Source organism: Natrinema altunense (assembly GCF_000731985.1).
In the GTDB taxonomy this organism is placed as follows: domain Archaea; phylum Halobacteriota; class Halobacteria; order Halobacteriales; family Natrialbaceae; genus Natrinema; species Natrinema altunense.
On sequence record NZ_JNCS01000010.1, the window covers coordinates 54,717 to 111,946 of the forward strand.

48 protein-coding genes and 1 tRNA gene (1 of these 49 only partly in view) are annotated in these 57,230 nt (G+C 65.9%); 23 read left to right on the forward strand and 26 right to left on the reverse strand.

Annotated elements, in window-relative coordinates; translation table 11 throughout:
- Positions 1-20: 20 nt before the first annotated feature.
- The 3 genes from ALTAJ2_RS15325 to ALTAJ2_RS15335 all read right to left on the reverse strand — a co-directional run bounded on the left by ALTAJ2_RS15325 (position 21) and on the right by ALTAJ2_RS15335 (position 1,131).
- The gene (locus tag ALTAJ2_RS15325; RefSeq protein WP_007110365.1) at positions 21-449 is read right to left on the reverse strand and encodes a universal stress protein; all 429 of its coding nucleotides are present in this window, start codon (positions 447-449) and stop codon (positions 21-23) included.
- Positions 450-527: 78 nt separating this feature from the next.
- Complete coding sequence (locus ALTAJ2_RS15330; protein WP_007110364.1) at positions 528-890, reverse strand: hypothetical protein; 363 nt, start codon at positions 888-890, stop codon at positions 528-530.
- A 1-nt stretch (position 891) separates the two neighbouring features.
- Positions 892-1,131 (reverse strand): amphi-Trp domain-containing protein, encoded by a 240-nt coding sequence (locus ALTAJ2_RS15335; protein ID WP_007110363.1) that lies wholly within the window; start codon positions 1,129-1,131, stop codon positions 892-894.
- A gap of 324 nt (positions 1,132-1,455) precedes the next feature.
- On the opposite strand from ALTAJ2_RS15335, the gene ALTAJ2_RS15340 reads away from it, so the two are divergent.
- On the forward strand, positions 1,456-2,292 hold the full coding sequence (locus tag ALTAJ2_RS15340) for an NAD(+)/NADH kinase (protein ID WP_007110362.1): 837 nt from the start codon (positions 1,456-1,458) through the stop codon (positions 2,290-2,292).
- A gap of 11 nt (positions 2,293-2,303) precedes the next feature.
- Here the strand turns inward: ALTAJ2_RS15340 and ALTAJ2_RS15345 are convergent, their stop codons facing one another.
- The 4 genes from ALTAJ2_RS15345 to ALTAJ2_RS15360 all read right to left on the reverse strand — a co-directional run bounded on the left by ALTAJ2_RS15345 (position 2,304) and on the right by ALTAJ2_RS15360 (position 5,574).
- Positions 2,304-2,972: a DsbA family oxidoreductase gene (locus ALTAJ2_RS15345; RefSeq protein WP_007110361.1), complete on the reverse strand. Its 669-nt coding sequence runs from the start codon at positions 2,970-2,972 to the stop codon at positions 2,304-2,306.
- 123 nt (positions 2,973-3,095) lie between these two features.
- Positions 3,096-3,857 carry a hypothetical protein gene (locus tag ALTAJ2_RS15350; RefSeq protein WP_007110360.1) on the reverse strand — a complete coding sequence of 254 codons (762 nt, stop codon included), beginning with the start codon at positions 3,855-3,857 and terminating at the stop codon, positions 3,096-3,098.
- A 222-nt stretch (positions 3,858-4,079) separates the two neighbouring features.
- Positions 4,080-5,000 (reverse strand): nucleotidyltransferase domain-containing protein, encoded by a 921-nt coding sequence (locus ALTAJ2_RS15355; protein ID WP_007110359.1) that lies wholly within the window; start codon positions 4,998-5,000, stop codon positions 4,080-4,082.
- A 160-nt stretch (positions 5,001-5,160) separates the two neighbouring features.
- A complete protein-coding gene (locus ALTAJ2_RS15360) occupies positions 5,161-5,574 on the reverse strand; it encodes a hypothetical protein (protein ID WP_007110358.1) in 414 nt (137 codons plus the stop codon).
- Between the two features lie 417 nt (positions 5,575-5,991).
- Here ALTAJ2_RS15360 and mptA point away from each other — a divergent pair, with 417 nt between their 5' ends.
- On the forward strand, positions 5,992-6,918 hold the full coding sequence (gene mptA, locus ALTAJ2_RS15365) for a GTP cyclohydrolase MptA (RefSeq protein ID WP_007110357.1): 927 nt from the start codon (positions 5,992-5,994) through the stop codon (positions 6,916-6,918).
- Here mptA and ALTAJ2_RS15370 read toward each other — a convergent pair.
- Positions 6,915-7,718: a TrmB family transcriptional regulator gene (locus ALTAJ2_RS15370; RefSeq protein WP_007110356.1), complete on the reverse strand. Its 804-nt coding sequence runs from the start codon at positions 7,716-7,718 to the stop codon at positions 6,915-6,917. The two genes, mptA and ALTAJ2_RS15370, sit on opposite strands and share 4 nt — an antisense overlap.
- An 81-nt stretch (positions 7,719-7,799) precedes the next feature.
- Complete coding sequence (locus ALTAJ2_RS15375; RefSeq protein WP_007110355.1) at positions 7,800-9,446, reverse strand: DUF255 domain-containing protein; 1,647 nt, start codon at positions 9,444-9,446, stop codon at positions 7,800-7,802.
- 132 nt (positions 9,447-9,578) lie between these two features.
- Between ALTAJ2_RS15375 and ALTAJ2_RS15380 the strand changes: the two genes are divergently transcribed.
- Together ALTAJ2_RS15380 and ALTAJ2_RS15385 are read left to right on the forward strand one after the other, a co-directional pair.
- Positions 9,579-10,172, forward strand: a complete 594-nt coding sequence (locus ALTAJ2_RS15380) for an FxsA family protein (protein ID WP_007110354.1) — start codon at positions 9,579-9,581, stop codon at positions 10,170-10,172.
- Between the two features lie 79 nt (positions 10,173-10,251).
- Positions 10,252-10,325: transfer RNA gene (locus ALTAJ2_RS15385), tRNA-Ile, on the forward strand.
- Between the two features lie 1,121 nt (positions 10,326-11,446).
- Here the strand turns inward: ALTAJ2_RS15385 and ALTAJ2_RS15390 are convergent.
- The 4 genes from ALTAJ2_RS15390 to ALTAJ2_RS15405 all read right to left on the reverse strand — a co-directional run bounded on the left by ALTAJ2_RS15390 (position 11,447) and on the right by ALTAJ2_RS15405 (position 15,097).
- Positions 11,447-11,806, reverse strand: coding sequence for a hypothetical protein (locus ALTAJ2_RS15390; protein WP_007110353.1), 360 nt, complete (start codon positions 11,804-11,806; stop codon positions 11,447-11,449).
- Between the two features lie 244 nt (positions 11,807-12,050).
- Complete coding sequence (locus tag ALTAJ2_RS19490; RefSeq protein ID WP_007110352.1) at positions 12,051-12,509, reverse strand: hypothetical protein; 459 nt, start codon at positions 12,507-12,509, stop codon at positions 12,051-12,053.
- A 482-nt stretch (positions 12,510-12,991) separates the two neighbouring features.
- Positions 12,992-13,756: an IclR family transcriptional regulator gene (locus ALTAJ2_RS15400; protein ID WP_007110351.1), complete on the reverse strand. Its 765-nt coding sequence runs from the start codon at positions 13,754-13,756 to the stop codon at positions 12,992-12,994.
- 177 nt (positions 13,757-13,933) lie between these two features.
- The gene (locus ALTAJ2_RS15405; RefSeq protein WP_007110350.1) at positions 13,934-15,097 is read right to left on the reverse strand and encodes an acyl-CoA dehydrogenase family protein; all 1,164 of its coding nucleotides are present in this window, start codon (positions 15,095-15,097) and stop codon (positions 13,934-13,936) included.
- Positions 15,098-15,334: 237 nt separating this feature from the next.
- On the opposite strand from ALTAJ2_RS15405, the gene ALTAJ2_RS15410 reads away from it, so the two are divergent.
- The 4 genes from ALTAJ2_RS15410 to ALTAJ2_RS15425 all read left to right on the forward strand — a co-directional run bounded on the left by ALTAJ2_RS15410 (position 15,335) and on the right by ALTAJ2_RS15425 (position 21,512).
- The gene (locus ALTAJ2_RS15410; RefSeq protein ID WP_049900801.1) at positions 15,335-16,363 is read left to right on the forward strand and encodes a TAXI family TRAP transporter solute-binding subunit; all 1,029 of its coding nucleotides are present in this window, start codon (positions 15,335-15,337) and stop codon (positions 16,361-16,363) included.
- 8 nt (positions 16,364-16,371) lie between these two features.
- Complete coding sequence (locus ALTAJ2_RS15415; protein ID WP_007110348.1) at positions 16,372-18,567, forward strand: TRAP transporter permease; 2,196 nt, start codon at positions 16,372-16,374, stop codon at positions 18,565-18,567.
- Between the two features lie 116 nt (positions 18,568-18,683).
- Positions 18,684-20,237 carry a long-chain-fatty-acid--CoA ligase gene (locus ALTAJ2_RS15420; protein WP_007110347.1) on the forward strand — a complete coding sequence of 518 codons (1,554 nt, stop codon included), beginning with the start codon at positions 18,684-18,686 and terminating at the stop codon, positions 20,235-20,237.
- Between the two features lie 135 nt (positions 20,238-20,372).
- Complete coding sequence (locus ALTAJ2_RS15425; protein WP_007110346.1) at positions 20,373-21,512, forward strand: acyl-CoA dehydrogenase family protein; 1,140 nt, start codon at positions 20,373-20,375, stop codon at positions 21,510-21,512.
- A 210-nt stretch (positions 21,513-21,722) separates the two neighbouring features.
- Here the strand turns inward: ALTAJ2_RS15425 and ALTAJ2_RS15430 are convergent, their stop codons facing one another.
- Positions 21,723-22,865: a thiolase family protein gene (locus ALTAJ2_RS15430; RefSeq protein ID WP_007110345.1), complete on the reverse strand. Its 1,143-nt coding sequence runs from the start codon at positions 22,863-22,865 to the stop codon at positions 21,723-21,725.
- Between the two features lie 169 nt (positions 22,866-23,034).
- Positions 23,035-23,385 (reverse strand): hypothetical protein, encoded by a 351-nt coding sequence (locus tag ALTAJ2_RS15435; protein ID WP_007110344.1) that lies wholly within the window; start codon positions 23,383-23,385, stop codon positions 23,035-23,037.
- A gap of 250 nt (positions 23,386-23,635) precedes the next feature.
- On the opposite strand from ALTAJ2_RS15435, the gene ALTAJ2_RS15440 reads away from it, so the two are divergent.
- From ALTAJ2_RS15440 to ALTAJ2_RS15450, 3 genes are all read left to right on the forward strand, one after another.
- A complete protein-coding gene (locus tag ALTAJ2_RS15440; RefSeq protein WP_007110343.1) occupies positions 23,636-24,523 on the forward strand; it encodes a 3-hydroxyacyl-CoA dehydrogenase family protein in 888 nt (295 codons plus the stop codon).
- 364 nt (positions 24,524-24,887) lie between these two features.
- The gene (locus ALTAJ2_RS15445) at positions 24,888-27,962 is read left to right on the forward strand and encodes an FAD-binding and (Fe-S)-binding domain-containing protein (RefSeq protein WP_007110342.1); all 3,075 of its coding nucleotides are present in this window, start codon (positions 24,888-24,890) and stop codon (positions 27,960-27,962) included.
- 771 nt (positions 27,963-28,733) lie between these two features.
- Positions 28,734-29,987 carry a Cdc6/Cdc18 family protein gene (locus ALTAJ2_RS15450; protein ID WP_007110341.1) on the forward strand — a complete coding sequence of 418 codons (1,254 nt, stop codon included), beginning with the start codon at positions 28,734-28,736 and terminating at the stop codon, positions 29,985-29,987.
- Positions 29,988-30,590: 603 nt separating this feature from the next.
- On the opposite strand, the gene ahbB is transcribed toward ALTAJ2_RS15450, so the two are convergent.
- The gene (gene ahbB, locus ALTAJ2_RS15455) at positions 30,591-31,631 is read right to left on the reverse strand and encodes a siroheme decarboxylase subunit beta (protein ID WP_007110340.1); all 1,041 of its coding nucleotides are present in this window, start codon (positions 31,629-31,631) and stop codon (positions 30,591-30,593) included.
- Positions 31,632-32,517: 886 nt separating this feature from the next.
- Here ahbB and ALTAJ2_RS15460 point away from each other — a divergent pair.
- From ALTAJ2_RS15460 to ALTAJ2_RS15470, 3 genes are all read left to right on the forward strand, one after another.
- The gene (locus ALTAJ2_RS15460) at positions 32,518-32,796 is read left to right on the forward strand and encodes a hypothetical protein (protein ID WP_007110339.1); all 279 of its coding nucleotides are present in this window, start codon (positions 32,518-32,520) and stop codon (positions 32,794-32,796) included.
- A gap of 14 nt (positions 32,797-32,810) precedes the next feature.
- Positions 32,811-33,962, forward strand: a complete 1,152-nt coding sequence (locus tag ALTAJ2_RS15465) for a DUF4350 domain-containing protein (RefSeq protein WP_007110338.1) — start codon at positions 32,811-32,813, stop codon at positions 33,960-33,962.
- Positions 33,963-34,038: 76 nt separating this feature from the next.
- Entirely contained in the window at positions 34,039-35,082 is a 1,044-nt protein-coding gene (locus ALTAJ2_RS15470; RefSeq protein ID WP_050031486.1) for an AAA family ATPase, read from the forward strand.
- A 33-nt stretch (positions 35,083-35,115) separates the two neighbouring features.
- Here the strand turns inward: ALTAJ2_RS15470 and ALTAJ2_RS15475 are convergent, their stop codons facing one another.
- The 4 genes from ALTAJ2_RS15475 to ALTAJ2_RS19825 all read right to left on the reverse strand — a co-directional run bounded on the left by ALTAJ2_RS15475 (position 35,116) and on the right by ALTAJ2_RS19825 (position 38,422).
- Positions 35,116-35,991, reverse strand: a complete 876-nt coding sequence (locus ALTAJ2_RS15475; RefSeq protein ID WP_007110336.1) for a hypothetical protein — start codon at positions 35,989-35,991, stop codon at positions 35,116-35,118.
- Positions 35,988-36,656 (reverse strand): hypothetical protein, encoded by a 669-nt coding sequence (locus ALTAJ2_RS15480; RefSeq protein ID WP_007110335.1) that lies wholly within the window; start codon positions 36,654-36,656, stop codon positions 35,988-35,990. The genes ALTAJ2_RS15475 and ALTAJ2_RS15480 overlap by 4 nt, the downstream gene beginning before the upstream one ends.
- Positions 36,653-38,182, reverse strand: coding sequence for a DUF58 domain-containing protein (locus tag ALTAJ2_RS15485; protein WP_007110334.1), 1,530 nt, complete (start codon positions 38,180-38,182; stop codon positions 36,653-36,655). Before ALTAJ2_RS15485 ends, ALTAJ2_RS15480 begins: the two co-directional genes overlap by 4 nt.
- Positions 38,183-38,272: 90 nt before the next feature.
- On the reverse strand, positions 38,273-38,422 hold the full coding sequence (locus tag ALTAJ2_RS19825) for a hypothetical protein (RefSeq protein ID WP_007110333.1): 150 nt from the start codon (positions 38,420-38,422) through the stop codon (positions 38,273-38,275).
- 175 nt (positions 38,423-38,597) lie between these two features.
- Between ALTAJ2_RS19825 and ALTAJ2_RS15490 the strand changes: the two genes are divergently transcribed.
- From ALTAJ2_RS15490 to ALTAJ2_RS15510, 5 genes are all read left to right on the forward strand, one after another.
- Entirely contained in the window at positions 38,598-39,770 is a 1,173-nt protein-coding gene (locus ALTAJ2_RS15490; protein ID WP_193365040.1) for an NAD-dependent epimerase/dehydratase family protein, read from the forward strand.
- A gap of 3 nt (positions 39,771-39,773) precedes the next feature.
- Entirely contained in the window at positions 39,774-40,781 is a 1,008-nt protein-coding gene (locus ALTAJ2_RS15495; protein WP_007110331.1) for an NAD-dependent epimerase/dehydratase family protein, read from the forward strand.
- On the forward strand, positions 40,768-41,784 hold the full coding sequence (locus ALTAJ2_RS15500; RefSeq protein WP_007110330.1) for an NAD-dependent epimerase/dehydratase family protein: 1,017 nt from the start codon (positions 40,768-40,770) through the stop codon (positions 41,782-41,784). Before ALTAJ2_RS15495 ends, ALTAJ2_RS15500 begins: the two co-directional genes overlap by 14 nt.
- The gene (locus ALTAJ2_RS15505; RefSeq protein ID WP_007110329.1) at positions 41,781-42,815 is read left to right on the forward strand and encodes a glycosyltransferase family 2 protein; all 1,035 of its coding nucleotides are present in this window, start codon (positions 41,781-41,783) and stop codon (positions 42,813-42,815) included. Before ALTAJ2_RS15500 ends, ALTAJ2_RS15505 begins: the two co-directional genes overlap by 4 nt.
- Positions 42,816-42,883: 68 nt before the next feature.
- Positions 42,884-43,537, forward strand: a complete 654-nt coding sequence (locus ALTAJ2_RS15510) for a class I SAM-dependent methyltransferase (protein WP_007110328.1) — start codon at positions 42,884-42,886, stop codon at positions 43,535-43,537.
- A 104-nt stretch (positions 43,538-43,641) separates the two neighbouring features.
- Here the strand turns inward: ALTAJ2_RS15510 and ALTAJ2_RS15515 are convergent, their stop codons facing one another.
- From ALTAJ2_RS15515 to ALTAJ2_RS15535, 5 genes are all read right to left on the reverse strand, one after another.
- Positions 43,642-44,934, reverse strand: coding sequence for a glycosyltransferase family 4 protein (locus ALTAJ2_RS15515; RefSeq protein ID WP_239647745.1), 1,293 nt, complete (start codon positions 44,932-44,934; stop codon positions 43,642-43,644).
- Positions 44,935-44,981: 47 nt separating this feature from the next.
- Positions 44,982-46,328 carry a nucleotide sugar dehydrogenase gene (locus ALTAJ2_RS15520; RefSeq protein ID WP_007110326.1) on the reverse strand — a complete coding sequence of 449 codons (1,347 nt, stop codon included), beginning with the start codon at positions 46,326-46,328 and terminating at the stop codon, positions 44,982-44,984.
- The gene (locus ALTAJ2_RS15525) at positions 46,315-47,232 is read right to left on the reverse strand and encodes an NAD-dependent epimerase/dehydratase family protein (protein ID WP_007110325.1); all 918 of its coding nucleotides are present in this window, start codon (positions 47,230-47,232) and stop codon (positions 46,315-46,317) included. Before ALTAJ2_RS15525 ends, ALTAJ2_RS15520 begins: the two co-directional genes overlap by 14 nt.
- 66 nt (positions 47,233-47,298) lie before the next feature.
- Positions 47,299-48,378, reverse strand: a complete 1,080-nt coding sequence (gene wecB, locus ALTAJ2_RS15530; RefSeq protein ID WP_007110324.1) for a non-hydrolyzing UDP-N-acetylglucosamine 2-epimerase — start codon at positions 48,376-48,378, stop codon at positions 47,299-47,301.
- 84 nt (positions 48,379-48,462) lie between these two features.
- Positions 48,463-49,644 carry a glycosyltransferase gene (locus tag ALTAJ2_RS15535; protein WP_007110323.1) on the reverse strand — a complete coding sequence of 394 codons (1,182 nt, stop codon included), beginning with the start codon at positions 49,642-49,644 and terminating at the stop codon, positions 48,463-48,465.
- A 412-nt stretch (positions 49,645-50,056) separates the two neighbouring features.
- Between ALTAJ2_RS15535 and ALTAJ2_RS15540 the strand changes: the two genes are divergently transcribed.
- Together ALTAJ2_RS15540 and ALTAJ2_RS15545 are read left to right on the forward strand one after the other, a co-directional pair.
- Positions 50,057-51,241, forward strand: coding sequence for a glycosyltransferase family 4 protein (locus ALTAJ2_RS15540; protein WP_239647746.1), 1,185 nt, complete (start codon positions 50,057-50,059; stop codon positions 51,239-51,241).
- 28 nt (positions 51,242-51,269) lie between these two features.
- On the forward strand, positions 51,270-52,808 hold the full coding sequence (locus ALTAJ2_RS15545; RefSeq protein WP_049900798.1) for an oligosaccharide flippase family protein: 1,539 nt from the start codon (positions 51,270-51,272) through the stop codon (positions 52,806-52,808).
- 54 nt (positions 52,809-52,862) lie between these two features.
- On the opposite strand, the gene ALTAJ2_RS15550 is transcribed toward ALTAJ2_RS15545, so the two are convergent.
- On the reverse strand, positions 52,863-53,753 hold the full coding sequence (locus ALTAJ2_RS15550) for an alkaline phosphatase family protein (RefSeq protein WP_007110320.1): 891 nt from the start codon (positions 53,751-53,753) through the stop codon (positions 52,863-52,865).
- 259 nt (positions 53,754-54,012) lie between these two features.
- Here ALTAJ2_RS15550 and ALTAJ2_RS15555 point away from each other — a divergent pair, with 259 nt between their 5' ends.
- Together ALTAJ2_RS15555 and ALTAJ2_RS15560 are read left to right on the forward strand one after the other, a co-directional pair.
- On the forward strand, positions 54,013-55,353 hold the full coding sequence (locus ALTAJ2_RS15555) for a sulfatase (protein ID WP_007110319.1): 1,341 nt from the start codon (positions 54,013-54,015) through the stop codon (positions 55,351-55,353).
- A gap of 91 nt (positions 55,354-55,444) precedes the next feature.
- On the forward strand, positions 55,445-57,230 hold the 5' portion of the coding sequence (locus ALTAJ2_RS15560) for a hypothetical protein (protein ID WP_007110318.1). It continues 32 nt past the right edge of the window; 1,786 of the gene's 1,818 nt are visible here — the first part of the coding sequence; its start codon is at positions 55,445-55,447; the stop codon falls past the right edge of the window.

A 57,230-nucleotide genomic window follows, 5' to 3' on the forward strand; every position in this document is an offset into this window, starting at 1 on the left:
GTCGCACTTCCCGGGGGCGTTCACACGTCGGGGCCGACGGTAGTGACCGGGACCGGTGCTTCGCGGACGACACGCTGGGAGACGCTGCCGACGACGTTGCGTTCGTACTCGTCGCCGCTGGTTCCCATGACGATCAGATCGACATCGGCGTCCGCGGCGTACTCGACGATACACTCGGCCGGGTTGCCGGTGTCGACGGCCGTGGTCGTCTCGATACCGTGTTCGGCGGCGCGGGTCACCGCGTCGTCGACCGCCGCGCGGGCGGTCTCCTCGAGGTCGTCGCGGACCTGCTCGATGCGATCGTCGTCGAGCACGAGGAACGCGCGGTCGTCGACGACCGAGAGGACGTGGAGGGTCGCGTCGCGGGTGGCCGCGACGTCGATGGCGTGGTCCGCGACGGTCGTCGCGTGGTCGCTGCCGTCCGTCGGAAGCAGGATCGTCTCGTACATTGCTGTCTACGTGGACCACTCGCCCGGACGGAAAAAGGGGTTTCCCTCCGTCTTCGACGGCGGGAACGAGGTGAACCGCTAGACGCCGGGAATGCCGAGCGCATCGGCCGTGACGAAGCCGACCACCGCGAGCGCATAGAGGATGCCGACCGCGACGATCCAGGCGACGAATCCGATCGCGGCTGCGGACCCCCAGCCGCCGGGATACCGCCAGTTGATGACGCCGACCCAGATGACCAACATGAGCAACACGCCGAGGATGGGGACCCAGCCGACGAAGAAGCTCGTGATCCCCCAGGCGGCCGCCCCGATGAGGGCGGTCACGGCAGCGTTCACGAAGCCCGCGTCGCGATCCAACACCAGCCGCGCGCCCGCGAGGATGCCGATCGTTCCGACCAGCAGGCTCAGGACGAAAATCAGGATGGAGTCCGCGGCAGCCATGTTAGGGTTTCCAGCTCAGTTCGATTTCGACTGTTTCGCGGTTCCCCCGGATCATCGAGGAGCGCTCGACGGTCTCGACCGAGACGTCGACGTTGTGGGGCGGGCTGAGCGATACGTTCTTGTTCCCGACCCGTATCGAGACCTCCTCGCTCTCGCTCCCGAACTCCGTCGCAAGCTCCTGGAGGTACGCGGCGAGTTCCTCTCGTGGCAGTGTTTCGTCGGCCGTCGTCCGTTGCGCCATGCGGGAACGTCGGCCTCCCGTCCGCAAAAGTATGGAGCATGAACATGTCGATAAGTGACTGTTACTGGATCGAGCCTGGCCGTAACGGGTTGTTGGGCGGACCCGAAACACTGGGCGGGCGAAATCGAATCGCCCGATGACGGAAAGAGACTCGCCTCGAGCGAGGGAGTACGGCCCGACACCGACGGCGCGGTGGTGCGACTGCGCGCGCCACTCTACGAGGGATGGTCAGCGGCGGGGACGCCCGGCGGTGTTCGGTTGCTACCCATCGACGGCGGCCGGACAAGCGTGGCTTTTTGACGACGGGGCGGGTAGCCGCCGACGATGGACGTCGCCGTGGGAATCGTCGCTCAACGTGACAACGAACGTGCACAGGCACTCGCCGCGAGCCTCGTCGACGCCCTCGAGCGCGAGGGAGCCAGCGTCGTCGTCGACGACGCGACCGGCGGAGCGGTCGGGACGAGTGCCGTCCCGGTCGCCGCGATGGCAGGTCGCGATCTCGTCGTGAGCATCGGCGGCGACGGAACGCTGCTGTTCGTCGCGCGCGAAGTCGGTTCGACGCCGATCCTGGGAATCAACCTCGGCGAAGTCGGCTTTCTCAATGCCGTCGCACCCGACGACGCGCTGGGCGTCGTCACCGAACTCGCCGCGGAACTCGACGAAACGGGGTCCGTCGAGGAGCGCGAACTCACGCGACTGCGGGCGACCGGCGTCGAAGCGGACTGGACGCTCGAGCCGGCGCTCAACGAGATCGTCGTCCACGGACCGCGCCGAGGGAGCGGCGGCGGGGCCACTGTCGGGATCGACATCGACGGCCAACGGTACGCCGAGAGTCACGCGGACGGCGTCCTCGTGGCGACGCCGACGGGCTCGACCGCGTACAATTTGAGCGAAGGCGGGCCGCTGGTCCATCCCTCTGCGGAGACGCTCGTCGTCGCGCAGATGGCCGCAACGGAGCCGATGCCGCCGCTGGTCGTCGAACCCGAGACCGAGATCACACTCACCGTCTCCGAAACCGAAACTGCCTACGCGATCAGCGACGGCCGAAACCGGCAACGTCTCGATCCCCCCGCCGAGGTGTCGGTCTCGCTCGCGAACGACGCCGTCAGGCTGGTGGGTCCGCAGGCGAACTTCTTCGACGGCCTCGACAAACTCGAGTGAGTCGACAGCGCCTATCGACGGCCGCCGGACCCGTTGCCCTCGACGAGTCGCTCTAGGTGCTCCGGCGGGACCGCGCCGCGGGCGACGTGGCCGTCCGAGAGGAAGGTCGGGACGCCGGTGACTCCTTTCTGCTGTGCTTCGGTGAACAGATCCTCGAGTTCCGCCCGGAGATCATCGTCGGCGATCGCGTCGCGGACCTCGTCGGCCGGCAGGTCGGCGTCGGCGGCGAGGTCGGCCAGCACGTCGGCGTCGCCGATGTCGCGTTCGTCCTGCCACAGCGCCGTGTAGATCGCCTCGTCAAATGCGGCCCACTGCTCGGGATGCTCCTCTTTGACGTACCACGACGCGACCTGCGCGTCGAACGAGTCCACGTCGGTCGCCATTTCGTGGGCCATCTCGACGCCGTACTCCTCTTGGAGCCGGCGGACGTTCTGTCTGGCCTGCTCGTAGTACTGTTCGTCTTTCCCGTCGTCTACCTCCTGATCGATCGACCCGTCCGGGTTCCGTTTCCCGTGTCGCAGATCGAAGGGGTGCCACTCGACGGTCAGCGGCTCGTCGCGCCCCTCGCGGTACTGCTCGAGCGAGCGCGTCCCCAAGTAGCAAAACGGGCAGACGTAGTCGGCGTAAATTTCGATGCGATCGGTCGTCTCCGTCGTCGATCCGGTGTCTGCGTCGGCCATAGCACAGTTAGGCATTCGTGGGGGAAAAGTCGCCGGTCACCGGCAGTCGACGTGAGTGGCTCGAGACGAGGGATAGACCTGGTCCGGCAGCCGAGGGGAAGACACGCCCGCGGCCGTCGCCCGTTAGCTCTCCGATCCCGTCGCCGGCGCGTCGGCGGCGTCGGTATCCGCGTCCGTCACGTCCGGCAGGTTCGGATCGCGGTAGGGGTTGCGCCCGTAGGCCGGCAGTTCGTCCTCGAGTTGGGACTTGAGCACGCGGCGCAGTCGGTTCAGACTCGTCGTGTCCAGCCCGTAGTCGGCCGCGAGCCGCTCGAAAGCCGGTTCGTCGGTGATGTCGTGTGCGCGATACCGGCCGAACAGTTCCTCCATCCGGTCGGCGGAGAGCGCTCGAGCATCGATATCGTCCAGCCCGAAGTACTGCTGGCGGTCGACGTCGACGACGTGACGGATCACCACGAGCGCGACCTTCTCGATCGCACGCTGGCTTCCGAACTCCGTGAGGTCGATCTCGTCCATGACGCCCAGCGCGAGATCCCGTTGCCACGGCGTCACGTCGAGGGCATTGCAAAGCGCCTGCGTCGTTCGGAGTCGGTCGAGTCGGTGCGCGCGCTCGCTGTAGCCCGGCGTCGCCGCGTGCTGTTCGTCGTGGAGGCGACGAACGTTCTCGGAGAGGTCCGCGTCGGCCGAGTCCGCGCGGCCGATGACCGTCGCGCTCGGCGTGACGACGCCCCACTGGCGGACCGTCGAATCGCGCTGCACGTCGGCCCGCGAGAGCGATCCGGACCCAGGCCGGGTCTCGAGGCGGCGGTCACGGGCGGGCTCCCGTTCGACGCCGTCCGCGGCTCGCTCGGCACCTGGACCAGAGTCGGTACCGTCGTCTTGCATCGTCTGTCGCTCGGAGAGGGAGCGTGAAAAAGGCTCGCTCCGTCCGATCTGCCAGGGAATCGGACAAACAGCAACTCTAACACGTCTCGGTGGGGTGGGGCCTCGAGCGGGAGCGGGCGCTCGCTGGTCGAAGAGATCGGTCCGCGAAAAGCCCTTCGTAGCTTCACCTTGTGACCAGAGACACTTAAAGAGGGGATCGGAGACGAGGTGGGTCCGTCGGCGTCACTGAACCGCGGCGAGCAGGTCGTCGATGAACTCATCCAGTCGGTCGGTCTCGGGTCCGTCCCGGGCGTGAATCGCGGGATCGATTTCCCGCGCCGGATGTGCGAACGCACGACCGACGGCGTCGCCGATCTCGCTGTCCCCGTCGCCCGCCCGTTTCCGCTCGAGCAGGTCGCGGGCGCAGTCGATCCGCTCGGCGTCGAAGACCGCGGGTGCCTGCTCGCGCAGGAACGTCTCGAACGCGAGCGCCGGCAGTTCGTGGCTCCCGCGTTCCCCCGTCTCCCGGAGGTAGCGGGCGGACATGGCGGCCCGAGCGATCATCAGGTTTCGCTTCACCGTGGGTTCGGTCCGCGTCTCGGTAAATCGATCGTCGTCGACCGGGATCGTCCGCGTTCCGGCGTCGGTTTCGACAGTGTACGCGTCGCCGTCCGACTCGAGGATCGGAACCACCGCGTCGTCGCTGCGGACCAGGTGGTGGGACACGTACTTCCGGTAGTTGCTCGTCGCGATCCCGCGCCACGTGTGATAGAGGTCGATGGGGTTGTACGTCCGCCGGATGTACGCGCGGAGGTCGGCGGGGTCGTACGCGGTCCGGTAGCGAATCGGGCTCCGAAGCAGGTCGATCGCGCTCTCGTTCGAGTCGGCCAACAGGCGCGCGAACGTCCGCACGTCCCAGCCCTGATACTCGAACGCGCCGCGGTCCTCGGCGATGCCCTCCGTGACGCCGTCAAGGTGGGCATAGCGCCGCAGGTCAGTCGGAACGTAAACGAAGCCGACATCGTAATCGCTGTCGGGACTCGCCGCACCCCAGGCGCGGCTCCCGCGGGCGACTGCCAGCGCGACCGCGACATCCGCCTCGCGTTCGATCGCAGTGAGGTGGTCGTCGACGGTCTCGTGGACGTGCTTCGGAACGGAAGACATGGCTGTGACTCGAGGTCGTGGAAACGGGATGCGAGAAGACCGGGTGACGAATGCCCTTCGTAGCTTCACCTTATGACCAGAAATACTTAAAGAACCGACGGGCCGTTCGAGGGTGTCAGGACGCGTCCGAGACACGTCACGGAGTGAGACGGGACCGTCCTCATCGAGTCTCGGTTGCCGTCCGGTTCTCAGTCGCCCACTGGCTATCCGCGTCACCCTCGCGGAGGATTTTCACTCGCGCGTCGTACGTCGCGTTCTCGAACACCGCATCGTCGTACTCGAACGGAACTGCGAGCGTTCGCTCGGCAACGTCCGCGGGAACGCCGTACTCCTGAATGAACGCGTGGTCGTAGTCGCCGTCGATCCGGAGTTCTGCACGGAGTGTCACGTGTCCGGAAACGCCGGTTCGCTTTTCGATCGTCGTCACCACCAGAACGGTGCCAGCGTCGGGTTGGTACGTCCGGACGGTCCGGATTTCGAATCCCGGGTTCGGGTCGTCCCGGAGGGACTGACACCCTGCACCCAGCACAGCAGAAAGCACACCCGCGCCGGCGAGGAGGTCGCGTCGGTTCATGTGGTCCTCGGCGTGGTGCTAGTTACACCGCTTCGAGCGGGCCATCGCAGGGAAGTCGTGTTCACCCGGGACGGTACCACGTCACGATTCGATCGAGCGAAATTCACGGCTCGCTCCAGCCATCGGTGAGTGACGGTCCAAACGGCTCCGACAGAATCGCGTAGCGGGTGTCCAGGGCGCATAGACGTTTTTAATCCAGCTTAGCGTAAATACACGCTGATCTGTCATGTGCAATAGTGACCATCGTTGTTGGATTTCTAATTAAGCGGCATCAGTTAACTACTCCAGAACGACGAGTCCCCGTCAGAGTGCTCCCCCCGTGACGAGCGACAATCGAGCAACGGACGGCTCGAGCGGACCGTGTAAGTGACACCCGGTTCCGAAAGGTTGAATCACCCGCTACCCTGAATGCGGTCAATGAGTCATCAGTTGCCGGACGTGCAGGCGACGTCGCCGGACGTGACCGTCGGCCTGAGTCAGGTCGGCGTCACCGGCGTCGACAAGCTCGTCAAGATCGCCCGCGAGGACAAGCGTCCGATCGTCCTCACCGCCGAGTTCGAGGTCTTCGTCGACCTCCCGGGTTGGCGCAAGGGCGCGGACATGAGCCGCAACATGGAGGTTATCGACGAGATTCTGGAGGACGCCACCCGCGAGGAGGCCTACGGCGTCGAGGAAGTCTGTGGCGAGGCCGCCGAGCGGTTGCTCGAGCGCCACGACTACACGTCGCGAGCGGAGGTCTCGATGGAGGCCGAGTTCATGCGGCGCGAACGGACGCCCGCGAGCGACCGCGAGACCCAACACACCGTCGACATCGTCGCGTCGGCGACGGCGACCGAGGACGGCACCCGCGAGGAGATCGGCGCGACGGTCACCGGGATGACCGTCTGCCCCTGTTCGCAGGGGATGTCGACGGCCCGCGCGAAGGACACGCTCGAGGAGTTAGGCGTCGACGAGGAAACGATCACGGAGTTCCTCGACGAGGTGCCACAGCCGGGTCACTCCCAGCGCGGACACGCGACGCTGACGATCGAAGCCGGTGGTGACCCCGCGGTCGATCTGAACGACATCATCGACATCGCTCGGGACTCGATGAGCGCCCGGATCTACAACCTCGCGAAGCGACCCGACGAGGACCACATGACCTACGCGGCCCACGCCGACGCGAAGTTCGTCGAGGACTGCGTGCGCGCGCTGGCGGAGGGCGTCGTCGACGAGTTCGACCACCTGCCCGACGACGCGGTGATCACGATGAGCCAGTCCAACGACGAGTCGATCCACCAGCACAACGCCCACGCCGAGCGTATCGTCGAGATGGGGACGCTCCGCGAGGAAATCGAGGGCTAGAACTCGAGCGGTTCCGCGTCTTCCCACCGCGGCACGAACTCCTCGTGGACGTTCGCGGCGAACTCGGGGTCCTTGAGGTCGATCATCCCGAAGGCTTCCCCCGAGGACAGCGGGTTCGGGACCTGAATGCAGACTTCGACGCCGTCGATGATATTGAACGATCCCGTGACGTCGTCGTGCGTGCGGACGTCGAAGTCATCGCGTTGCTGTAAGGTCTCGCGATAGCGCCGACCCACCGCCTCCGACATCGAGCCGACCATCTCGCGGGTCAGCAACAGATCGATCGAGACGCCGCGATCGAGCGCGTTCTCGAGTTGGGCGTTGATCTCCTCGCTGACCGCCTGCATGTCCCACTGGGGGGAGGGATGTGATGACACCATGACGATGTCGCGATCGGCGGCCGCCAGCCGCTCCAAGAGGAGGTCGATCGTCTCGTCGGGGCCGACGGCGGCGGTCCAGAACTGGTCTTCGACCGGCTCGGCCGCGTCGAGTTCGTCCGCCAGATCGTCGACGATCGACTCGTATTGATCGGCTTTCTCCTCGAGTTCCCGTTTCTTGTCCTCGAGCAGGCGGTCGAGCGCCGTCGTGGGTTCGACGGCGACGTACTTCTTCGGCCGGCTCGCGGTCTGGGTCCGGACCAGGTTGTACTGTTCGATACTGTTGAGCACGTCGTAGATCCGCCCCATCGGGACGTCACTCGCCCGTGACAACTCCTTGGCCGTCGTCGGGCCGGTGGTGAGCAGCGATCGGTAGGCTCGAGCTTCGTACTCGGAGAGCCCGAGGTCCCTGAGACTGGCCATGTCACAACGGACCGACCGAAGCGCCATAAACGCTACGATAGTTTGATACGTAGCCGTCCTCGGGCGTTTCGAGGCCGAACGTCAGTCGAGAAGGGACTGGACGCGTTCGCTCAACTCGTCCGGAGTTTCGGCAGCCGCTGACGAGCGGTCGCCCCGTTCGGCACGCGCCGTTCCGGCCGCGAGATCGGCGTCGGGGACGACGACCTTTTCGTGGTCCGCGAGTCGGAGCGCCGCACGGTGGAGATCCGCCCCGGGTGCGGCGGCGACCCTGATCACCAGCGGCCCCTCGAGCAGTCGGGACGCGGCCGTCGCGTAGCGGGCGACCTGAACGGTAAACCGATCGCTCGCCCCCGCGAACGCTTCGAGGGTCTCTCGGGCGAACTCACGGTAGCGCTCGTCCCCGGTGAGGGCGGCCAGATCGATCAGCGCGTCCGCGAACGCGACGTTCGAGTCCAACGGCCGGAGCGGCCGGTCGCACAGACCGACGCCCTCGGCGGGACCGTCGAGGAACGAGTCCTCGTCGTGGAGTCGGTCGATCGTCGCCTCCGCGACGGCCGTCGCGTCCTCGCGGACGGCAGTCTCGATGGTACTGGCGGCCGTCGTCAGCGCCGCCAGCACGCGGGCCTGATTCGCGAGGAGCGGAACCGCGTCGCCATCGGCATCGCGTTCGACCGCCTCGTCGCGTGCGTGAACGACGACGCCGTCCTCGAGCAGGTCCTCCCGAAGGGTCGCGAGCGCACGCTCTGCGTACCGGCGGGCCCGGTCGTCGTCGGTGTAGGCGTAATAGGTGAGCAGCCCTTCGATGGCCAGGGCGTTCGACCCCGCGAAGACGCCGTCGTCGACCGGCGGCTCGTCGGCGGCCGCTCGCTCGGTCGCGTCGAGGCTGTGGGCGTCGTCCTCGCCGGGGGCCTGACTGTTCGCGAAGGCGTCGGCATCGGCGTTCCACAGCGTCGTCGTGAGGAAGTCGATCGTGCGATCGGCGGGCTCGCGGTACTCGTCCTTACCGGTGTGAAGGTAGGCGTTGGCGAACGCCCGCACGAGCGCACCGTTCGAGTCTAAGAGCTTCTCGCGTTGGAGCCCGGACCAGTCGCGGTCGGTCGCGAACCGATAGAAGCCGCCGTCGTACTCGTCTAGCAGGTTCGCACCGACCGCGTCGTACGATCGCAGCGCCATCTCGCGGTCCCGTTTGAGCGCGAACTCGAGGGCGTCGGGCAGCGGGAACTTGGGGCTTTGACCCCAGCCGCCCGCGGTCTCGTCGTAGCTGTCGGAGAGTTGGCCGAGCATGGCCGACTCGATGTCGGCTGTCAACGCGCCGGCCGGCGGGTTGTCCTCGCGGAGCGGTCGGGGGATACGCGCTGCACCGTCGCCTTTCGTGTCCCACATGGTTCGGACGCTGTCGAGGACCTGTCGCATCCCGTCGGGACCGAGATAGCCCGCACCGGTCAGGACCGTGCCGTCGGGTGCGAGAAAGACCGTCGACGGAAAGCCGCCCATGTTGTACCGGTCGCGAACGCGCGGGTACCGGTCCACGTCGGCCCGTACTGGGACGAAACTGTCGTTGACGTTGGCCGCGATGCGGGGCTCGGCGTAGGTTTCCGCGTCCATCTCGTGGCAGTGATCGCACCACGTCGCGGTCAACGAGAGCAAGACGGGAACGTCAGCCGCTGCAGCCTCGTCGAAGGCGTCCCGTCCCCACTCGCGCCACTCGACGCGGGTCGTATCGTCCATACCGGACCCAGGTGAGTCCGCGGCGTAAGCCCTTCGTTCGCTCGCACCCCATCGAGCGGGCCGCGAGCGGCGGCGATTCCGTTCGTGGAACGAGAGTAAAGGATTTTCACCCTTCGGTGGCTATATCCGGGTATGCTCCGGTGGATCTTCGCGCTGTTGCTCATCCCGTTTCTCGACGCCGTCTTGCTCGCGGTGATCGTCACCCAGTTCGGATTCATCAGCTGGGTCGGGATGGTGCTGCTCGTCGTGCTGACGGGACTCGTCGGGATGCTCCTCGTTCGTGCGGAAGGGCGGCGAACGATCCGGAAGATGCAACGGACGATGGCCGCGGGCCAGCCGCCGACCAACGAACTGCTCGACGGGGGCCTGCTGATCGCCGCCGGAGCGTTCCTGTTGACTCCCGGGCTGGTGACCGACGTCATCGGCTTCCTACTCGCCGTTCCGCTGACACGGATTCCGATCCGGGCCGCCCTCAAGCGCTTCGTGATCGTTCCCTACGCGGACAAGAAGACCGGCGGGTTCGCCAGCGGCACCGTCTGGACGTTCGGCTTCCCGGACGACGAGACGGCGGGCAACGCCACCGAATCGACCAACAGCGGGACGTACGACCTCGGCGACGACGCCTACACCGTCGACGAAAACGACGACTCGTATACGATCGACTTCGGCGACGAGCACGCCGACGACGCGGACGACGACCGGGACGACGATCCCCTCGCTCGGTAGCGATTCCCACGGGTCCCGGAGAAAGAAACGCTTAAACGTCCCACCGGGCAACTACTGAGTGCGAAGAAGGCGGCGACGCGGGCCAATAGCTCAATTAGGTTGAGCGCCACTCTGATAAGGTGGAGGCTCTCGGTTCAAATCCGAGTTGGCCCATACTTTTGCGGCGAACAACTTCTCGAGCCGCAGATGTGCAAATGTAGATCTCTACTCGGATCTGAATGACGGAAGCCACAGCCCAGGAGCGAACGAAGCGAGCGACCCGGCACGTCTTCCGGTGGTCCGAATCCGGGTTGACCTCCTTCTCGTCACGAACGAATTCGTGAATGGCACCCCCGTGTGACTGCGGACACTGTCGTCTCGATCGAACCGAAACCCGACTCCTAGCGGTTGCGACTGACGAAAATCGGAGGGCTCGAAAGCAGCGAGGCGCTCGACGGCCTCGCAGTCCGCGGGAGAGACACGGACTCGAGCGCCGGAACAGCCATCACTCGCGTGGGAAGTCCCCACCGGTTACCGTTCGAAGGCTGCGATAACCGGACGGACTGATAGCGGACCGCAGATGCATCCATCGGAGACTAACCGCAGTCGCTGACGGAACGATTCATTATTCCACAGAACGACAGAGTACTATAGGAAAAGACATGTATGGAGGGTTATATCGGGACGATCAGTTGCTGACTGCCAACGGTGGGCGAGCCGTGGAAATCAATCCCTACGGCGTTAGCGGTCGCTTCGTCGCTCGACTCGTCCAATCACCTGGTGGGGAAAGAGGTCGGTCCGGTTTCAGCGCTCCGACTCAGATGGATCTGACGAGTAGTCACTCACGGGAACCTGCACCGACCGGTTCGAAACAATGATGGGACAGGACAGTTGGCATAGCGTATTCGGTCCGTATACGTACGTATTCAAATAAGTATAATTAATACCCCAGTATTCTACTATATAAATGTCAGACCAAATATCTAACTGAACGAGAGTCAGATGGCGGCACACAGCGGAGCGAGATTCGGCGGCGTCTGATAACCCGACTGCCTCTCGCGACCGATCGGAGACGTATCGACTGGGTCGGACGACCTCGATTACAAATATATGATTGTAAAGCATAGGCATCGGTTCGCGGCGACGGTCGCAGTCGATACCGCGTCGGTCCCGCGGGCCGTCGCCGTCGACGACCGGCGACGAGTACCACCGACGCGGTCGTGGCTGTCCGCTCGCGGACCGTTCGCTTCGGGTTGCGTCGCGACCGAACGGGCCAGCCGCGAACACCGTTTCGATCACGGCACGATCGGTGCGAGCAACGGCTCGCGGGAGATCAGGAGAACGACGTTGTTGCTCGCAAAGAGGGTGTACAGGACCACGACGGTCAGGACGAAACCGACATCGAACGGCCTCGAGAGGACGTGACCGATCCCGATCACGAATCCGGCGTAGACGAGAGCGGCGAAAACGACGCCGACGATCCCGAGGAGATCGTACAAGAACACCGTCATAGGATTCAGTTCGTACGCGTACGGGACGGTAAAGAACAGGATCGTCGCGACGAGATCGACGAACCAGACGGTGAAAAACGCGGCGCGGAGGCTGGCGGGACCCGGCCGATCGAACCCGATCTCGAGCGGGGACGGTTCCGTCATCGTAATTCGACCCAGGCGACTCCGAGCATTACGCGTTGTACTTGCTGGTTCCGGCCGATGGGTCTCGTTCACAACCATCGATAGCGGCGAGACACGACCGGCGATGAGCGGGCTCGAGAGGGACGGACCGCACCGCGGTGGCCGGCTATAGTAGCCACTGCATCACTGCACCCTGATCGTGCGACAGCTGTGCGATGGGTGTGTGAATCGTGTCAGTGGGGACGATACTCGAGTGGCAGTCGTCTCACCCGTCGGACGGGAGCCGTGGGAAGTCGGGATCGGGACACCCGTTCGGTTTCGAGGGAACGCGTCGGTACGCATGTAACTCGCCGTCCGTAGCGGCGGTCAGCAGGATGTCGTCCGGCGCGATAGTAGCGAAGCGATCGACCGGTAACACGAGTTGATCGACGACCGATTCGCCGTCCTCCAACAGGAGGACGACGTGCTCCCCATCAACGATGCGGTCGACGACGCCGATGTACAGATCAGTGCCGTCGAGGAGATCGCCGATCTCGCCATCGGCCGACGACGCCGGACCTCGAGAGCCTGGTCGCCCACGTCTCGGGGTCGACGCGTGCTCGGGTCGGTCGGCGGACGTTCCGGTCGTCGCACCGGCAGTCGTCACTGCGGTGACCGCTCCCGTACTCAGGGCACCGATTGTTCGGAGAACTGTCCGTCGCGATCGTCGGGAGTGATCCGACATACCACCGTTGGCCGCGGATTGACTGATAAACCCTCGGTCGGGTCCGATCGAGGGACGGGTCCGGACGGCCGAGTCAGTCGTTCGCCGAGATGTGCCCGAGCCAATACATCGATTCGCTATTTTTTGTGGTGATTGGCTGTTCTGCTGTGGGAGCGGAACACTGTTCGGGGAACAACGCCTGGTTTTCGAGGGAGGTCCCGGATACACACTGCAGACGGGCAGTTGCGTACGGATATCGACGGTCGGACAGGCCGGCGGTTCGTACCCGACTGCGCCGTTCGCGCGTGAGTTTATTTTGAGGGAGCGCTATCCCAGTATACGGAACGACTCGTTCGTTCTCTGGGCAGTTAGTTCCGGACAGCAAAATAAACGCCGTGTAACGAGCGTCCATCGACCCGGACGATCGATCTTCGCCGTCCGCGTTTCGGTCGGTGAAACGCTCGGCGGGACGGGAATGACCGCGACCGATACTCGCGGGCTGGTTAGCCGTAGGCGAGCGTTACTTTGATCTCGCCGGCTTTGTTCCGAAGTCGCGTCGGAAGTTCGTCGTGAACGTAGTCGTCGGTGAACCGACTGGTCGGTCCGAAGACGGCCAGCGACCCGAGGAACTCATCGTCGGGCGTATAGACCGGGACGGCGACCCCGCGAAGGCCTTCCATGTGTTCCTGATTGTTCACCCCGTATCCCCGATCACGGATTCGCTCGAGTTCGTCGAACAGCGCCTCGGGATCGGTGATCGTGTTCCTCGTGATCGTCTCGAGACCGATGTCGTCGATGTAGTCGGCGACCGCGGCATCGTCCCACTCCGCGAGAATGACTTTGCCCGACGCCATCGAGTGCAGCGGCCGCCGGTGGCCGATCATCGTGTTCGAGAGGCTCCCGTAGCGATGGACGTAGACGGCCTCGCTGGCCTCTTCGACGATGAACACCGCGCGTTCGTCCGTCTCCTGACCGAGTTCGAAGACGGCTCGCTTGGCCGCCGTGTATCCCACCTTCCGGGAGCGGGCTTGCTCGCCGAGTTCGACGAAGCGGAAACCGACGTAGTACGCGCCGTCGCGCTCGATCACGTAGCCCAGATCGATCAGCGTCTGGAGGTGACGGTAGACGGTGCTCTTAGGCAGGTCCGTCCGCTCGGTGAGAGTCGCGATCGTGACGCCTTCCTCGTCTTTGAGCGCCTCGAGGAGTGCAAACGTTTTCCGCGTCGTCGAGACGCCCGCTCCGCCGGTCTCGTCCCCGTCCGTTCCCATACGCGATACTATTCGCACGTCGCAATCAATGTTCCGGAGACTGGGATCCGAATGTCGCCGAACGGAACGGACGTTCCGGATCCGACTCAACCGGGTGGGGCGAGCGGACGTGCTGGACGCTGAGTGCGAAAGCCGAACGCGATCGAGAAGCGGAAAACGGGTTCGAACGGTCGGCGATTACTGGTAGGCGGGGATACCGGTGAACTCCTCGCCGAGAACGAGCGTGTGGATGTCGTGGGTTCCCTCGTAGGTGTAGACCGTCTCCATATTGGACATGTGACGCATCGGCGAGTAGTCCGTCGTAATGCCGTTACCGCCGAGCATTTCCCGGGCGATCCGGGCCTGATCCCGGGCCATCCGCACGTTGTTTCGCTTCGACATCGAGACGTGCTGTGGGCGCATCTCACCGCGCTCTTTGAGTTCGGCGAGCCGGTGGGCCAGCAGTTGCGCCAGCGTGATCTGGGTTCCCATCTCCGCGAGCTTGCGCTGTTGGAGCTGGAATCGACCGATCGGGCCGCCGAACTGGTCGCGGTCCGTCGCGTACTGGCGGGCCTCCTCGAAGCAGTCCCGCGCCGCGCCGACCGCGCCCCAGGCAATGCCGTAACGGGCCTGCGTGAGACAGGACAGCGGCCCCTTCATGCCCTCGATGCCCGGGAGGACGTTCTCCTCGGGCACGTGGACATCGTTCAGGCCGATCTCGCCCGTGATCGAGGCCCGCAGCGAGAGTTTGTCGTCGATCTTGTTGGTCGTGACGCCGTCGCGGTCGGTCTCGACGAGGAACCCGCGAACGGGGTCGTCCGCGGCCGACTTGTCACGCGCCCAGACGATAGCAACGTCAGCGATCGGCGAGTTCGTGATCCACGTCTTGGAGCCGTTCAGCACGTAGCCGTCGCCGTCGCGCTCGGCGCGGGTCTCCATCGCCGACGGGTTCGAGCCGTGTTCGGGTTCGGTCAGGCCGAAGCAACCGATCGCCTCGCCCCGTCCCATGTCCGGGAGCCACTCCTCTTTCTGCTCCTCGCTCCCGTAGGCGTGGATCGGGTACATGACCAGCGCGCCCTGGACCGACGCCATCGAGCGCAGCCCCGAGTCCCCCGCCTCGAGTTCCTGCATCAGGAGTCCGTAGGCCGTCTCCGAAACGTTCGGCGAGCCGTAGCCCTCGAGATTGGGCGCGTAAAAGCCGAGTTCGCCCATCTTCGGGATGAGGTCCTTGGGAAACGTCCCTTGTTCGAAATGCTCGCCGATGTCGGGCTTGACGTGTTCGTCGACGAATTCGCGGGCCGTGTCCCGGATCATCCGCTCTTCTTGGCCGAGGTCTTCCTCGAGCTGAACGAAATCCAGCATACCTAGACGTATGCAAATGGCACAATAGGTATTGCGATACTAGTTGTCACATGTGCCGTCGTCCTGAGGGGAGGAGGCGAGCGATCGGACCGGGACGGTCAGCGGCCGTTCCTCGTCAGCGTCGGAACGGTCGCGCGTGCTCGAATCGCATATATGACGGTCATATTAGTATTCTATCACGTATATTTTCGACAGATAACGGAAGTATTATTACAGGTAGGTATGTATGGCATTGTCATGGCGCACGAACGGAAATGCAGCGACAGCAGTACGACTCGGCGAGCACTCTTGGCAGCGACTGGCGTCGGAGCGGCGACGGCGCTGGCCGGCTGTTCGGGAGGCAACAGCAGTCAGACGACCGTCCGAATGCGGACATCGACCTCGGGCACGACGGCCTACGGTGCGAACCAGGGGCTCGCAGGCGCGATTAACGACCAGACGGACGACCTCTTCGTCGAAGCCAAGACGAGCCAGGGGACGGAAGCGAACATCGGCGCGCTCCAGAGCGAAGACGCCGAAATGGTGTACATCCAGAACTGGTCGGCCTACGATGTCCAACAGGGCAACGATCCTTTCGGTGAACTCGACTTCGAGATGACACAGGTGTTCCACTACTACGACCTGCCGTGGTTCTTCATCACCGACAATACGGACCTCGAGACGCTGTCGGACATCGGCCCCAGCACGGCGGTGTCGCCGACGCCGAGCGGCTCCGGGACTGCACCCGCTCTCGAGAAGGCGCTCGGATACGCGACCGACGACTACGAGCGCGTCAGCGTCGGCTACAGTGGCCAGGGCAATGCGATGAACGAGAACCAACTCGACGTCGGCGTCGGGACGCTGATGAACTTCGTGTCGAACCCGTCCTGGCTCCAAGAAATCGCCAGCACGGTCGATTTGAAGGTTCTCGATGTCGAGGACTCGACCGCCCAAGCGTGGACGGACGACGAGCGGCTTCTCACTCAGTCCGTCGAGACCGACCAGATCGACGGTGCGGACACGCCGGGCGAGATTCCAGCCCCGACGTTCGCCTACAACTTTGTTTCGCGCGGTGACCTCGACTACGATACCGTCTACGCCTTCCTCGAGGCAATGCACGAACAGAAGGACGAACTTGCAGACTTCCACGCTCTGCTAGAAACCTTCGCGGAGGATTCGTTCTGGGTCAAGAACATGTACGACGGGGTCCCGTTCCATCCGGCCGCAGCCGACTTCTACGAGGAACTGGGTGTCTGGAGCGAGGACTTCGAGCGCGCCGACGAATAGTACGACCGATGTCTGCAATCAAACAACGTTCCGAACGAGGCCTCCCGATACGGGCCCTCGATGCCGTTGTCTACGTGTTCGGCCTCGCGTTGACCCTCTTTACCATCGTGTACGCCGCGACCCTCGTGTTCGGCTGGCCGTCGGTCCTCGAGGGACTTATCGGACAACCCGGCTGGGTGACTCGAGTCGAACAGTACATGATCGTCTTCTTCGGGCTCGGTGTGGCGCTGTACTACCTCGATTACGTCACAAGCCAGTTCGACGGCACGGCCGGCTACGACGGAACGATCGACGATGTAGGAACTGAGCCGTCGTCACCGAACGCAAAGTCGGCCGGCGGACTCGAACGGCTCCACCGCGCATACGAGAAAATCGACCCGTTCATCGCCGTCGCGTTAGCCGTGACGGCGATCGCGGCGTCGGCCTACGTCTATCTCAATTTCACCCGGCTACAGGGCGACGCGTACGTCCTCGGCTACACCACTACCGATCACGTCGTCGGCGGAATCCTGATCGCGCTCGCGATCGACGTGACCCGCAGGGCGTTCGGGACGGTCATCGCGGCCGTCGCCGTCCTATCAATACTGTACGCCCACTCGCTGGTCGGCAGCCAGTTGTTCGGGGTGTTCCGTCACTCGGGAATGAGTTGGGCGCAGATCGCCGAAAACGGTGCAATCGGTATCAGCGGCGTCTACGACGATACCCTCATGCGGATCGGTTCGACGTGGGTCGCGATCTTCATCATGTTTGCCGGGATCGCGAAGGCCTACGGCCTGATGGATTTCGTCCGGGAGATCGGACAGGAACTCGGAACGAGTCTCCGGACCGGCGTCGTCCAGATTGCCGTCATCTCGAGTATGATCATGGGGTCGATCACCGGGAGTGCGGCGGCAAACACCGCGACGACCGGGAGCTTCACGATCCCGATGATTAAAGACCAAGGCGTCAGCGACGAAATCGCCGCATCGATCGAGGCGGTCGCCTCCGCTGGCGGTCAGATGCTGCCACCGGTCATGGGCGTCGCGGCGTTCCTGATGGCGGATATCATCGGCGTTCCGTATCTGGATATCGTCAAGGCCGGGATAATTCCGGCGGCGCTGTTCTACTTCAGCGTCTGTCTCGCGGTTCATTTCACGATCCTCAAGTTCGGCTGGATCTCGAGCGATCTGTCTTCGTTCGACTGGCGACTCCTCTTGGGCGGCGTCCACTTCGCGGTCCCGATGACCGTACTCCTGACGACGCTCGTCTACCTGCAGTTCACGCCGTTTGCATCCGGGATGTACACTATTTTCTCGATCGTCCTCGTGATGTACGTCCGTAATTTCCTCGTCGACGTATTGCACGTGGGCACCGACACGCAATCGACTGCCGACGGCGAGGGGGTCTCGGGTGACACCATCGTCAAGAACCTACTTGGGACGACCAAACAAACGCTGGATGGCCTCAAGCAAGGCGGCGTCGAGATGGCACCGCTCGTCGGCGTGCTCGCAGCAATGGGTGTAATTGTCAAGCTTCTTGATGGGTCCGGACTGACCGCACGGGTCGCGACAAGCATCATTGGGATGAGCGATGTGAGTCTCCTCGGCTTCGGCGGGGGGCTGTTCGTCGTGTTGTTCCTCGCGATGATCGCCAGTATCCTGTTCGGGCTAGGAATGCCGACACCTGCAGCGTACATTCTGGTGGCGATCCTGGTCGCCAAACCGGTGACCGAACTCGGAACGCCGGACATCACGACGCACATGTTCGTGTTCTACTTCGCGATGCTGTCGGCAATCACGCCGCCGGTCGCGATTTCGGTCGCAATCGGGTCGCGAATCGCAAACGCGAGCTTCATGCGCTCGTGCGTACAGTCGCTCCGGCTCGGTGCGCCCGGGTTCGTCATCCCGTACGCCTTCGTCGCGAACAACAGCCTCATTGAGTGGTCAGGGGAGACGGTCATCGCGTTCCCCGTCGTCCTGGCGGGAACCATCGGACTGATCGTCGCGACGGTCGGCTTCGACGGTGCACGGGACCTCTCGTCACCGGCCCGGGCACTCTACGTCGTCGCCGCACTCTGTGCCATGTTCGGTTCGATTGTCCACGTTGCAGTGCAACTCGTCGCCGCGGCGAGCATCATCGGCGTGTTGCTCCACGCTCGGTTCGTCGTGGGCTATGAAATATCGGCCGAGACGGACGCCGGGGTCGAGACATCGACCCTCGACTGACCGCGGTCTCGGTCCCGGCCACACGGCTGTTCGATCCCGATTTCGGGAACAACCGAAGTAAATGTAATTACCGAGTAACAACCCTTTTGTGGGCCTCAGACAACCATACACAAGGTATGACAAATCTCGTGAGGGAAGTCGGCGAGACCGTCGATGCGAACCCGGAATCGCCCGCGATCGCGTATCAAGGGACCGAACGGACCTACGAGGAGTTCTGGGAGCGAGCGGGGCAGTTCGCACAGGCGCTCGAGGACCGCGGCATCGGCGAGGGCGACCGCGTCGGAATCTATCTCCCGAACCTGCCGCAGTTCGTCACCGCCTTCTACGGCACGCTTCGTGCCGGCGGGATCATCGTCCCGATGAATCCCCAGTACAAGGCCCGCGAGATCAGCCACATGCTGGGCGACAGCGGGGCGAAAGCCGTCGTCTCGCTGGCAGACCTCGTTCCCAACGTTCTCGAGGTTCAGGACGAGACGGATGTCGAACAGGTCGTTAGCGTCGGGGCAGACGTCGAAGGAGCCACCGTGTTCGACGACTTCCTCGCGGACGACACCAAAGACGTCGTCGATCGCGCGGATGACGACATCGCGGTCCAGCCGTACACCTCGGGGACGACCGGCACGCCGAAGGGCGTCCTGTTGACCCACCACAATCTGGCCTTTACGACGCGGGCGAACGCGATCGTCCCGCCGGGCGGGTTCCAGGCCACCGACCGACTCATCGGGACGCTCCCGCTGTTCCACATCTACGGCATGTCCGTCGTCATGAACGGCGCGATGTACAGCGGCGGCACCTACTACCCCGTTCCCGAGTGGGACGCGCCGACGGTCATGGACCAACTCGAGGACGACGGGATCACGATCATGTTCGCCGTTCCCGCGATGTTCAACGACATGATCAACCAGCCCGACGCCGCCGAGTACGAGTTCGAGGCGCTGCGCTTTGCCAACTCCGGGGGTGCGAGCCTCCCGCTCGAGGTCCTCGACCGGTTCGAGGAGCTGTGGGACGTCCAACTCAACGAGGGCTACGGGCTGACCGAGACGAGCCCGGTCACCCACGCCAATACGAACGACGCGCGTCGGAAGGGCAGCATCGGGCAACCGCTCGAGGGCGTCGAGGCGAAGATCGTAGACGAGCACTTCGACGAAGTACCCCGCGTCACGGAGGGGCCGATCGACGAGGAGGCGGCCGACCTCCACGAGATTACGGGCGAGCTCGTCATCCACGGCCCCAACGTGATGAAGGAGTACTACGGCCTCCCGGAGGCCAACGAGAAGGCGTTCACCGAGGCGGACGGCAAGCGGTGGTTCCACACCGGTGACATCGGCTACTGGGACGAGGATAACTTCTTCTACGTCGTCGATCGCGAGAAGCACATGATCGTCACCGGCGGCTACAACGTCTATCCGCGCGAAGTCGAGGAGTTGCTGTTCGAACACGAGGACGTTTCCGACGCCGCAGTGGTCGGGATTCCGGACGACCGCCGCGGGGAGACCGTCAAAGCATTCGTCGTCCCCACACCCGACGCCGACGCGACCCCCGAGGATATCAAACAGTACTGCCTGACGAACCTCGCGGAGTACAAACACCCCCGCGAAGTCGAATTCGTCCGGGAGCTTCCCCGAACGACCACCGGCAAGGTCCAGAAGTTCGAACTCCGCGACGAGTAGGCGTCGCGGATCGCCCGGAACCGCACTCGAACGCCGCCCCGTTTCCGCTTCGCAGTCGACGTCGCGACAGGGTTAACAGAAACAAACGTCGGGTGTATCCGAAGCTACTTTGTAAGACGACACCAAGCAAACGATATGGCATTCCAGCTGTCCGCTGAGCACGAGGCGATCCGTGACGCCGTCCGCGAATTCGGCGAAAACGAGCTGAAACCGGTCGCCGAAGAACACGACCGCGAGCACAAGTATCCCGAAGAACTGCGCAGGAAAGCCGCCGAATACGACTTCGTCGCGCCGAACATCCCGATCGAATACGACGGTGCCGGCATGGACAAGATCTCCTCGACGATCGTCACCGAAGAGCTCTGGCGTGCCGACCCCGGTATCGGTTCGGCCGTCGGCTCCGCCGGCTTCGGAACGGACATGATCATCGAGTTCGGCGACGACTGGATGAAAGAGGAGTGGCTGCCGAAGATCGCCAACGGGGAGACCGCCTCCTGTTCGATGATCTCCGAGCCCGCCCACGGCTCGAACGTCGCCGGCATCGAGACGGTCGCCGAGAAGGACGGCGACGAGTACGTCCTCAACGGCAACAAGATGTGGATCACCAACGGGACCGTCGCCGACGTCGGCGTCCTGATGGCCAAGACCAGCCCCGACGAGGGCCACAAAGGCATCACCGCCTTCCTCGTCGAGATGGACCGCGACGGCATCGAGACCGACAAGATCACTAACAAGCTGGGCATCCGCGCCTCCGACCTCGCGGAGGTCGTCGTCGACGACGTTCGCGTCCCCGAGGAGAACGTCATCGGCGAGGTCGACGAGGGCTTTTACCAGCTGATGGAGTTCTTCGCCTCCGGCCGGACCAGCGTCGCCGCCCAGGCCGTCGGTGCCGCCCAGGGTGCACTCGACGCCGCCATCGAGTACGCCAACCAGCGCGAGCAGTTCGACCAGAAGATCTCGGACTTCCAGGCCATCCAGCACAAGATCGCCGAGATGGCCACCAAGGTCGAAGCCGCTCGCTCGCTGACCTACCGCGCCGCGACTCAGGTCGAGCAGGAGAACCAGGACGTCGCCGCGCAGTACTCGAGCATGGCGAAGTACTTCGCGAGCGAGATCTCGGTCGAAGTCGCCGACGAGGGGATTCAGGTCCACGGCGGCTCGGGCTACGTCACGGACTACCCCGCCGAGCGCTACTACCGCGACGCCCGCATCACGAAGATCTACGAGGGCACCAGCGAGATCCAGAAGAACATCATCGCCGACCAGATCCTGTAATCGGGCGCCACTCGCGGACGGCTCCGGGACGCGAACCTTCGATATTTTTGCAGTCCGTAACTGGATCGCTGTCACGCTTTCGTAGAGCCAGGACGGCCTCCATCGATAATCGGCCTCGTACTCTCGAATTCGGATTTCACAGCGAACACTGGCAAACGCGAGAAGAGACCGGCTCGAGTCCGTTCGGTCGACCAGCGACGCGGGCCGCCCTTACTGCTCCGGCACGCGGAACTCGATCGCCGCACCCTGCCCGTAGCCGACGCACATCGTCGAGAGGCCGAGGCCGCCGCCCCGACGCTGCAGTTCGTGGATCAGCGTGACGGGCAGGCGAGCGCCCGACGCGCCGAGCGGGTGGCCGATGGCGATCGCGCCGCCGTTGACGTTGAACCGTCCGTCGTCGAAGCCGAGTTCGTCCCGGCAGTAGATCGTCTGGCTCGCGAAGGCCTCGTTGAGTTCCACGAGGTCGTAGTCGTCGGCCGAGCGGCCGTTGCGATCCCAGATCCCCCGCACCGCGGGAACCGGTCCGATCCCCATGACCGTGGGATCGACACCCGCGACGTTGTGGTCCTCGATTGCAGCCATGATCTCGAGTCCCTCCTGCTCGGCGAACTCGCGGCTCGTGATGAGGACGCCGGCAGCACCGTCGGAGACCTGCGAGGCGTTGGCGGCGGTGACGGTGCCCGCCTCGCGGAAGGCCGGCGGGAGGCCGGCGATCTTTTCCTTCGTGGTTCCCGGGCGGAGGCCCTCGTCCTCCTCGACAGTGCCGTCCTCGGTTTCGATCGGGACGATCTCCTCGTCGAACGTGCCGTCCTCGGTGGCCTCGCAGGCCCGCTGTTGGCTGCGCGCGCCGTACTCGTCCTGCTGGTCCCGGCTGATATCGTACTTCTCGGCGACTTTCTCGGCGGTCTGCCCCATCGCGAGCCCGGCCGCGTCGTACTGCTCGGCGATGCCGTCGTAGGCGTCGATCCCCTTGCGGCGCTCGTTGCGGGACATGTTCTCGACGCCGCCGGCGACGATGACGTCGCGCTGGCCCGCCCGGATCGCGTCGCTGGCGCTCATGATCGCCTCCGCCGAGGAGGCACAGAGCCGATCGATCGTGGTGCCGGGGACGCCCTCGCCCAGGTCCGACAGGAGGGCGATCACCCGTGCGATGTTGTTGCTCTGCTCGTTGACCTGCTTGGCACACCCCCACCGGATGTCGTCGACGTCCTCGCCCGAGAGGCCGGTCCGCTCGAGCATCTCGTCGACGAGCGGGACCGACAGCTCCTCGCTGCCGGTCTCGGCGAAGACGCCACCGTGTTTCCCTTGCGGCGTTCTGACTGCCTGGACGACGACTGGCTGGCGATCGCTCATTGGTAGTGAGTGCCTCGCTCCGACACTAAAGTAGCTCCGTTCGAGCGGTTTCACCCGTCGATCGGGACACCGTGTGTTCGCCGCTGACGATCGTCCGAACGGAACGGGCTGCAGTAGCGAGCGGCGCTCTCGGTTCCGCGCGGCGCGGCAGTCTCATCTTCGGCCCTGTCTATCGCGTCGCGAGCAGATAGCCGCCGACCAGTACGGTTGTCATGCCGACCGTCCCGTTTGTCCCGACGAGATCGATCGGAACGTCACCATGACCGATCACGAACACCTGTCCGAGACCGAGACTCACGGAGGCGAGCAGAAGCGCGCCGTACAGACCCATGATCGCAGACCCGAGTTCGTCGAGTTGATCCGTCATCACTGCATGGGCCAGCAGTAACGAGCCACAGCCGATCGGGATCGCGATCAGCACGTCGGTCGGCTCCGCCACGAACACGAATCCGGCGAGGAAGATGAACACAGCGTAGACGCTGACCGTGGCGAGCGTTCGGAGGCGGTCCGGGACAGTCATCCGTGTCTAAATACTGCTTGAACACACATATTTCGTTTGATGGTTGGTTCTCCGTAGCTGGGTTGCGAAGGGGTGTGCAGTCATACCGCCCTGCGTCTGCTGCTCGTCCCTCGAGGCCCGCATCCGACTCGAGTACGACCGACAGCACGCGCCGTGAGTTCGCGGATGGAAGGGGCGAGACGGGGTGCAGTCGCGGGGCGCATTTGTTCGAACGGGAACGCTTTTGGGCGCTTCCGCTGTGGCCCCACACATGCAAATCGCAGTTCTTGGAGCCGGAAGCATGGGACACGGAATCGCACAGGTCTCCGCGACGGCGGGTCACGACGTGGTCCTTCGGGACATCGAGGCGGACCTCGTCGAGGACGGACTCGAGGGAATCCGCGAGAACCTCCAGGGCGGTGTCGACCGGGACAAACTCACCGCCGACGAGATGGACGCGGCCCTCGAGCGCATCGAGGGGACGACCGACCTCGCGGGCGCGGTCGCGGACGCCGACCTCGTCGTCGAAGCGGTACCGGAGGACATGGCCCTCAAACAGGAGGTCTTCGCGGACGTCGAGGACGCGACCGGCGAGGACACGATCATCGCGTCGAACACATCCTCGCTGTCGGTGACCGAGATGGCAAGCGCCCTCGAGCATCCCGAGCGGGCGGTAGGGCTGCACTTCTTCAACCCGCCGCATATTATGGACCTCGTCGAGATCGTCATCGCCGAGCAGACCGACGAGCAGACCGAGGCGTTCGCCGTCGACTACGTCCGGGGCATCGACAAGGAGGACGTGGTCGTTCGGGACACCGCCGGCTTCGCCACGTCGCGGCTGGGACTGGCGCTGGGGCTCGAGGCGATCCGGATGGTCGAACAGGGCGTCGCCAGCCCGGCCGACATCGACGAGGGGATGTCGATCGGCTACGGGCACCCGATGGGACCCCTCGAGTTGACCGATCACGTCGGGCTGGACGTCCGCCTGCACATCGCGGAACACCTCCGCGAAGAACTCGGCGAGCGGTTCAAGCCGCCCCAATCACTGCGCCGGAAAGTCCGTGCGGGCAAGCTCGGCAAGAAGACCGGCGAGGGCTACTACGTCTGGGAAGACGGCGAGCGCGTCGGCATGAGCGGCGAGTGGGGCGACGACGCGTAACGCTGCCGCCGTCGGTCGCCGCGTTGCGGGACGGCTCCGAGACGGAAATCACCCCAACTAGTTAGGCAAATCGTTTGTTTCGACGCCGCGGCTACCAGAAGTACCGCCCGCCGGTCGGGCGGCGGCCCCGGGGGCGCACGTGGAAAAACGACGGGGCCACTTTCGGATTCGGTCATCGTGGCGGGCACCGAACCGCCCGCGTATCGGCCGGGTGGTCCGAGATCCACCATCCGGCATTACCGTTTCCCGCCGACCGATGCGTCGAGCCCGACGCCCGGATAGACGACGCCGATATGGCGGCGGAGAGCCGCGACGGACCGTCGGAACGCGGGTACTTTTAGCCGCGCCTGCGTAAGGGTGACGTATGTCCCTGGAGCCGAGCGCCGACCCGGCCGCCGACCGGCGAGCGAACTACGACTATCGGAGCGATGACGTCGATCGCCCGGCCCTGGTCGCTGACCTCGAGACGGTCGGCGACTGCGAGGTCCGAGCCGACTCCTACTCCCGCGAACTGTACGCGACCGATGCGAGCGCCTACGAGCGGACGCCGATCGCCGTCGCCTTCCCCGAGTCGACCGCCGACGTCGCGGGCATCCTCGAGTACTGTGCGGAGCGGCGGATTCCGGTCCTGCCGCGAGGTGGGGGGACGAGCCTCGCCGGGCAGACGGTCAACCGGGCCGTCGTACTCGACTTCACACGGTACATGAACGACATCCTCGAGATCGATCCGGACGCCCGGACCGCAACGGTCCAGCCCGGGACGATACTCGGGACGCTCAACGAGACCCTCGCACCTCACGGCCTCAAGTTCGCACCCGATCCCGCGTGGGGCGACAAGAGCGCCATCGGCGGCGCGATCGGCAACAATTCGACCGGGTCACACTCGCTGCAGTACGGCAAAACCGACGCCTATATCGAAGGAGTCGAAGTCGTCCTCGCCGACGGTACCGTTACCCGGTTCGGCGAAGTCACCGTCGCCGAGATCAGCGAGCGGGCCGACCCCGACGGCGACCTCGAGAGCCGAATCTACGCCGCGGTCAAGCGTATCCTCGCGGACGACGCGGATCGCATCGCGGACACGTATCCCGACCTCAAGCGCAACGTGTCCGGCTACAACCTCGACCGGCTCGTCGCCGAGGCCCGCGGCGAGGACCTGCCCGGCGGCGAGGACACCGGCGAGCCGGGGACCGTCAACCTCGCGCGCCTGCTCGCCGGCAGCGAGGGAACCCTGGCGATCGTCACCGAAGCGACCGTCTCGCTCGAGCCGGTCCCCGAGACGAAGGCCGTCGCCCTGCTGTGCTATCGCGACCTCCACGAGGCGATGCGGGACGTCGAGCCGATCGTCGCACACGATCCCGCGGCGGTCGAGGTGTTAGACGACGTGTTGCTCGATCTGGCGCGCGATACCGCGGAGTTCGGGCCAGTCACCGAGATGCTCCCCGACGGGACCAACGCCGTCCTGCTCGTGGAGTTCTACGCCGAGGAGACGGCCCACGGTGAGAGGCGAGTCGCGGGCCTGCTGGCCGACCGCGTGCCGTCGGCGACGCCGGCGGGGAAGCCGGCCGACGACGCCCCCGCCAGCGATGCCGACCCCCTCGCGCTCGAGGCGCTTGAGGCCTACGACGAGGCCGAGCGCGCGAAGCTCTGGAAGCTCCGCAAGTCCGGCCTCCCGATCCTGCTCTCGCGGACGACCGACGCGAAGCACATCAGCTTCATCGAGGACACCGCGATCCCGCCAGCGAAGCTCCCCGAGTTCGTCGCGGAGTTCGAGGCGATCCTCGAGCGACACGATACCTACGCCAGTTTCTACGCCCACGCCGGCCCCGGCGTGCTCCACGTCCGGCCGCTGGTGAACACGAAGACCGAGGTCGGCCTCGAGCAACTCCACGGCATCGCGGACGACGTGACCGACCTCGTCGTCGAGTTGGGGGGTTCAGTCTCGGGCGAACACGGCGACGGTCGCGCCCGGACACAGTGGAACCGGAAGCTCTACGGCGACGACCTCTGGGCGACGTTTCAGGACCTCAAGACCGCCTTCGATCCCGACTGGCTCCTCAACCCGGGCCAGGTCGTCTTCCGCGAAGACGAGCCCACCGACCTGCGGGAGCACCTGCGGTTCGATCCCGACTCCGAGTTCGACGCGGGTTTCGAGCCCGTACTCGAGTGGGACAACGACAACGGCATGCAGGGAATGGTCGAACTCTGTCACGGCTGCGGTGGCTGTCGCGGCGAACAGGAGACGACGGGCGGCGTGATGTGTCCGACCTACCGGGCGAGTCAGGAGGAGATCACGGCGACGCGGGGGCGGGCGAACGCGCTCCGGCAGGCGATGAGCGGCGATCTCGAGCCCGACGAGGCCGTCTCCGACGAGTTCGTCGAGGAAGTGATGGGGCTGTGTATCGGCTGCAAGGGCTGTGCCATCGACTGTCCGAGCGAGGTCGACATGGCGAAGCTCAAGGCCGAAGTCACCCACGAGTACCACCAGCGAAACGGCGCGACGCTCCGGGACCGACTCTTCGCCAACGTCGGAACCCTCTCGCGATGGGGGAGCAAACTCGCCCCGCTCTCGAACGCCCTGGCGAAGCTCCCGGGCGCGCGCAAGGCGCTCGAGGTGACCCTCGGAATCGATGCCGACCGACCGCTGCCGACGTTTCACGGGACGACGTTTCGGGACTGGTTCGACGAACGAGGCGGCGCTCGCGTGAGCGAAGCCGACGCCGCCCGCAAGGCCGTCCTCTATCCCGATACCTACACTAACTACAGCCATCCCGAGGCCGGACAGGCCGCCGTTCGCGTGCTCGAGGCCGCCGGCATCCACGTCACCGTCCCCGACGGCCTCGGCGATACGGGCCGCCCGGCGTTCTCGAAGGGCTTCCTCGAGAAGGCGACAGACGCAGCCCGCGAGAACGTCAATGCGCTTGCACCACGGGTGGCCAACGGCTGGGACGTGGTCGTCATCGAACCCACCGACGCCGTCATGTTCCAATCCGATTACCGCGATCTGCTTCCCTCGGCGGCCGCCGAGACGCTCGCTGACGCGACCTACGGCGTCTGCGAGTACGTCGACACGTTCCGCCTGGACGAGGACATCGCGTTCGACGAGCGTGCGGCGACCGACGACCTGATCTATCACGGCCACTGTCACCAGAAGTCGGTGGCCAAGGATCATCACGCCGTCGGCGTCCTTCGGCGGGCCGGCTACGCGGTCGAGCCGCTCGATTCGGGCTGCTGTGGCATGGCCGGCAGTTTCGGCTACGAGTCCGAACACGCCTCGATGAGCGACGCCATCGCCGGCATTCTGTACGATCAGGTCGCCGACAGCGCGGGCGACCGCGTCGTTGCCCCCGGTGCCTCCTGTCGGACCCAACTCGAGAACAGGTCCGACGCCCAGACGGAGCCGCCGACGCCGATCGAAGTCGTCGCCGACGCGCTCGAGTGACCGAAGACGGATAAACGGAGCCGATATCGACGGCCGTATGACTCGAGACGACGGCGGTGTGGCCGTTTGACCCGATACGGCGGTCACGTATTCCGTTTCTCGATCGTGTTTTGCTGCCCCCCTCGGTCGTGTCTTGCTTCGTTGCTGTTGCTATCATTTGCCCGTTGCCCGGTTGCCGTTTTCCCGGTTGCCGTTGCTGTCGCAACGCTCCGTCTCGATCCGCTCCGTCTCGATCGATCATTACATATCTAGGACCGGATAAAACACACGCACCCCAGGTGTCGAGTGTAGATGGACGAATAGCTATGGGAGAGACCGAGTGCGACCGGATCAGCCAACAATCAGGTATCAACGGTGCGGATAGCATCAGATAGGATGAACTAGAGTGAGGAAGATTTATAACTGATAACTAGAAACGGTACCCGTACTCCACCAATATTGCCACTCGAAAGAGAAACGGGGGTATTCCTAGAAGTCCCTATTAGGAACTCTACGTCTCCTTCTCGGGCACCTACACTCGACACCTGGGGTGTGGGAGTACGTTTCACTGCGTTCCCACAAGGTGTGTTTCCGGGAGGGAGGCTCGATCGCTGATCGGGGACTGTACATCCTGCGTCTGTGCGCTCCAATTCACTCGACATGAGGGCTATCAGCCGCTGTGTGACATCGTTTACACAGGCCCTGTTTGCACTGATTTCCGCACTCTACACCCGACAGCTGGTGTCTCCGAATCACCAGTCTATAAATAACCCCCATCGGTACGTGATGGGTATGGAAGACGGTACCGGTGGCGAAAACGGGTCCCTCGAGGAGTTCTGGGCGACGGAGGACCCGATATTCAGCCGCAAGGAACTCCTCGATATCGACCTCGTTCCGAACGAAGACCGGATCATCGGCAGGGACAGCGAAATCAAGAACGTCGCCTCGAGCATTCATCCCGCGGTGAAAGGCCAGTCCCCCCGAAATACGCTCATTTATGGCAAAACGGGAACCGGGAAGTCCCTCGTCGCGAAACACGTCACCAGGAGTGCCCAGCAGTATTCGGTCGAAAACGGGACCGAACTGGGGCGGGCGTACGTCGACTGTACGCAGACGAAGACCGAAACGCGTGTCGTGATCAATCTGGCACAGACGCTGAACGATCCGGAAGAGACGGGCATCAGTATCCCTGTCACCGGATTATCGACCGACGTCTACTACGAGCGCTTTTGGTCGATTCTCGATCACTGCTACGACGTCGCGATCATCATTCTCGACGAGATCGACAAACTCCAGGACAGCGAGATCCTCATGCAACTGTCCCGCGCGGGGGAAGCGGGAAAGCTCGACTCCTGTAGCGTGGGGATCATCGCGATCAGCAACAAGATCTCGTTCAAGGAATCGCTCGACGAACGGATCCTCAGTAGCCTGCAAGACCGTGAGTTCGTGTTTCCACCGTACGATGCGAATCAACTCCGCGAGATCATGTCCAACCGCGAGGATGCCTTCAGGGACGGCGTTCTCTCGGACGACGTCATCCCATTGAGCGCCGCGTTCGCCGCCCAAGAGCACGGCGATGCGCGGAAAGCACTCGATATCCTTCGAAACGCCGGCGAACTGGCAAAGGACGGGGACGCCGAGGAAGTCACCGAAGAGCACGTCCGGAACGCTCGAGAGAGGGCCGATATCGACCGGTTTTCCCAGCTGCTCGAGGGGCAACCGACACAAATCAAGGCGTCCGTCTACGCGCTGTCGCTGCTCGCGGAGCAACACAGCGATCGGGAGGAGTTCGCGACCCGCGAGATTTACGAGACGTACCAGACCATCACGTCGGATAGCGCTCTCGGGATCGAAACACTCTCCCAGCGCCGAATGAGCGACAAACTCGACGAACAGGTCTTCCTCGATATTCTCGGACGGACCGAGCGGGTCGGACGCGGGTACAGCAGCGGCGTGACGAATTACTACTACCTACTGGAGGACCCGTCCGTCGTACAGGCCGTGATTCACGACGACAACCGGTTTTCGGAACTCGATCGAACATAACTGCGGGAATTCACTCGACAGTTGGGGTGACCCGGTAGATCTAGGCCATACTCGACAGTCGGAGTGGCCCGGTCGATCGGACCCGCACTCGACGGTCGAGGTCGCTCGTTAGGCCGGACCCGTTTTTCGGGAGATTTCACTCGACACCTGGGGTGTGTGACAGGTCACCCGCCGCTCGAGGGGCATGTCTCGCTATCACATTTCACTCGACGGGTGGGGTGGTCCGATTCGCAAAAACCGAGACAAGGACATCTATCGTCCGATTTTGGGCACTTACATTCGACGCCCGGGGTATTCGGGGCGGTGCGCTCGACGACCGGGCTGACTCACTGGTCGGGTCCGAATTTCATTCGACGGCCGGGGTCTCGAGTTCCGAAGCGGGAGCGGCAAGCGCTCTCCGGCCCGTAATCCACCGAGATCACTCGACGCGTGGCTGCGGTACGCCTCGCGGACCAGAACGCGACCCCTTTCAAACGCCGCGTCGCTGAAAGAAGCGACAGTCGAGTTATCGCCCGCTGCTCGAGGCGGGCCGCGGCGAACTCGACGACTGAAACCGGACCGAGCTCACCGATGACTCCTGAGTCTGGTCCGCGGCAGGGCGACTCAGCGGCCGACCAGCTCGTCGTAGCGCGCGCCGGTCTGTTTCAGCGTCTCGGTCGAGTACAGGCGCTCGTGGTCGACGGGGAGGTAGTCGGCGGCGAGTTCGTCGATCTTCGCGTCGACGGCCTCGGGATCGCGGCCGTGGATCATCGTAAACAGGTTGTACGGCCACTGCTGGTCGGGTCGGCGGGGCCGGTGGTAACAGAGGGTAACGTACGGCAGCCCGCCTGCTCGCTCACCCCACTCGTCGAGGGACTCGTCTGGCACGTCCCAGACGACCATGCAGTTGGCGTCGAACCCCGTCACGACGTGGTTGATCACGCAGCCGATGCGCTTGATACAGCCGCGCTCGAGCAGTCGCTCGACGGCCGCGAGCACGTCCGCAACGTCGTCACCGATCTCGTCGGCGATGTCGCGGTACGGCGTCGCCGACAGCGGGAACCCGTCCTGAATCTCGAGCAGCAGGTCGGCCTCGAGCGCGGAGAGATCGCCCGTCGCTTCCTCGCTGATTCGGGTCGCGGCGGAGTCCAGTCGCTCCGCGAGCGATTCGCGTGCGAAGCGGTCGCCGTTGACGACGGGGAACTCGAGGTCGATGTAGTAGTCCGTCAGCATCGGCAGGTTCAGAACGTCACAGCCGGTACGGCGCTCGATGTCGGTGAGAATCTCGTCGCGCGCGTCCTGCGAGCCGGCGGTGACGACGAACCACATGTTCCACTCGTGGTCGCGGGCGTAGTTGTGGTTGACCTGCCGGTAGTCGTTGACGATCGTCGCGATCTCGTCGAAGCGGTCCGCGGGGGCCTGGACCGCCGCGAGCGTCGACGAACCGATCACGGGCGGGTTGAGGACCGCACCGAACCGACGGGCGATGCCGGTCTCCCGCAGGGTGCGGACGCGGTCGACTGCCGCCGCTTCGTCGATTCCGAGGTCGGCAGCGACGCGGCGAAACGGACGTTCATCGACCGGGAAGCCGCTCTGATAGCCGTCGATCAGCGCCGCGTCCACGTCGTCGATGGCCTCTCGCCAGTTCCCCGACAGGGTGCTCATTGGTTGCCCTAGGGAGAAGGGGGCCGTATCGTTTTCGGGTCCGCTCGAGTCGGCTCGCAGGACACCACGGGGAAGTGTGCGATCACGTCGCGGAGGCCGACGCTCGCCTCGCGGTCGGCAGTGTCGCCGTCGTGGCGACCGAGGGTGACGGGCCACTGCCGATTCGAAGGGCCGGCTTTCGACAGGAATGACAGAATAGAATGATATCTGTTAGTGCTACAATAGAGCTGTGATTCAGCAGATCGAAGTTGATCGAACCGATCAGTCGTATCGCCTCGCTCCGTTCGCTCTCGAGACGAAAGTATCCCGAAAACGCTTTTTAGCGGTCAAAATACGCGGTTCCGGTGTGGTCGCCACCAACGCCGGGACGGAACCGAACGGAAATCGATAGCGAGAGAAAGCCGACAGCAGAAGTATATTACAAATCTTATTTCTATATAACAATCAGATCTCATATAGTATCGGCGAAACCCCACTACTGACTTTCGATCCCCTCATCGGTACGAGGAAGTTCCGACGAGTCCCGCGGACCGGTCTCGAGGCAACCTTGACGGACGACTATCCACACATCTCTTACAGACGTATGATCGTAATACCTAGTCGGTCCGATCGATCAACGCCGTTCATCAGCGAGCCGTCCGGAAACGGATGTGGCGTTTCATCTAGTATTACCGAGTTAGTATCCGTGATTCTCTCAGGGTTAGTATGCGAGGAGGGCCATAGTACGAAACCACGTCGGGAGATATCGCGCCCGTTGGGGCACCGGGCAACGTCGCAATCGCACCCGTTCGGACCCCGGACAGCGTCGCACCCGCTGGGAATAGTTTCCCCCTACTGCTCGGTACATACCATATAGTTAGAGCTCTCGAGGACGAAGGGACGCCGAATGGCGACCCCGCGTCGGATGCGGTTCGTCCGTGGACAGCTCGCCTGGATGGTAGCGACGGTACTCCTCTTGTCTGTATTCGGTTCGCTCTCCGCCGAACTGTTCTTCACCTGTTCGCTGATCGGGTTGCTCGTCGTCACCGAACTCACCGCACCGGGCAACGCGACGCCGACGTGGCGGTCGCGGCTGCGGTGGCTCACGGCACTCGGGCTCGTCGGGTTCGCCTCGCTCGTCGCCCGCCGACTTCTCGCGGTGCTGCCACCGGAGGTGGTCCCGTGAGATGGGACGCCGGCATGGTCGACGACGGTGACCTCGTCTGGCCCCGCGTCCTTCTGTTCGCGCTCACGCTGGTGACCGTCGTCGCACTGGTTGTCGTCGCGGCGACATCCACGACGGCGTTCAGCCCACACAACCCCACCTGGGACGGCGCGACCGACCTCCGCAACGAGATCGAGACAGAGCCCGGCGTCGAGAGCGAACTCGTCCGGGATTCGACGAGGTACGGGGCGTTTTCCGACGCCTCCGCCGCCGACGGAACGGTCGCGTTCGTCGTCGCACCGGCGAGCCCCTACACCGACACGGACGCCGCGCGGATCAGGACGTTCGTCGAGAACGGCGGGACGCTCGTCGTCTTCGAGAGCGTCGGCGAGAACGGGAACGAGCTACTGGCCGACGTCGGTGCGACGGCCCGCGCGGACGGCCGCCTGCTACGCGACGAGTACGAGAACGACGGCGGGCCGGCGATGCCGGTCGCGACCGGCGTCGAGAACCACTCGCTGACCGACGGGGTCGACCGGTTGACGCTCAACTACGCGACGGCGATCGAACCGGGAACGGAGAACGCGACGGTGCTCGCAACGACGAGCGATCTCGCCTATCTGACACCCGAGGACGATCGGCTCGAGCCCGGCGACCAACTCGGCACGCATCCGGTCGCGACCGTGGAGAACGTCGGTCGGGGACGGGTCGTCGCGGTCGGCGATCCCAGCCTCGTGATCAATGCGATGCTCGACCGACCGGACAACGGTCGGTTCGTTCGGGAGCTGTACGCCGATTCCGACCGCGTCCTGCTGGATGTCTCGCACGCCGCCGACCTCCCGCCGCTGACCGCGGCGGTCCTGACGATACGCGACGCCCGACCGCTCCAGGTGCTGCTCGGCGTCGGCGGCGTCGTCGCGATCGCGGCGGCATCCGGGCAACGCGCTCGGTCGATCGGGGCGCGCGCCCGGCGACTGCTGTTCGGCGACCGCACCCGACGCGCCGACCCGGGCGAGGGAATGGGTCAGTCGGGGCAGCCGTCGTCCTCGATGCCCCACCCGTCCGACGCGGAGCGGGACGCGATCGTGCGACGGCGTCTCGAGCGGGGCGACGACCGGGTCCAGCGCGTGAGAGGGGACGGTAACCGTATCCGTCGGGACGACGATGACCGCGATACCGTCGACTGAACGGGCTCGAGTCGCGCGGCGGAAGGAGAACCGAACGCGACCGACACGACCCGACGGACCGGACACCGATCGACCAATGACCGAGAACGATCCGAGAGCCGACGACAGTCGTACAGACAGCGGGGACCCGGACGCGATCTACAACGCGTTACGTGCGGAGATCGGTCGCGTCCTCATCGGCAACGACGACGCGGTCGAACTGCTCACCATCGCGCTGCTGACGCGCGGCCACCTCCTGCTCGAGGGGGTCCCCGGCGTGGCGAAGACGACGCTCGCGAACCTCTTCGCCCGCGCGAGCGGCCTCGAGTACAACCGCGTCCAGATGACACCCGACATCCTGCCGGCGGACATCACCGGCACGGAGATCTACCGGGAGAGCGGAGAGGCGTTCGAGCTCCAGCGAGGCCCGGTCTTCGCCAACGTCGTCGTCGCCGACGAGATCAACCGTGCGACGCCGAAGACCCAGAGCGCCCTGCTCGAGGCCATGCAGGAGCGCCACGTCACTATCGGCGGCGAGACCCTCGCGTTGCCGCGGCCGTTCATGGTCATCGCGACGCAGAACCCGATCGAGATGGAGGGGGTCTTCGAGCTCCCGGAGGCCCAGCGCGACCGCTTCCAGTTCAAACACCGGATCGACCTCCCCGACGAGGACGCCGAACTGAACCTCGTCGACCGCTTCGACGGCGAGCCGATGCTCGGGCCGACGGCGGTCGAGCAGGTGGTCGACCGCGAGGAGATACTTACAGCGCGGGAGCGCGCCGACGACGTTCACGTCGCCCGCCCGGTCAAGCAGTATCTCGTCGATCTCGTCGGGGCGACGCGGTCACACCCCGACGTCGCTCACGGAGCGTCGCCGCGCGCGACGCTCGCGTCCCTCAACGGAGTCAAGGCACGCGCCGCGATCCGCGGTCGCGAGTACGTCATCCCGGACGACGTGAAGGCGCTGGCCGAACCGATTCTGGCCCATCGTCTCGTGTTGACGACCGATGCCGGGCTGAGCGACGTCGCCGCGGCTGACGTGATCGCGGACGTCATCGAGTCCGTCGACGTTCCGGGGACCGAGGTCGCGATCGAGCAGGAGGCGACGAGCGGCGGCGACGGTGCGTCGCCGGCGGAGTGACGCCGATGCGGGCGGTCGGAGTCACGGGGAACGTCACGCCGGCTCCCAGCGACAGGTGATCAGCCACTCGGGTCGGTCCTCGCCCGACTCGACCTCGAGTTCGACCGGGCGATCGAGGGCGTCGGCGAACCCGACGGCGAGAAAGGAGGCGACGGGATGGTCGAACCGGTCGACATCGCCGAATACGGCCGAGCGGACGACCACGGTCGCGCGCCCGTCGTCGGGATCGACCGCCGGATCGGCATCGGTCGCGAGTTCGAACTGTTCGACGAGGCCGTCGGCGAGTCGCGTCGCCGCGGCCGTCGGGTCGGCCGGCAGCGGCCCGTCGAGGGTTCGCTCGAACGCCGCGAGGAGTCGCCCGCCGGTCGGCTCGAGGACGAGTCCGCGTTCCCCCGGCCGCGTAACGAGGGGACCAGCGGCGTCCGCCGGAGGGGCGCTGTCGGCCCGCTGTGGGACGAACAGGCGGACCGACGACGGATCGGTGCCGGGGAGATAGCGGCGGTCGTCCTCGAGCGCGAGGTCGTCGACCAGGGCCTGTGCGTTCGCCGCGGCGGCGGCGGAGACGCAGTCACCGACGGTGGCGGCGACGAACCGGCCCGGGGTGAGATAGTAAGTGAGAATCGCGCCGAACAGACCCGTCGCGCCGAGGGCGAACAGGACGCTTCGGCCGTGGTGAAACAGGCCGCCGCCGAGGACGGCGACCGCGCCGACGACGGCGAGCAATCGCGCGGTGCGGCGGTAGGTCCCCCGCATCGCGCGTGCGTACTCCGCCCGGAGGCGGGCGTTCTCTTCGGCCAGTCGCTCCGCTCTGGCTGCCGCCTCGGTCCGGGCGGACGACGCCCTCGCAGCGTCGTCGCTCCGCGATGGTCGTGAATCGGTCCGCTCTGTGTCGGCAGTGTTCCGGGTCATCGGTAAGTATCGGCGTCGGCTGTCGAGTCCGGGTCCGGCGGCGACGAACCGACGCGCTCCGTCGCCGCGGTCGATGGGTCGGCGGTCGACTCGTCCGGTCTCGGACCGGCATCGGGACGGTCGCGTCCCGCCCGGTCGAGGACGAAGACGAGTCCGTATCGATGCAGGCCGTACACGCCGCCGGCAAGCGCAGCGAGCGACGCGACGGCGGCCATCCAGAGCGGCCGTCCCGCCGGACCCAGAACGGCCCAGGCGAGTCCCCCGAGACCGCCGGCGCTCACCAGCACGGTCGCGGCGTGGCCGAGCCGAGCGTCCCTCGCCGTTCGCGGGGCCGAAGCGAGCACGAGCGCGACGAATCCGGCCTCGACGAGCGCGACCGAAAACGGATCGAATCCGGCCGGAACGAGTCCGACGAGCGCGACGTGCCCGACACCGATCGCGGACGGCGTCTCGAGCGCGTACCAGACGGCGGCGGTCGCGATGCCGGCGATTGTACCCGGTCGGCCAGCTGCGTACGTAAACGCCGCGACGAGCGCCGCAAGCGCCAGGAGCCGCGGGACGGCGCGGTCCGGCACCCGGCCGGCGACGACGGTGCGTGCGGTCCGACCTGATCCGCGCGCGTCGTCAGCGCCGGTCTCGGCGGCCGCGGGGTGTCGATCGCTCACCGTCGATCACCCCGTTCGCGCCCCGCCTCGAGAACGGTCGCGAGTCGATCGCCGGGACCGACTTCGAACGCGCGAACCCGGTCGAGCCGTGCGAGGTCGCGGCGGAGCGCCTCGAACTCGCGGTAGCGGTCGGTCGCCCGCTCGACGTCGGCCAGACCGCCGGGCTCGTAGAGTACTGTCGGGGCGAGAAAGACGGTCACGGCGGCGTCGTTCGCGCGGGCCATCGACACCGTCTCGCGAAGCGCGGCCGGGTCGGCGTCGTCGGTGAAGATGACCACCCACGACGTGGACGAGGTCGCCGCCAGCGCCGTCTCCACGGCGTCGAAGAGCACTCGGTCCCGAGCGAGCCGACGGTACCGCTGGGAAGCGGCGTAGAACGGACGGAGCGTCTCGGCGAAGGGATCGGCATCGCCCTCGAGATCGCGAACCGAGCGGCGAGCCGTCGCCCGTGTCGGCCGCTCGTGGATCGACGAGGCGGGTTCGACGGGCGAGCCGGACGCTCGTCCGCGTTCGGCACGGCCACCGTCGGCCGCTTGCGTCGGTGGTCGAGCGTGTTGCTCGGCGGCGCACCGAGCGGTCGGGTCCGACGGCGTCGGCTCGACGGCGAGGAGTTCCCGGCGAACCGCCGCGTAGGTTCCGACCGTCGCGGCCGGCTCGAGACGGCTCGTCACGCCGCCGTCGTCGACGGCGACGAGCCCGAGTGGATCGTCGAGTTCCCGGGCGCGGTCGGCCGTCGCAAGCATCACCTCACGGAGGTACTCGAGTTTCGTCGCCGCCGGCGGGCCGGTCGAGAGGGAGCGACCGTGATCGACCACGAGGAGGGTCCGGCGGGTCGTCTCCGTCTCGTACTCACGGACGTGGGGCGTCGCGAACCGCGCGGTCGCCTTCCAGTCGATCCGCTTGGCCGCGTCCCCGGGGACGTGTTCCCGTATCTCGGCCGGCTCGATCCCGCGACCCGACCGGCGCAGCGCGTGCGCGCCGTACGGGCTCGCGAGCCGATCGCCGCCCTCCCCGACGTGTAGCCGCCGGGGGCCTCGCGACTCGACCGAAACTGTCGGTCGCTCGCCCGTCGCGACCGTCTCGACGAACCGCCCGTCGGTCGCGGTCACTCGAGCGGCGTCGAAGCGGTGCCGACCGACGACCGGCCACGTGACCGACACGGTCGCCGCCGCGGCCGTCGCATCCGACTCGAGCGTCAGGGTCGCCGCGTCGCGATCGGCCCTCGCCGCGGTCGGCAGCCCGGCGTCTATCTCGAGGGAGAGCGGGGTCGGGTCCGCGAGCGTTGCATCGATCGGTATCGTCGTCGACTCGCCGGCGCGAACGGTCGCGGACGGGAGCCCGCGAGTGATCGAGAGCCGGCGGATCGTTCGCTCGAGCGCGGCGAGAAACGAGTACTGCGACGCGAGGACCCATGCGCCGACCAGTACCGCCCCCGCCAGGGGAAGCGGGCGATCGATGACGACCGCGAACGCGGCCAGGAACCCCGCGAGGGAGAGCCGACTCCAGAGGACTCGTGTCGGGCGCATGCCTTCGTCACGAACCACCGGAACGGTGTTGAAGCTACTGGTCGTCACCGTCCGCTGCAACACCGCGGCGCGGACCCGGTCGGCCGGGGCTCACTCCTCGTCGCGGCCCTCGCTGAGGTGTCGCCAGATCTCGACACAGCCCGCACCGTCGTCGATATCGTCGATCAGTTCGTCGTCGATCGCGTCGTCGCATCGATCACACGCCTCTGACGGCTCGTCGGAATCGCCTGTCTCGGCCATACGACCCGTGTTGTGACGCCGCCAGCAATAAATTTGATCTACTAGATCTTATACTATTGGTTTCGAATAACGAAGATTTCTAAGGCGATGATTAAACAACGGCTCTGTGAGTGTCATCGGAACTTTCCAATGGATACATTTTTTGCTATCGTTCGGATCACTATCTGGTAGCATCATGTCAATGCTGCTCACCGGTGGAGACGGATATATCGGCTGGCCGACGGCGGTTCGTATCGCATCCCGAACCGACGAGCAGGTCGTTCTCGTCGACAACTTCGCGCGACGGGACTGGGTCGAAACCGTCGGATCGACGAGCGCGACGCCCGTCCACCCGATGGCGGAGCGACTCGAGGCGGCCAACGAGGTCCACGACGGCCGGTCCCTGTCGTTCGTCGAGGGAGACCTCACCGACGGGGAGTTCGTCGACCGGCTGATTCGAATCCACGAACCCGAGACGATCGTCCATACGGCGGCCCAACCGTCGGCACCGTACTCCCAACTCAGCCGCGATCGGGCGAACTTCACCCAGCACAACAACCTCCAGGCGACGCGGAACCTCCTCTGGTCGCTGGGGGAGCACGGACTCAAGGAGACGCACTTCATCGAGACGACGACGACCGGAGTCTACGGCGCGCCCGCGTTCCCCATCCCCGAAGGCGGGGCGACGATGGAGCACCGCGGCGAGCGCGACGACGTCCCGTTTCCGGCGATGGCCGGGAGCTGGTATCACCTGACGAAGTGCCACGACGCCGCGAACATGCGGCTGGCACACGACCAGTTCGACATCCCGGTGTCGGACGTTCGGACGGCGATCACCCACGGCACCGAGACCGCCGAGACGGCCGCCGATCCCAGGCTCGGGACGCGGTTCGATTTCGACTACTACTTCGGCGTCGTCGTCCACCGGTTCTGCGCGCAGGCCGTGGCCGGCTATCCGATCACCGTCTACGGGCGCGGTGAGCAGCGCAAGCCCTTCATCGCGCTCGAGGACGCCGTCGAGGGACTGACGCGACTCGCGCTCGCCGACCCGAGCGAGCGGCCCGCGGACCACACCGTCTACAATCAGGTCGCGCGGGCGATCAGCATCGTCGAAATCGCCGAGACCGTCGCCGACGTGGCGAACGAGTTCGGGCTGGGCGTCGAGGTCGAGCACGTCGAGAACCCGCGGTCGGAGGACGAGACCCACGCGATGGAGATCGAGAACGATCGCTACGAGGCGCTGATCGGCGGCCAGTCGACATCGTTCGAAGCGAGCGTTCGCTCGATTCTCGAGACGCTGCTCGAGCACGAAGACGTCATCGTCGCACACGAGGACCGCTTCCTCCCCGACGTTTTGAGCGAGGGCTGATCCGTGCGGATTCTGGTCACTGGCGGCTGTGGCTACATCGGAAGCGCGCTCGTTCGTCGCCTCCGGAAGAACGAGGCGGTCACCGAGGTCGTGGTCCTCGATTCGCTCGCGGCCGGCTCACCGCGGGCGCTGCTTGGCGTCGTCGGGGACGGTCTCGAGTTCCGACAGGGGGACATCAGGGACTACGATGCCGTCGAAAGCGCGATGCGCGGCGTCGACCGCGTGATCCACCTCGCATCGATCACCGGGGCCGAGAGCACGCACGACCGCCCCGAGGAAACGCGCGCCGTCATCGTCGGCGGCACCGAAACCGTCGTGACTGCGGCGGACGAACTCGGGGTCGACTCGGTCGTCTACGCCTCCTCGTGTAACAGTTACGGCCGTGTCGCGGACACGCACATCGACGAGACGACGTCGCCGGCACCCCGCAATCCGTACGCCGAGGCGAAAGTCGAGGCCGAACGGGTGGTTCGCGAGGCGGCGTCCGCCGGCGACTTCACGGCCACGTCGCTCCGAATGAGCACCAACTACGGCTACGCGCCCGGCATCCGGTTCAACCTCGTCGTCAACCACTTCGTCTTCCGGGGGCTGACCGGCCGGCCGCTGACGGTGTACGGCGACGGCAGGAACTGGCGGCCGTTCATCCACGTGCAGGACGCCGCGCGAGCGTACGAACACGCGGCGGTCTCGCCCGACCGGTGGCCGCAAGACGTGTACAACGTCGGCCGCACCGAACAGAACTACCGCATCGAGGACGTCGCTCGCGTCGTCAGGGAGGAACTCGGCCGCGACCTCGAGATCGTCTATCTCGAGGACGAACGGCCGGGGCCGTCCTACCACGTCGAGTTCGACCGCCTGTCGGAGACGGGGTTCGAACCGTCGTGGACGCTGCGGGCGGGCGTTCGCGAACTCGCCGACCGATTCGCGCGACAGCGTGACGCCGGCGGCGCGCTGGACGCGTTGCGATCGAACTCGTCGTCGCGGGAGGTGAACGTCGATGGCCGCCGGTGAGGACCGGTCGGACGCCGTCTCGACCGGCGACGAGTCACGGCAGGTCCGCGTCGCAGTCACCGGCGCGGCGGGCTACATCGGGAGCCGCGTCGTCGCGCTCCTCCAGTCCGAACGCCCGGCGTGGTCGATCACGGCGATCGACGACTTCTACCGCGGGTCGCTGCGCCGGATCGGCGACGTCACCGTCGAGTACGTCGACGTTCGGAACCGCGACCGGCTGTGGGAGGCGCTCGAGGGAGCCGACATCGTGATGCACCTCGCCGCGATCAGCGGCGTCGAGGACTGCGACGCGAATCCGGAACTGGCCTACGAGATCAACGTGACCGGAACGGGCCACGTCGCGCGGTTCTGTCGACAACGCGGCGCAGCCCTGATATTCCCCGCGAGCATGGCGGTCGTCGGCAACCCTCAGGAGTTCCCGATCACGGCCGATCAGCCGCGAGCGCCCCTGAACTGGTACGGGCGGACCAAGCTCGTCGGCGAGCGGCTCATCGATGCCCTCGCCACCGACTCGTTCCCGGCGCACCTGTTCCTCAAGTCGAACCTGTACGGCGATCACACGATCGACGGGCAGGTCATCACGAAGGGAGCGGTGCTCAACTTCTTCGTCGAGCGGGCGCTCGCGGCCGAACCGCTGCCCGTCTACGAACCGGGGACGCAATCGCGGAACTTCGTCCACGTCAAGGACGTGGCACGCGCGTATCTCCGCAGCGCCGACGTGCTCGTCGATCGGCTGGCGGAGGGGAAGACCGGTGCCGAGTCGTTCACGATCGCCAGCGACGAGGACCCCAGCGTGATGGCTCTCGCCGAGATCGTCAGCGACTGCGTCGCCGACATCGCGGGGATCGACGTCTCGACCGAACTCGTCGACAACCCCCGCAGCGACGAGACGCTCGTCGACGCCTTCCCGGTCGAGACGACGCGGACACACGACCGCCTCGGCTGGGACCCCACGCACACGGTCGACGACACGATCCGGCGACTCGTCGAACGGAACGCATGAGTCCGCCGTCGCCCGACCCGCTCGACGTCGCGTTGCTCGCGCTCACGGTCGCCATCCTCTACTGGGGGTTCGACCGCTACCGGCGACGGTTCGAGCGACGCGACCTCGCCATCGCGATCGCGCTCGCGAGCGGCGTCGCGTCGCTCGTGTTCGTTCCGGAGGCGTTCGACCTCGTCGGGACCGCTCTCGAGATCGAACGGCGCTACGTCGTCGTGTCGCTGCTCGCGACGCTGGTCCTGCTCGGCGTCGTCCTGTACGCCTTGAGCATCGCCAGAGCGGCCCGCGACGAAGTCGCGGCACTGACCCGATCGCTCTCCGTCGACCGGGCCCCGCGGATGGACGGCGGCGCGGAGACGGTGTTCGTCGTGATTCCCGCGTACAACGAGAGCGATACCATCGGCACCGTCGTCTCGTCGCTCCCGGAGTCGGTCCGCGGCTACGACGTCCAGCCGCTGGTCGTCTCCGACGGCTCGACCGACGGGACCGCGGCGCGGGCAGCCTCGAGCGGCGCAATGGTCGTCGAGCACCCGATCAATCAGGGACAGGGGGGTGCCCTGAAGACCGGGTTCGAGATCGCGCTCGAACACGAGGCGGCGATCGTCGTCACGGCGGACGGCGACGGGCAGCATCCGTCGTCGGAGTTGGACCGACTCGTCGAACCGATCGTCGAGGACGAGGCCGACTACGTGATGGGGTCGCGGTACCTCGGCGTCGATCGGTCCGGCAACGGCGTCGTCCGCCGGACCGGCATCCGGTTCTTCACCGGCCTGATCAACGTCCTGATGGTCACCGACATCACCGACTGTACGAACGGCTATCGAGCGATTCGGGGGCCGATGCTCGAGGAACTCACCCTCACCGAGGAGCGATTCAACGCGCCGGAGTTGATCATCGAGGCCCGGAAGAACGGCCTCCGACTCGAGGAGATCCCGGTCGAGATCGAGGATCGAAAGGACGGCGACAGCAAGAAGCCGAAACTGGGGTTCGCGATCGGTCTGACGCGCATCATCGTGGTCGCGTGGCTGCGATGACGCCGCCGTGCGACCGGACGCGTGGCCCCGATGGCAACGCGACTGCACGACTGACGAGTTTAGCGACCATGAGAGCGAACGAAACCCGGAAACGCAACGTCGAACGGACATTCGAACGCTGTATCGAGCCCCACGTCAGGGACGAGACCGTCCTCGACATCGGGTGTGTCGCACACGATTCCGCCAAACGACACGACGAGACGTGGCTTCACGACCTCGTCGTCCGGGCGGCCGACGACGCGCTCGGCGTCGACGTCCTCGAGGACGAACTCGCCGCGCTCGCGGACGCGGGCTACGACGTCACCGCCGGTGACGCACAGGACCTCGCGCTCGGTGAGACGTTCGACGTGATCGTCATCGGCGAACTGATCGAGCATCTCGTCGACTTCGACGGGCTCCTGACGTCGGTCGACGAGCACCTGGCCGACGGCGGCAAACTCGTCGTCACGACGCCGAACGCGATGGCGGTCCACTGGACCGCGCTTCGCCTCCTGGATCAGGCGTTCGTCAACACGGGCCATACGTGCTGGTTCGACGCGACGACACTGCGCCAACTCCTCGAGCGATACGGGTTCGAACCGGTCGAGATCACGTACGTCGGCGACTGTCGACCCACGCTCGAGGACCCGCTCCAGATCGCCGGCTGGCTGTGCGAGCGCATCCTTCCGGACCGGGTCGGCAAGAGCACGCTCGCCGTCGTCGCCAGCCGCAGCGGCGAGTAGCCGGTCGCGTTCGGCGACGCACTCGACGGCCGGCGACCGCTCGCCGCCCGCACGGCTGTACGCGGTGTCTCTCCGTTCGATACGGCGCGACCGAAAAGCGACGACTACAGCCGGCGGCCGACGGCCGCCGCGAGTCGCCCGAGCCGGGTACGGAGCCCGGAGCCGGCGGTCCTGCGTTCTCGAGCGACCCCCGAGAGGAGGTCGCCGACCCGGTCGCCCAGTTCGTCCCAGCGGTGTTCCCGGTCGACGAACGCGACGCCGCGCCGGCCCATCGCCCGCCGCCGCTCCGGATCGGTGGCAAGGTCCCGCAGCGCCGCCGCGACGGCGTCCGGCTCGTTCTCGACGGCGAGTCCGGCCCCGGCGTCCGCGGTGACGGCCTCGATCTCCGCGACGGCGCTGGCGACGTAGGGCGTGCCCAGTGCCATCGTCTCGAGGAACTTCGTCGGCCGCGCGTACTCGAGAGTACGGTCCGTCTCGAGGGGCACCAGGCTGATCGCCGACGACGCCACCAGCCCCGGGACCTCCTCGCGGGGAACCGGGCCGTTGATCCGAACGCGGTCGTCGATGCCGAGGTCGGCAGCCAGCGCCTCGAGTTCGGCCCGGCGCTCGCCGAAGCCGTAGATGACGAGGTCGGCGTCGATATCGGCGCGTCGGAAGCCCCGCAGGAACGGCTCGAAGGCCTGCCCCTCGCCCAGCTTGCCGGTGTAGATGATTCGGGGCCGATCCTCGCTCGCGACCGCGGGATCGAACAGGTCGTCGTCGACGCCGAACGGGATCGTCTCGATCTTGCCGTCGTCGAGGTCGTACGTCTCCCTGTAGTGGGCCGCCATCGTCGGGGTGAGCGCGACCAGCCGGTCACAGCGCTCGAGGGCGACCCGTTCCAGCCACCGGAGCAGTCGGTAGGCGAGCGATCCCTCGGTAGTGAAGCCGAAATCGACCGCGTTGTCGAGCCAGCGGTCGTAGACGTCGACGACGAGGCCGCGTCCGGTCACCAGCGCCGCGAGGCCGGGCAGGAGCGTCGTGTGCGGGCCGATCTGGACGACGACGCAGTCGTACTTTCGACCGTGAACGAGCACGTACAGCGTCGCGAGGACTGCGAAGATCCCGTGGTTCAGGATGCGCTCGAGGTCGGTCCGATCCTCGACGGGCTGATACGTGAACAGCCGCGTGACCGGAACGCCGTCGATCCGCTCGTTCGACCACGGGCTGTATCGTCGCTCGAACTCCCCGACGGGAACGGACGGCTGTGGGCAAACCACGCGCGCGTCGAGGTGGTCGGGTGCGTTCCGAAGGAGTTGTGCCCACCGATGTGCACCGGCCATCGACTCCGGCGGAAACAGTTGCGAGACGACCAGGACGGACGGGTCGTCGCCGCTCCGTACCGTCGGATCGCGCACCGAACGCCGCTCCGACGACGGCGACGGTGCTGTCGTGGCGTCCCCGGTCACGGTTCGATCGGGTTCCCGACGCCGAACTGGAGCAGTTCGATGCCCGCGTCGTCGAGCCACGCTCGGTGCTCCGCGAGGGCCGCCACCGTTTCCTCGTGGGGGACGAACTGGACGACGACGTCCGGCGACTCGCGCTCGAGGACCGCCCGCAACTCGTCGTAGGCCAACGCGTCGACGTGGCGGTCGTAGTGGCGGACGCGGTAGCCGTCCGCCCGCAGGTCGGCGACGATCCGCTCCGCGGGGCTGTTTCGGCGGTCGTCGACGTTCGGTTTGTACGCGGCTCCGAGCGCGACGACCGTCGGGTCCGCGAGCGGGGCCAGCGTCCGGCGGACCTTCCGCGCGGCGACGGCGGGCATCTTGTCGTTGATCCGGCGGGCGGTCGTGATCAGGTTCGTGTGCTCCGGATCGACTTCGTTCAAGAACCACGGGTCGATCGGCAGGCAGTGCCCCCCGACCCCGATCCCCGGCTGCAGGATGTCGACGCGCGGGTGGTAGTTCGCGAGGTCGATCACCTCGCTCATATCGACGTCGAGCTCCTCGCCGATCAGCGCGAACTCGTTGGCCAGCGCGACGTTGACGTCCCGGTACGTGTTCTCGACGAGTTTGCAGAGTTCGGCCGACAGGAGGTCGGTGTAGTAGACGCGCCCCTCGAGGAAGGGCTCGTAGAGCGCGGCGGCTCGGCGACGGCTCCGCTCGTCGATCCCGCCGATGATACGGTCGTTGGTGACGAGTTCCGCGAACACGTCGCCGGGGAGGATTCGCTCCGGCGAGTGGGCGAGTTGGATCTCCGCGCCCGGCTCGAGCCCGGCCGCCTCGAGCGCGGGGACGACCGTCTCCGCGCAGGTCAGCGGCGGCACCGTCGACTCCACGTTCACGAGGTCGCCCGGCTCGAGGTGCGGCCGAATGGAGTCGAGGGCGGCCTCGAGCGCGGAGAGGTCCGGGCTCTTGGTCGGCTCGGTCAGCGGCGTCGGGACCGAGACGACGAACGCGTCGCCGTCGGTCGGCTCGGTCCGTGCCTCGAGATTGCGCTCGACGGCGTCGGACTCCAGCAGCGCCTGCAGTTCGGCCTCGTCGACGTGCAAGGTCCCCTCGTTGATCGCCCGGACCAGGTTGCTGTCGATGTCGACGCCGACGACCCGCTTGCCGCGGTCGGCGAGCAACAGCGCCAGCGGCAGGCCGACGAAGCCGGTGCCGACGACGACCACCTTCTCGATCGGCTCGAGAGCCGGGGCCTCGGGCTCGCCGGGACCGGGACCGTCGCGAGTCCCGGCCGGCTCGCACCCGTCGTCGCCGGACCGCGCCGAGTCCACCGCACCGTCGCGTCGCGGGTCACTCGAGGTCATAGTAGTCGCGCATCCAGTCGATCGTTCGCGGGATACCCTCCTCGAGGGAGACGCGCTGTTCGTGGTCGAGGTCGCGGGTGGCCTTCTCGACGCTGGCCTTCTTGTTGAGGGTGTTGTGGTCCTCGGTCCCTCGGTATTCGACCTGCGCGTCGTCTTTGCCCAGATAGCCGAGCACCATGTCCGAGAGGGCCTTGATGTCGTAATACTCCTCGCCGGCGATGTTGTACACCTCGCCGGGGTGGAACGAGTCGACGACGTTCGCGAGCGTGCGCACGGTGTCGTCGATGTAGGTAAACGAGCGGTGATGGTCCTCGTAGACGTGGTACGGCAGGTCGTGTAACGCCCGATAGCAGAACTTGCAGACGACGCTCCGGTACTCGCTGTAGCGCTCGCCCGGCCCGTACGTGTTGAAAAAGCGGACCCGCACGGACTCGGTCCCGTGTCGGTCGGCCGCGTTCATGATCTGCTGTTCGTTGACCCACTTCGAGATCGCGTAATCGTTCAACTGCCGCGGTCCCTCCTCGAGCGGGACGGACTCCTCCATCACGCCGTCGTAATCGCCGTACACCTCGCTGCTCGAAGCGAAGATCAGTCGGAAGTCGTGCTCGGCCTGCAGCCGGCACACGTTCTTCGTGCCGACGGCGTTCGACTGCCACATCGTCTCGTAGAAGTCCTCGCCGTTCCGGCGGCCGAACTCCGCGCCGAGGTGATAGACGTAGTCGAACTCGCGGTCCGCGAAGACCCGCTCGAGCTGTCGGTACTCGCTGACGTCACAGCGGTAGTACCGGTCGCGTTCGTTCCACGGGCGGTCGGCGACCCAGACGTCGTGGCCGCGTCGTTCGAGTACCTCGGTCAACGGTGCACCGATCGCTCCCAGTCCGCCGGTAACGAGCACTGATGCCATGCATCCACGCTCCACGAACGGTGGTAATTATCTTATGACAGTTGTCGGCCGAAGCGTATCGATACCCTACAGTAAGGCGTCCAAAATCCGGTCGGCAGCGTCGCCGTCTCCGAACGGGTTCGACCACGTCCCGGGACGATCGACCATCGCTTCGGCTCCCGCGACGATGGCCGACGGCTCGGTCCCGACAAGCCGGTTCGCACCGATATCGACCGTCTCCGGCCGCTCCGTGCTGTCCCGAACCGTGACACACGGTGTCCCGAGAATACACGCTTCCTCCTGAACCCCGCCGGAATCGGTGACCGCGAGACGCGCGTGGCGCTCGAGGGTCAGGAAGTCGAGGAAGTCGAGCGGATCGACGAGCCGAATCGGCTCCGGAACGGACAACTCGAACGCCGCGAGCGTCTCCCGGGCCCGCGGATGGATCGGATAGACCACCTCGCGGTCGGTCCGGGTCGCGAACGCGCCGACGCCCTCGAGAATCCCCGCGAAGCGCTCTGGATCGTCGACGTTCTCCGCCCGGTGGGCGGTCAGCAGGTAGAACGCGCCGGGCTCGAGGTCGTGTTCCGCGAGCACGTCGCTCTTCTCCGTCGCAAGGTCGCGGTGCTGGGAGACCGCGTCGACGATGGTGTTTCCGGTGACGCGAACGCGGTCGCCGTCGATCCCCTCCGCCGCGAGCAGTCGGGCGGACTCCTCGGTCGGCGCGAAGCAGTGATCGGCCGCGTGGTCGACCAACACGCGGTTGATCTCCTCGGGCATCTCCCGGTCGAAGCTCCGCAATCCGGCCTCGACGTGTGCCAGCGAGGGGTCACGTTTGCTCGCCGCGATCGCGCCGGCGAGCGCGGAGTTCGTGTCGCCCTGAACCACGACGTGCGCCGGCCGCTCCGCCTCGAGAACTGACTCGATCCCGCGGATCATCGTGGCCGTCTGTTCGCCGTGGTCGTCCGACCCGACCCCGAGGTCGTACGTCGGCGTCGGTAACTCGAGTTGCTCGAAGAAGACGGCGTCGAGCGACTCGGAGTAGTGCTGCCCGGTGTGGACGACGACGTGTGGGATCGCCCGCTCGAGACACGCACGAACGAGCGGGGAGAGCTTGATGATCTCCGGTCGAGTGCCGAGCACGAACGCTAGTCGGGGGGTCGCCATGTGTGCGTTCCACACCACGCGATCGGTGAAAAATACGCAGTGTGTAACGACCGGCTTCACGAGACAATCCGATCGTTCGCCGCCCTATCGGACGCGTACCCGTTCGAGCGGCCGCGGCGTCGACCGGGACAGCGCCGCCTCGTACAGGTCGTGGTGGCGTTCGACGCATCGGTCGGTCGAGAACCGAGCGGTCGCGCGGCGTCGCGCCGCCGCGCCCCGCCGACGCCGTTCCGCGGGAGCCGCAAGCGCCTCCCGGATCGCCGTCGCGAGCGCGTCCGGGTCGGCCGGGGGCACGAGCCAGCCGTGCGTGCCGTCCACGAGCTGTTCGGGCACGCCGCCGACCCGCGTCGCGACGATCGCCGATTCCATGGCCATGGCTTCTAAGACGGCTATCGGGCAGGCTTCCGTCACCGACGGAAGGACGAAGACGTCGAACGCGGCCAGGAGTTGCGGCACGTCCGACCGATGGCCGAGGAACCGAACGGTTCCCTCGAGGTCGAGGCGCGCCCGGACGCGACGGAGGCGATCCGCGTACTCCCGCCGGGAGTCGAGCAGTTTGCCGGCGATCGGAACGGCGACCGGACCGACCCGATCGCGGACACGGGCGATCGCCCGCAGCAGGTACTCGTGACCCTTGACCGGGTTGACGTTGCCGACGGTGCCGACGATCGGAACGTCGTCGGCGACGCCCAACTCCTCGCGGAGGTTCCCCTTGTCGGTCACCGATGAGGGATCGAGCGCATCGACGTCGACCGGCGGGTACACCGTCCGCGTCGGGACCGCGTCGTCGAAGAAGTGGTCGCCGACCGCGTCCGCGGCGAGGGCGATCTCGTCCGCGGTGGCTCGAGCGAGTCGAGCCGCGACGCGGTCGAGCGGCCACGGCGTGCCGGTGTCGTTGAAGAACCACGCCAGCGGCGTCGCCGTCCGCCAAGCGGCGATCGCGGCCGGAACGGCGAGGGTCATGCTCGCGTGGACGACGTCGATCTCCCGGCGCTCGATCGTCGACGCGAGCCGGGAAACGGACGGAAGAAAGCGAGCGGCGAAGCGCGCGTTCGCGCGGACGTTCGGCGGCGGCCGCATCTGTGACGGCCCCGGTCGGACGACCTCGAATCCCGCGTCCGTCGCCATGCGTTCGAACGCGTCGTCGCCGTCGGGCAGGTGAAACACCGTCTCGATGCCGCGGTCGCGAAGGCCCGTCGCGACGGCGAGCGCGCGCAACTGGGGACCGCCCACTCGAGGATCGGCGAGGCTGTTGAGGACCCGCATTCGTGGCTGACGCGTTCGATGCGATCCGGTATAAAACGTACCGGCGGGCGGCGGGAACAGGCGTCGGTTACCCGCCGCCGACGCCGCGCGGACGGCTCGTAGATCGACGCTACGCCAGTCGGCGGGGCTCCGCTACGTATCCCTCAGTTCACGAGGGCGTCTCCGTACCGACGGGTTCGGTGAGTCGCCCTTGGTCTCGGATGGATGCACGAGTATGACTCTATTACGAACGGTGATGGTGGAAGCCGACGGAACTCGAATCGCAGCCGAACGGAACTGTCTATTCGCCGAGCCAGCTTCGGGCAGTCACGTGTCGATCTCCATCGGCTACGATTTCGACGCTCACTCTTCCGATATCGATCAGGAGTAGCGCGTCAAGAATTAAGGCGCAGTTGGTGGAAGCCCGGTCCAGATGCCGCCGCGTTCGATAGCGCTCGTCGTGTTCGCAGACGAACTGGATCGCGAACACGCGGCCTACGAGGCAGTACAGAACTTCGTCGACGTCTACGAGTCCGACGTCGACCGAATCGCTGTCGTCGGGCCAGAACGTATCGATATCGATCGGGCGGTCGTTGATCCGGTCCCGGTTCAGCGCCCGCAATCGAGCGTCCCGCCGGTGACAGTCACCGAGTACGTCGGCCATCAGGGACGGATCGCGGCGGCGCTCTGGCACGAGCGTGATCGGCTCGACGCCGCGTTCTTCCACATCGGCGGGACCATGCTCCTCGTCCCCCTGCTCGCGTGCACGTTTGCGGGCGTTCGAACGCTGCTGTTCGTGACCGGGACCGTTACCGAGGGGGTGTACGCCCGCCGCGGAACGGGGCCGCTCGCCCGCGGACTCGCCGGCATCGTGAGCCTCGTCGAACGCGTCACGTGTACGCTCGCCGACGATGTCATCCTCCTCTCGAGGGGGATGGACCATCCGGCCCTCGAGTGGCCGCTCTCGCCGACGATACGGGCCGCCAACGTCAATTACGTCGACTGCGAGGAGTTCGCAAAGCGAACGCCGATCGACGAACGGCCGATCGATGTCGTCTTCGTCGGGCGGTTCGCGACCGTCAAAGGGATCCACGACATCCTCGGCGCACTCCCCCGCCTCGTCGCGTCGCAGCCGGACATTCGGATCGAACTGATCGGCGACGGCGACCTCTCGGACGAGGTCGCGACGTTCGTCGACCGCCACGGCCTCTCGGAGAACGTGACCTGTCCCGGCTGGGTCGACCACGACGACCTCCCGGCACGCCTCGACGACGCGCGAACGCTGCTCTTGCCCTCGCGATCGGAGGGCGTTCCGAAGGCCCTGCTCGAGGCGATGGCCTGCGGAACGGTCCCGGTCGCGACACCGGTTGGCGGCGTCCCCGACCTGGTCGACGACGGGTCGAACGGGGTCCTGCTCCGAGACACGGACCCGGCCGCGATCGAGCGAACGGTAACGGCCGTCCTCGAGCGTGACGATCTGGACGCGGTGAGCGATACCGCCCGCGACTACATCGAGCGCAACTACGCCTACGAGACGATCAGGGACCGCTATCGCCGGCTCCTCGTCGAGCCCGAGGCCGATCGAGCGACGGCCGGAGCCGGTCGAGACACAGTATGACGACCGACGGACGACCGCGGTGGCGACGATGAGCCGAAACATCGTCCGACGGTTCAGCGCCGTCTTCGGTTCCAAGGTCGGCGTGTTAGCGCTGACGCTCGTCACGACTCCCATCCTGGTGCGCCTGCTCGGAAGCGGCGGCTACGGCGATTACTCGTTCCTGCTCTCGACGCTGCAGTGGGTGCTGGTGTTCGTCTACGCGGGAGCGTTCAAGGGGACGCGGAAGTTCATCGCCGAAGACCGATCCGACGACTGGGCGGATCACGTGTTCGCGTTCTACTTCCGGCTCGTGTTCGTCCTCGCGGCCGTCGTGGTGACCGCCGTCGTCCTCCTCTCCGGGACGCCGCACGTGGCCTCGTTCCTCGGTCCGGAATTCGCCCGGTACTTCGCCGTTCTCGCGCTCATCGTTCCCGCTCGGGCCTGCCTTCGACTCGGACGAAGCGCACTCATGGGGTTCGGCCTCGAGTCGTACTCGGAGCCGCTCCAGATCGTCGACCGCGTTCTCTTCGCGGCGATGATCGTCATCGTGAGCGTCGTCGGCGGGGGCGTCACGGCCGCCCTGACGAGTCGGGTCATCTCGACCGGAATCGCAGCCCTCATCGGGCTCGCGCTCGTCTCACGCCGGATCGATCTCTCGACGTTGGCGAGCCCGTCGACGGGGCCGGTGCCGGCGAAGCGCCTCGCGATCTACAGCGGCTCGACGATGGCGCTGTCGTTCCTGTTGCTCTCGCTGTACCACGTCGACGTCATCCTCCTCAGACTGCTCGTCGGGAGTTCGGCGACCGGCTACTACCGCGCAGCCCTCGTCATCGCCGAATTCCTCTGGTTCGTGCCCACCGCCATTCAGATCACCCTCCTGCACTCGACGTCGCAACTCTGGGTCGACGACCGCTACGACCGACTCACGGAGATCAGTACGCGGGCGGTCCGGTACACCGTCCTCTGTACGGCGTTGCTGGCCCTCGGCGTCGCCGGACTCGCCGAACCGGTGCTCACGCTCTACTTCGGACCGGCGTTCGACGCGGCCGTCGTCCCGCTGTTGTTGCTGCTCCCCGGCGCGGTCGGGTTTGCCGTCGCCCGCCCCGTCTTCGCGATCAGTCAGGGGCAGGAGAACTTGCGTCTCCTGATCGGCGTCACGGCCGTCGCGGCGCTGCTGAACGCCGCGTTGAACGTGATTCTCATCCCAGCCCTCGGGCCGAGCGGGGCCGCGATCGCGACGAGCATCGGCTACGGGTCGATGTTCGGACTCCACGTCTGGAACGGTCGCCGACTCGGGTTCGACCCCCTCGCGGACGTCCGCGCCGTCCGGGTCGCGGGCACCGTACTGGCCGCTGCGGTACCGATCCTCGGCCTCCCTCGGCTCCTCGAGTCGGACCCGCTCTCGCTGGTCGTCGTGCCGCCGGTCGGTGCCGTGGCGTTCGCCGGACTCGCACTCGCGACCGGTGCGGTACGCCCGGGAGAGATCCGACGCATCGCGTCGGCCAGCCCCGTTCCGACGACCCGACTGGCAACGCTCTGTCCTGATCGGATTCTCGACGCGATCGGGCCGACGGATCACGACGGCTAAACCGGCCGCGGGACGGATCGGTCACGGGCGTCGACGCGACCAGCGACCGTGCAGTCAGAGATAGCCGAGATCTTCGAGATGCTCGCGCGGCGCATCGACCGTCGCGTTCGTCCGCTCCGGCCGTCCGGCATCGATCCGGTCCTCGAGCCAGTCACGAACCGACAGCACGTCCGTCGGCAATGGTCCGGGCTCCGTCGTGGAGATGAGCGCGCGTTCGGAGTGGACGCCGGGATCGGGGTCGTTCGTCGCCGTCGTCTGCATGCCGTGGTCGGAGAGGACGACGAGCCGATCCACGCGGGACCGGAGCCACCCGAGCAGCGAGTCGACCTGCTCGTAGATCCGGCGAAGCGCCGTCGGCCGCCGCGCGTACATGTGGCCGGTGTGATCGAGGACGTGAGCGTGGACGCCGACGATCGGAACGGACGACAGCGACTGGCCAGCGAGCCACCCGATACAGGAGCCGGTGGTGCCGAAGTAGCGACGGACGAACTCGTCGGCCGACAGGTCGCCGTCGGTCGCCCGCTCGAACCACTCGCCCTCGCGCTTCCAGACGTAACAGGGCGTCACGCCGGGCCAATTGCGGACGGTTCCGTCTCCGAAGACGGTCGACTCGTCGGTCCGCGGATAGCCGTCGTCCGAAAACTGTGCCTTGAGATCGGCGAGCCGATCGTGGAGCGGCTCGGGGAGCAACTGTGCTGTGCGCACGACGGCGCTCAGGCCGGTCGCGTTGTCCCAGCCGACGCCGTCGAGTTCGACACCGTGATCCGTCGGCGTCAGTCCGGTCGCGATCGTCGGCCACACCTCGAGCGTCGCCGGCACGTCCAACGAGTGCGTGATCGACTCGAGTTCGCCGTGGTTCTCGAGGAGCATGTTCTCACACTCCCATCGGTTCGCGAGGCGATAGTCGGCGGCGTCGAGACCGAGAACACAGAGTGTGCCGGACATGGGTCCGTGAACGAGTGTTCGCATCTTAAAACTAGACCACCGTCAGGACGGTAACGCACGGGGTTACGAACGGTAAGCGGTCCGTGAAGCACGGCTCGGTCGGCTCTCCCTGCGATCGTCGAACGCTCTCCCGGAAGCGACGAGTGCGAGCCGTCGGGTTCGCCTGCGTGATAGTCACGGCATCCGGACAGTGAGAACGCTTTTCTCTCCGTTCATTGTTGCTGGAAGCGGACCCAACGTTTCGAGAGGAGACAAACGTATGTCATCGAGTATCCTGCTGTCAGTCGATTGCCTTCGATCGGATCACGTCGGCTGTTACGGGTACGACCGCCCGACGACGCCGAACATCGATTCGTTCGCCACTGACGCGACGCGCTACCGGTTTAGCTACGCCAACTGTCCGGGGACGCGGTGGGCATTCCAGTCGATTCACACTGGGGTCTACGCCGGACAAATCGACGGCCTCGGTATTCCCAGCGGATACGGGGAGCAGGTGGCCGAACGGTTCCGGTCGGCCGGCCACTCGACGTTCGGAATCGCCCACAACGGGTTCCTGAGCCGGGATTACGGCTACGACGAGGGATTCGACCGGTGGACCGGCGTCGCCGACTTCGACGAGGCGGACTCGCTGGCGGTCAAAGCCGGCAAGCGGGTCGCGAACGCGGTCGACTCTGACGTCCTCAAACGGCGACTGCTGCGACCGGCCTACAGTCTCGTCGCCGGTGGCGACTCGTCCGGCGAGTACCGGCCGCCGACGACCGACGCCGACGTCGTCGACAGGGCGGTCGAGTGGCTCCGTGCGCGGCAGTCGGTGAACGACGACTACTTCGCCTGGATTCATTTCATGGACGCACACACCCCGTACGGCCGGTACGACGACCACCTCCGCGCCGTCCGCGGCGACACTGACATCGACCACGTCGTCGCGCCGAACGAATCGGACGCGGTCGTCCACGGTGAGCCCCCCGAACAGCGAGTGATCGACACGTACGACGCGTGCATCCGGAGCGTCGACGAGCAACTCGGTCGACTCCTCGAAGTCGTCGACGACGACACGGCCGTCGCGATCATCGGCGACCACGGCGAGGAGTTCGGCCGCTACGGGGACTTCCACGAGGCGTCGCTGTACTCGTCGATGACGAACGTCCCGATCATCGTCCGTGCGCCCGGACTCGAGGCGGGCGTCGTCGACGACCACTTCGCACAGCACGTCGACGTCGCCCCCACGCTGTTGGCGGCCGCCGATCTCCCGGTTCCCGATCAATACGTCGGCGAGCCCTTGCAACGCGTCACCGACCGCGACCTGTCGACGCCGACGTGGTACTCCCTCGAGGCGGGCCACGTCGGTATCCAGACTGACCGCTGGAAAGTCATCCAGACCGACGGTGAGCGGGTCGGGTACGAGATGGACCGGACGGAGCGCGAAGGGGACGCGACAGCGGCCGATGCCGTTCCCGACGAGCGACACGCACAGTTGGACGCGTTCGAACGCCGACTCGACGCCGACCGGGTCGACGGCGGGACGACGACCCTCGAGCGCGACGACGACCTCTCCGCGTCGGTCGAAGAGAACCTCAGCGACCTGGGCTATCTGGAATGAGGTCGTCGATCGCCGCCGGTGACGCTCGTTTGTGCGACGACTGCAGTGGCTTACCGTCCGAAGCGAGTGACGCGAACGGGACCGACGACTCATGAATCGTCGGTGGCAAATCGTCTCAGCGGTCACTGCGCTGGCCGCGGTCGGCTTCGTCGGGAGCGTCCTGACGACGCCGCCGGCCACGGGATACGAGTCGTCGCTCCACGACGCTTATCCGCCACAGACGTGGGTCGGCTTCGGACTGGCACTCGTCGGGAGCCTCGCGCTACTCTTTCGTTCGGTGACCACCGGCCGTCCGGGATGGCGCTACGGTGTCGGCACGCTCGCGAGCGTGTACGCCGTCTTCTTCGCGCTGCCGCTGTTTCGCGGCTACTACATCTACGGCACGCCGATGTCCGACGCCTTCTACCACTTCGGAATCGTTCGAGACGTGCTCGAAACGGGCGCCGTTCCCGAAACGGGCTATCCGGCCACGCATGTCCTCTACACGACGCTGACGACCATTACGGGTGTCCCGGTACGCGTCTTACAACCGGTCGTCACGTTTTGCTTTTTCCTGTTGTTCGTCGGCTCGTGTTTCCTCCTCGGGCTGTCGTTTTTCGGCCGGCGCGGCGGCCTCGCAACGCTCGGGGCCGCGACGCCGCTCGTTTTCGTCACCAATCACCTGATGACGCTCCCCTGGCTGTTCGCCCTCCCGTTTCTCCCGCTCTCGCTGGCCCTCGCTCACCGCTGGTCGGGACGCCGTTGCTCGAGCCGGACGGGACTCGTCGGTGTGACGTTCGTCTGTGGTATCGCACTCGTGTTCTATCACCCGGTGACGGCGCTCGTGACCGTCCTCGCGCTCGTCGTGTACGTGGGCGTCGTCGCCGCACCGTCGCTCCGCCGGCGACTCCCACTTCGCCGGGACGAAGCCAACGCAGCAGTCGGTCGGGCGTACGCGGTCCCCGTTCGATACCCGCTCGTTCTCGGGATCGCGGGGATCCTGTGGTATCTCTCGATCAGCCACTTTACCCACTTCCTCGAGCGAGTGGTCACCAACGACATCGACGGCGGTGCCGCGAGCTACGCGAGCACTGCTCAACGGACCAGCTACTCGGCGTGGGAGCTGGTCTGGGAGTTTCTGGTTCTGGAGTGGGGGACGGTACTCGTCTACACCGTCGTCGGGGCAGGCATCGCCGCCGTGATCCTCAGTCGCGTACTCAGGGGACGCGACAACTGTCTCGAACGACTCTGTGTCACCCAGTACGGCGCAGGAGTCGGCGTCGCGGTGTTCTTCGTCGGTTCGCGAATGCTCTCTCGCAACGTCGTCCGGATCAACAACTACACCGTGATCGGGGCGATCCTGTTGCTCGGACTGGCGATCACCGGCCTGGTATCGTATCGCGACGCCGCCGCCGATCGGTGGAAACGGCAGGGTGCGACGACCATACTGCGGGGCCTCTGCGTGACCGTCATCGTCGTCGCGTTGCTCGCAGGCGCGGTCGCGTACGAGGACGACCGCCACGTAACCCACGCGACGATGGCCGGTGCGGAGTGGCACCACGAGAACCACGACTCCGGGATCGACACGCGGGCGTTCCGGATGTCCGAACAGCTTCAGCGGTACTTCGAAGGCACGACCGGCGCGGACCCAGACGACCGTCAGTTCCACCGATCGCTCGAGGGCTATCAGCTGCCGACGAGGTTAGGGTACGACGATCACGGGTCGGTCGGCGACGTCTACGAGAACGAGACGTACCTCGTCACGAAGACGGCGGACATCGAATGGGCACGGAATCGACCACCGGATCGCCGAGCGGAGATCGATCACTACACCGCTGCCGACCTCGCTCGCCTGCGAGCCGATCCGGCGGCTCACCGCATCTACAGCAACGGCGATG

Bases quoted from the DNA above. Each gene is read 5' to 3' on its own strand.
- ALTAJ2_RS15405 (WP_007110350.1), bottom strand. From the start codon at position 15,097: ATGCTGGATTTCGTTCAGCTCGAGGAAGACCTCGGCCAAGAAGAGCGG.
- ALTAJ2_RS15435 (WP_007110344.1), bottom strand. From the start codon at position 23,385: ATGACTGTCCCGGACCGCCTCCGAACGCTCGCCACGGTCAGCGTCTAC.
- ALTAJ2_RS15485 (WP_007110334.1), bottom strand. From the start codon at position 38,182: ATGCGCCCGACACGAGTCCTCTGGAGTCGGCTCTCCCTCGCGGGGTTC.
- ALTAJ2_RS15410 (WP_049900801.1), top strand. From the start codon at position 15,335: ATGGCGCACGAACGGAAATGCAGCGACAGCAGTACGACTCGGCGAGCA.
- ALTAJ2_RS19825 (WP_007110333.1), bottom strand. From the start codon at position 38,422: ATGGCCGAGACAGGCGATTCCGACGAGCCGTCAGAGGCGTGTGATCGA.
- ALTAJ2_RS15460 (WP_007110339.1), top strand. From the start codon at position 32,518: ATGGCGACCCCGCGTCGGATGCGGTTCGTCCGTGGACAGCTCGCCTGG.
- ALTAJ2_RS15525 (WP_007110325.1), bottom strand. From the start codon at position 47,232: ATGGCATCAGTGCTCGTTACCGGCGGACTGGGAGCGATCGGTGCACCG.
- ALTAJ2_RS15390 (WP_007110353.1), bottom strand. From the start codon at position 11,806: ATGACGGAACCGTCCCCGCTCGAGATCGGGTTCGATCGGCCGGGTCCC.
- ALTAJ2_RS15450 (WP_007110341.1), top strand. From the start codon at position 28,734: ATGGAAGACGGTACCGGTGGCGAAAACGGGTCCCTCGAGGAGTTCTGG.
- ALTAJ2_RS15325 (WP_007110365.1), bottom strand. From the start codon at position 449: ATGTACGAGACGATCCTGCTTCCGACGGACGGCAGCGACCACGCGACG.
- ALTAJ2_RS15535 (WP_007110323.1), bottom strand. From the start codon at position 49,644: ATGCGGGTCCTCAACAGCCTCGCCGATCCTCGAGTGGGCGGTCCCCAG.
- ALTAJ2_RS15550 (WP_007110320.1), bottom strand. From the start codon at position 53,753: ATGTCCGGCACACTCTGTGTTCTCGGTCTCGACGCCGCCGACTATCGC.
- ALTAJ2_RS15375 (WP_007110355.1), bottom strand. From the start codon at position 9,446: ATGGACGATACGACCCGCGTCGAGTGGCGCGAGTGGGGACGGGACGCC.
- ALTAJ2_RS15430 (WP_007110345.1), bottom strand. From the start codon at position 22,865: ATGAGCGATCGCCAGCCAGTCGTCGTCCAGGCAGTCAGAACGCCGCAA.
- ALTAJ2_RS15445 (WP_007110342.1), top strand. From the start codon at position 24,888: ATGTCCCTGGAGCCGAGCGCCGACCCGGCCGCCGACCGGCGAGCGAAC.
- ALTAJ2_RS15425 (WP_007110346.1), top strand. From the start codon at position 20,373: ATGGCATTCCAGCTGTCCGCTGAGCACGAGGCGATCCGTGACGCCGTC.
- wecB (WP_007110324.1), bottom strand. From the start codon at position 48,378: ATGGCGACCCCCCGACTAGCGTTCGTGCTCGGCACTCGACCGGAGATC.
- ALTAJ2_RS15335 (WP_007110363.1), bottom strand. From the start codon at position 1,131: ATGGCGCAACGGACGACGGCCGACGAAACACTGCCACGAGAGGAACTC.
- ALTAJ2_RS15475 (WP_007110336.1), bottom strand. From the start codon at position 35,991: ATGACCCGGAACACTGCCGACACAGAGCGGACCGATTCACGACCATCG.
- ALTAJ2_RS15370 (WP_007110356.1), bottom strand. From the start codon at position 7,718: ATGGCCAGTCTCAGGGACCTCGGGCTCTCCGAGTACGAAGCTCGAGCC.
- ALTAJ2_RS15420 (WP_007110347.1), top strand. From the start codon at position 18,684: ATGACAAATCTCGTGAGGGAAGTCGGCGAGACCGTCGATGCGAACCCG.
- ALTAJ2_RS19490 (WP_007110352.1), bottom strand. From the start codon at position 12,509: ATGTCGGATCACTCCCGACGATCGCGACGGACAGTTCTCCGAACAATC.
- ALTAJ2_RS15415 (WP_007110348.1), top strand. From the start codon at position 16,372: ATGTCTGCAATCAAACAACGTTCCGAACGAGGCCTCCCGATACGGGCC.
- ahbB (WP_007110340.1), bottom strand. From the start codon at position 31,631: ATGAGCACCCTGTCGGGGAACTGGCGAGAGGCCATCGACGACGTGGAC.
- ALTAJ2_RS15500 (WP_007110330.1), top strand. From the start codon at position 40,768: ATGGCCGCCGGTGAGGACCGGTCGGACGCCGTCTCGACCGGCGACGAG.
- ALTAJ2_RS15440 (WP_007110343.1), top strand. From the start codon at position 23,636: ATGCAAATCGCAGTTCTTGGAGCCGGAAGCATGGGACACGGAATCGCA.
- ALTAJ2_RS15545 (WP_049900798.1), top strand. From the start codon at position 51,270: ATGAGCCGAAACATCGTCCGACGGTTCAGCGCCGTCTTCGGTTCCAAG.
- ALTAJ2_RS15380 (WP_007110354.1), top strand. From the start codon at position 9,579: ATGCTCCGGTGGATCTTCGCGCTGTTGCTCATCCCGTTTCTCGACGCC.
- ALTAJ2_RS15470 (WP_050031486.1), top strand. From the start codon at position 34,039: ATGACCGAGAACGATCCGAGAGCCGACGACAGTCGTACAGACAGCGGG.
- ALTAJ2_RS15345 (WP_007110361.1), bottom strand. From the start codon at position 2,972: ATGGCCGACGCAGACACCGGATCGACGACGGAGACGACCGATCGCATC.
- ALTAJ2_RS15555 (WP_007110319.1), top strand. From the start codon at position 54,013: ATGTCATCGAGTATCCTGCTGTCAGTCGATTGCCTTCGATCGGATCAC.
- ALTAJ2_RS15360 (WP_007110358.1), bottom strand. From the start codon at position 5,574: ATGAACCGACGCGACCTCCTCGCCGGCGCGGGTGTGCTTTCTGCTGTG.
- ALTAJ2_RS15340 (WP_007110362.1), top strand. From the start codon at position 1,456: ATGGACGTCGCCGTGGGAATCGTCGCTCAACGTGACAACGAACGTGCA.
- ALTAJ2_RS15400 (WP_007110351.1), bottom strand. From the start codon at position 13,756: ATGGGAACGGACGGGGACGAGACCGGCGGAGCGGGCGTCTCGACGACG.
- ALTAJ2_RS15505 (WP_007110329.1), top strand. From the start codon at position 41,781: ATGAGTCCGCCGTCGCCCGACCCGCTCGACGTCGCGTTGCTCGCGCTC.
- ALTAJ2_RS15465 (WP_007110338.1), top strand. From the start codon at position 32,811: ATGGTCGACGACGGTGACCTCGTCTGGCCCCGCGTCCTTCTGTTCGCG.
- ALTAJ2_RS15520 (WP_007110326.1), bottom strand. From the start codon at position 46,328: ATGACCTCGAGTGACCCGCGACGCGACGGTGCGGTGGACTCGGCGCGG.
- ALTAJ2_RS15355 (WP_007110359.1), bottom strand. From the start codon at position 5,000: ATGTCTTCCGTTCCGAAGCACGTCCACGAGACCGTCGACGACCACCTC.
- ALTAJ2_RS15510 (WP_007110328.1), top strand. From the start codon at position 42,884: ATGAGAGCGAACGAAACCCGGAAACGCAACGTCGAACGGACATTCGAA.
- ALTAJ2_RS15490 (WP_193365040.1), top strand. From the start codon at position 38,598: ATGTCAATGCTGCTCACCGGTGGAGACGGATATATCGGCTGGCCGACG.
- mptA (WP_007110357.1), top strand. From the start codon at position 5,992: ATGAGTCATCAGTTGCCGGACGTGCAGGCGACGTCGCCGGACGTGACC.
- ALTAJ2_RS15540 (WP_239647746.1), top strand. From the start codon at position 50,057: ATGCCGCCGCGTTCGATAGCGCTCGTCGTGTTCGCAGACGAACTGGAT.
- ALTAJ2_RS15350 (WP_007110360.1), bottom strand. From the start codon at position 3,857: ATGCAAGACGACGGTACCGACTCTGGTCCAGGTGCCGAGCGAGCCGCG.
- ALTAJ2_RS15330 (WP_007110364.1), bottom strand. From the start codon at position 890: ATGGCTGCCGCGGACTCCATCCTGATTTTCGTCCTGAGCCTGCTGGTC.